Source organism: Anoxybacteroides voinovskiense (assembly GCF_014196205.1).
Taxonomy (GTDB): domain Bacteria; phylum Bacillota; class Bacilli; order Bacillales; family Anoxybacillaceae; genus Anoxybacteroides; species Anoxybacteroides voinovskiense.
The window spans coordinates 1-57,011 of the sequence record NZ_JACIDE010000002.1 but is presented as its reverse complement, the minus strand read 5'-3'; the positions used below and the strand labels follow the sequence as shown (position 1 = coordinate 57,011).

Annotated in this window: 63 protein-coding genes (1 of these 63 running past the window's edge); 9 read left to right on the top strand and 54 right to left on the bottom strand. The window is 43.8% G+C overall.

Translation table 11 applies throughout. The annotated features are described in order from the left end of the window. The 28 genes from GGR02_RS01520 to GGR02_RS01385 form a co-directional block, all read right to left on the bottom strand. A protein-coding gene (locus GGR02_RS01520; protein ID WP_183182997.1) for a YggS family pyridoxal phosphate-dependent enzyme crosses the window boundary here: on the bottom strand, window positions 1-60 show its start. It extends 615 nt beyond the left edge of the window; only the first 60 of its 675 coding nucleotides appear in the window; it begins with the start codon at window positions 58-60; its stop codon lies off the left edge, out of view. Continuing rightward, complete coding sequence (gene pgeF / locus GGR02_RS01515) at window positions 47-862, bottom strand: peptidoglycan editing factor PgeF (protein ID WP_183182996.1); 816 nt, start codon at window positions 860-862, stop codon at window positions 47-49. The genes GGR02_RS01520 and pgeF overlap by 14 nt, the downstream gene beginning before the upstream one ends. Before the next feature lie 78 nt (window positions 863-940). Next, the gene (locus GGR02_RS01510) at window positions 941-1,183 is read right to left on the bottom strand and encodes a YlmC/YmxH family sporulation protein (RefSeq protein ID WP_066323606.1); all 243 of its coding nucleotides are present in this window, start codon (window positions 1,181-1,183) and stop codon (window positions 941-943) included. A gap of 93 nt (window positions 1,184-1,276) precedes the next feature. After that, window positions 1,277-2,056, bottom strand: a complete 780-nt coding sequence (gene sigG, locus GGR02_RS01505; RefSeq protein WP_066327223.1) for an RNA polymerase sporulation sigma factor SigG — start codon at window positions 2,054-2,056, stop codon at window positions 1,277-1,279. A 65-nt stretch (window positions 2,057-2,121) separates the two neighbouring features. After that, entirely contained in the window at window positions 2,122-2,841 is a 720-nt protein-coding gene (gene sigE / locus GGR02_RS01500) for an RNA polymerase sporulation sigma factor SigE (protein WP_183182995.1), read from the bottom strand. Between the two features lie 50 nt (window positions 2,842-2,891). Next, on the bottom strand, window positions 2,892-3,815 hold the full coding sequence (spoIIGA, locus tag GGR02_RS01495) for a sigma-E processing peptidase SpoIIGA (RefSeq protein ID WP_183182994.1): 924 nt from the start codon (window positions 3,813-3,815) through the stop codon (window positions 2,892-2,894). A gap of 441 nt (window positions 3,816-4,256) precedes the next feature. Further along, window positions 4,257-5,384: a cell division protein FtsZ gene (ftsZ, locus tag GGR02_RS01490; protein ID WP_183182993.1), complete on the bottom strand. Its 1,128-nt coding sequence runs from the start codon at window positions 5,382-5,384 to the stop codon at window positions 4,257-4,259. Window positions 5,385-5,410: 26 nt separating this feature from the next. Beyond that, window positions 5,411-6,688 (bottom strand): cell division protein FtsA, encoded by a 1,278-nt coding sequence (gene ftsA, locus GGR02_RS01485; RefSeq protein WP_183182992.1) that lies wholly within the window; start codon window positions 6,686-6,688, stop codon window positions 5,411-5,413. A 106-nt stretch (window positions 6,689-6,794) separates the two neighbouring features. After that, complete coding sequence (locus tag GGR02_RS01480; protein ID WP_183182991.1) at window positions 6,795-7,148, bottom strand: small basic family protein; 354 nt, start codon at window positions 7,146-7,148, stop codon at window positions 6,795-6,797. A gap of 2 nt (window positions 7,149-7,150) precedes the next feature. Continuing rightward, complete coding sequence (locus GGR02_RS01475) at window positions 7,151-7,870, bottom strand: DUF881 domain-containing protein (RefSeq protein ID WP_183182990.1); 720 nt, start codon at window positions 7,868-7,870, stop codon at window positions 7,151-7,153. 36 nt (window positions 7,871-7,906) lie between these two features. Continuing rightward, the gene (locus tag GGR02_RS01470) at window positions 7,907-8,602 is read right to left on the bottom strand and encodes a DUF881 domain-containing protein (protein ID WP_183182989.1); all 696 of its coding nucleotides are present in this window, start codon (window positions 8,600-8,602) and stop codon (window positions 7,907-7,909) included. Beyond that, window positions 8,580-9,401 carry a cell division protein FtsQ/DivIB gene (locus GGR02_RS01465; protein WP_183182988.1) on the bottom strand — a complete coding sequence of 274 codons (822 nt, stop codon included), beginning with the start codon at window positions 9,399-9,401 and terminating at the stop codon, window positions 8,580-8,582. The genes GGR02_RS01470 and GGR02_RS01465 overlap by 23 nt, the downstream gene beginning before the upstream one ends. A gap of 72 nt (window positions 9,402-9,473) precedes the next feature. Then, window positions 9,474-10,361, bottom strand: coding sequence for a UDP-N-acetylmuramate dehydrogenase (gene murB / locus GGR02_RS01460; RefSeq protein WP_260174936.1), 888 nt, complete (start codon window positions 10,359-10,361; stop codon window positions 9,474-9,476). A 133-nt stretch (window positions 10,362-10,494) separates the two neighbouring features. Beyond that, window positions 10,495-11,595 carry a stage V sporulation protein E gene (gene spoVE, locus GGR02_RS01455; RefSeq protein ID WP_183182986.1) on the bottom strand — a complete coding sequence of 367 codons (1,101 nt, stop codon included), beginning with the start codon at window positions 11,593-11,595 and terminating at the stop codon, window positions 10,495-10,497. Window positions 11,596-11,627: 32 nt separating this feature from the next. After that, a complete protein-coding gene (gene murD, locus GGR02_RS01450; RefSeq protein WP_183182985.1) occupies window positions 11,628-12,983 on the bottom strand; it encodes a UDP-N-acetylmuramoyl-L-alanine--D-glutamate ligase in 1,356 nt (451 codons plus the stop codon). After that, window positions 12,984-13,958 carry a phospho-N-acetylmuramoyl-pentapeptide-transferase gene (gene mraY, locus GGR02_RS01445; RefSeq protein WP_183182984.1) on the bottom strand — a complete coding sequence of 325 codons (975 nt, stop codon included), beginning with the start codon at window positions 13,956-13,958 and terminating at the stop codon, window positions 12,984-12,986. A gap of 110 nt (window positions 13,959-14,068) precedes the next feature. Beyond that, window positions 14,069-15,541, bottom strand: coding sequence for a UDP-N-acetylmuramoyl-L-alanyl-D-glutamate--2,6-diaminopimelate ligase (locus tag GGR02_RS01440; RefSeq protein ID WP_183183149.1), 1,473 nt, complete (start codon window positions 15,539-15,541; stop codon window positions 14,069-14,071). An 81-nt stretch (window positions 15,542-15,622) separates the two neighbouring features. After that, entirely contained in the window at window positions 15,623-17,566 is a 1,944-nt protein-coding gene (locus tag GGR02_RS01435; RefSeq protein ID WP_183182983.1) for a stage V sporulation protein D, read from the bottom strand. Between the two features lie 82 nt (window positions 17,567-17,648). Beyond that, window positions 17,649-19,871 carry a penicillin-binding protein gene (locus tag GGR02_RS01430; RefSeq protein ID WP_183182982.1) on the bottom strand — a complete coding sequence of 741 codons (2,223 nt, stop codon included), beginning with the start codon at window positions 19,869-19,871 and terminating at the stop codon, window positions 17,649-17,651. A 6-nt stretch (window positions 19,872-19,877) separates the two neighbouring features. Next, window positions 19,878-20,231 carry a cell division protein FtsL gene (ftsL, locus tag GGR02_RS01425; RefSeq protein ID WP_183182981.1) on the bottom strand — a complete coding sequence of 118 codons (354 nt, stop codon included), beginning with the start codon at window positions 20,229-20,231 and terminating at the stop codon, window positions 19,878-19,880. Window positions 20,232-20,248: 17 nt separating this feature from the next. Then, a complete protein-coding gene (gene rsmH / locus GGR02_RS01420; protein ID WP_183183148.1) occupies window positions 20,249-21,178 on the bottom strand; it encodes a 16S rRNA (cytosine(1402)-N(4))-methyltransferase RsmH in 930 nt (309 codons plus the stop codon). A gap of 264 nt (window positions 21,179-21,442) precedes the next feature. Beyond that, on the bottom strand, window positions 21,443-23,065 hold the full coding sequence (bshC, locus tag GGR02_RS01415) for a bacillithiol biosynthesis cysteine-adding enzyme BshC (protein WP_183182980.1): 1,623 nt from the start codon (window positions 23,063-23,065) through the stop codon (window positions 21,443-21,445). An 80-nt stretch (window positions 23,066-23,145) separates the two neighbouring features. Next, entirely contained in the window at window positions 23,146-23,529 is a 384-nt protein-coding gene (locus GGR02_RS01410) for a DUF3397 domain-containing protein (protein ID WP_183182979.1), read from the bottom strand. Next, complete coding sequence (locus GGR02_RS01405) at window positions 23,522-24,409, bottom strand: 2-dehydropantoate 2-reductase (RefSeq protein ID WP_183182978.1); 888 nt, start codon at window positions 24,407-24,409, stop codon at window positions 23,522-23,524. The genes GGR02_RS01410 and GGR02_RS01405 overlap by 8 nt, the downstream gene beginning before the upstream one ends. 105 nt (window positions 24,410-24,514) lie before the next feature. Continuing rightward, a complete protein-coding gene (locus GGR02_RS01400) occupies window positions 24,515-25,102 on the bottom strand; it encodes an RsfA family transcriptional regulator (protein ID WP_183182977.1) in 588 nt (195 codons plus the stop codon). Window positions 25,103-25,169: 67 nt separating this feature from the next. Further along, window positions 25,170-25,934, bottom strand: coding sequence for an enoyl-CoA hydratase/isomerase family protein (locus GGR02_RS01395; RefSeq protein WP_183182976.1), 765 nt, complete (start codon window positions 25,932-25,934; stop codon window positions 25,170-25,172). Between the two features lie 97 nt (window positions 25,935-26,031). Continuing rightward, the gene (gene rpmF, locus GGR02_RS01390) at window positions 26,032-26,205 is read right to left on the bottom strand and encodes a 50S ribosomal protein L32 (RefSeq protein ID WP_066323554.1); all 174 of its coding nucleotides are present in this window, start codon (window positions 26,203-26,205) and stop codon (window positions 26,032-26,034) included. A gap of 54 nt (window positions 26,206-26,259) precedes the next feature. After that, complete coding sequence (locus tag GGR02_RS01385) at window positions 26,260-26,772, bottom strand: YceD family protein (protein WP_183182975.1); 513 nt, start codon at window positions 26,770-26,772, stop codon at window positions 26,260-26,262. A gap of 139 nt (window positions 26,773-26,911) precedes the next feature. Here GGR02_RS01385 and GGR02_RS01380 point away from each other — a divergent pair, with 139 nt between their 5' ends. Then, complete coding sequence (locus GGR02_RS01380; protein ID WP_183182974.1) at window positions 26,912-28,126, top strand: nucleotidyltransferase; 1,215 nt, start codon at window positions 26,912-26,914, stop codon at window positions 28,124-28,126. Window positions 28,127-28,137: 11 nt separating this feature from the next. Here the strand turns inward: GGR02_RS01380 and GGR02_RS01375 are convergent, their stop codons facing one another. Both GGR02_RS01375 and GGR02_RS01370 read right to left on the bottom strand, forming a co-directional pair. Then, window positions 28,138-29,151: a SepM family pheromone-processing serine protease gene (locus GGR02_RS01375; RefSeq protein WP_229706027.1), complete on the bottom strand. Its 1,014-nt coding sequence runs from the start codon at window positions 29,149-29,151 to the stop codon at window positions 28,138-28,140. Next, a complete protein-coding gene (locus GGR02_RS01370; protein ID WP_183182972.1) occupies window positions 29,148-29,933 on the bottom strand; it encodes a patatin-like phospholipase family protein in 786 nt (261 codons plus the stop codon). The genes GGR02_RS01375 and GGR02_RS01370 overlap by 4 nt, the downstream gene beginning before the upstream one ends. 131 nt (window positions 29,934-30,064) lie before the next feature. On the opposite strand from GGR02_RS01370, the gene ylbJ reads away from it, so the two are divergent. Continuing rightward, on the top strand, window positions 30,065-31,285 hold the full coding sequence (gene ylbJ / locus GGR02_RS01365; RefSeq protein WP_183183147.1) for a sporulation integral membrane protein YlbJ: 1,221 nt from the start codon (window positions 30,065-30,067) through the stop codon (window positions 31,283-31,285). A gap of 33 nt (window positions 31,286-31,318) precedes the next feature. Here the strand turns inward: ylbJ and coaD are convergent, their stop codons facing one another. The 3 genes from coaD to GGR02_RS01350 form a co-directional block, all read right to left on the bottom strand. Further along, window positions 31,319-31,816, bottom strand: a complete 498-nt coding sequence (coaD, locus tag GGR02_RS01360) for a pantetheine-phosphate adenylyltransferase (RefSeq protein ID WP_183182971.1) — start codon at window positions 31,814-31,816, stop codon at window positions 31,319-31,321. Beyond that, window positions 31,816-32,382: a 16S rRNA (guanine(966)-N(2))-methyltransferase RsmD gene (rsmD, locus tag GGR02_RS01355; protein WP_183182970.1), complete on the bottom strand. Its 567-nt coding sequence runs from the start codon at window positions 32,380-32,382 to the stop codon at window positions 31,816-31,818. Before rsmD ends, coaD begins: the two co-directional genes overlap by 1 nt. Window positions 32,383-32,877: 495 nt before the next feature. Beyond that, complete coding sequence (locus tag GGR02_RS01350) at window positions 32,878-34,263, bottom strand: hypothetical protein (protein ID WP_183182969.1); 1,386 nt, start codon at window positions 34,261-34,263, stop codon at window positions 32,878-32,880. 147 nt (window positions 34,264-34,410) lie between these two features. On the opposite strand from GGR02_RS01350, the gene GGR02_RS01345 reads away from it, so the two are divergent. Continuing rightward, window positions 34,411-34,800: a DUF7147 family protein gene (locus GGR02_RS01345; protein WP_183182968.1), complete on the top strand. Its 390-nt coding sequence runs from the start codon at window positions 34,411-34,413 to the stop codon at window positions 34,798-34,800. A gap of 23 nt (window positions 34,801-34,823) precedes the next feature. Here the strand turns inward: GGR02_RS01345 and GGR02_RS01340 are convergent, their stop codons facing one another. The 5 genes from GGR02_RS01340 to ylbD form a co-directional block, all read right to left on the bottom strand. Next, window positions 34,824-35,096 (bottom strand): YlbG family protein, encoded by a 273-nt coding sequence (locus tag GGR02_RS01340; RefSeq protein ID WP_183182967.1) that lies wholly within the window; start codon window positions 35,094-35,096, stop codon window positions 34,824-34,826. Window positions 35,097-35,119: 23 nt separating this feature from the next. Further along, window positions 35,120-35,566, bottom strand: a complete 447-nt coding sequence (locus GGR02_RS01335) for a YlbF family regulator (RefSeq protein WP_290911486.1) — start codon at window positions 35,564-35,566, stop codon at window positions 35,120-35,122. A gap of 75 nt (window positions 35,567-35,641) precedes the next feature. Beyond that, complete coding sequence (locus GGR02_RS01330) at window positions 35,642-35,968, bottom strand: hypothetical protein (RefSeq protein ID WP_183182966.1); 327 nt, start codon at window positions 35,966-35,968, stop codon at window positions 35,642-35,644. Between the two features lie 99 nt (window positions 35,969-36,067). Then, on the bottom strand, window positions 36,068-36,301 hold the full coding sequence (locus tag GGR02_RS01325; protein ID WP_183182965.1) for a YlbE-like family protein: 234 nt from the start codon (window positions 36,299-36,301) through the stop codon (window positions 36,068-36,070). Window positions 36,302-36,312: 11 nt separating this feature from the next. After that, the gene (ylbD, locus tag GGR02_RS01320; RefSeq protein ID WP_183182964.1) at window positions 36,313-36,690 is read right to left on the bottom strand and encodes a YlbD family protein; all 378 of its coding nucleotides are present in this window, start codon (window positions 36,688-36,690) and stop codon (window positions 36,313-36,315) included. Window positions 36,691-36,793: 103 nt separating this feature from the next. Here ylbD and GGR02_RS01315 point away from each other — a divergent pair, with 103 nt between their 5' ends. Next, window positions 36,794-37,207, top strand: a complete 414-nt coding sequence (locus tag GGR02_RS01315) for a hypothetical protein (RefSeq protein ID WP_183182963.1) — start codon at window positions 36,794-36,796, stop codon at window positions 37,205-37,207. Here GGR02_RS01315 and GGR02_RS01310 read toward each other — a convergent pair. The 3 genes from GGR02_RS01310 to safA form a co-directional block, all read right to left on the bottom strand. Next, complete coding sequence (locus tag GGR02_RS01310) at window positions 37,128-38,048, bottom strand: CAP domain-containing protein (protein WP_229706026.1); 921 nt, start codon at window positions 38,046-38,048, stop codon at window positions 37,128-37,130. The two genes, GGR02_RS01315 and GGR02_RS01310, sit on opposite strands and share 80 nt — an antisense overlap. A 193-nt stretch (window positions 38,049-38,241) precedes the next feature. After that, window positions 38,242-38,667, bottom strand: a complete 426-nt coding sequence (locus GGR02_RS01305) for a CBS domain-containing protein (protein ID WP_183182961.1) — start codon at window positions 38,665-38,667, stop codon at window positions 38,242-38,244. A 17-nt stretch (window positions 38,668-38,684) separates the two neighbouring features. Beyond that, complete coding sequence (gene safA, locus GGR02_RS01300) at window positions 38,685-39,269, bottom strand: SafA/ExsA family spore coat assembly protein (RefSeq protein ID WP_229706035.1); 585 nt, start codon at window positions 39,267-39,269, stop codon at window positions 38,685-38,687. 206 nt (window positions 39,270-39,475) lie between these two features. Here safA and GGR02_RS01295 point away from each other — a divergent pair, with 206 nt between their 5' ends. Further along, complete coding sequence (locus GGR02_RS01295; RefSeq protein WP_183182959.1) at window positions 39,476-39,835, top strand: YugN family protein; 360 nt, start codon at window positions 39,476-39,478, stop codon at window positions 39,833-39,835. A 7-nt stretch (window positions 39,836-39,842) separates the two neighbouring features. On the opposite strand, the gene GGR02_RS01290 is transcribed toward GGR02_RS01295, so the two are convergent. The 8 genes from GGR02_RS01290 to cyoE all read right to left on the bottom strand — a co-directional run bounded on the left by GGR02_RS01290 (window position 39,843) and on the right by cyoE (window position 46,612). Then, window positions 39,843-40,133: a hypothetical protein gene (locus tag GGR02_RS01290; protein WP_183182958.1), complete on the bottom strand. Its 291-nt coding sequence runs from the start codon at window positions 40,131-40,133 to the stop codon at window positions 39,843-39,845. Between the two features lie 85 nt (window positions 40,134-40,218). Continuing rightward, window positions 40,219-40,686: a DUF420 domain-containing protein gene (locus tag GGR02_RS01285; RefSeq protein WP_183182957.1), complete on the bottom strand. Its 468-nt coding sequence runs from the start codon at window positions 40,684-40,686 to the stop codon at window positions 40,219-40,221. Window positions 40,687-40,706: 20 nt separating this feature from the next. Continuing rightward, the gene (ctaG, locus tag GGR02_RS01280; RefSeq protein WP_183182956.1) at window positions 40,707-41,615 is read right to left on the bottom strand and encodes a cytochrome c oxidase assembly factor CtaG; all 909 of its coding nucleotides are present in this window, start codon (window positions 41,613-41,615) and stop codon (window positions 40,707-40,709) included. An 81-nt stretch (window positions 41,616-41,696) separates the two neighbouring features. Next, on the bottom strand, window positions 41,697-42,029 hold the full coding sequence (gene ctaF, locus GGR02_RS01275) for a cytochrome c oxidase subunit IVB (RefSeq protein WP_183182955.1): 333 nt from the start codon (window positions 42,027-42,029) through the stop codon (window positions 41,697-41,699). A 4-nt stretch (window positions 42,030-42,033) separates the two neighbouring features. Then, window positions 42,034-42,654 carry a cytochrome c oxidase subunit III gene (gene ctaE, locus GGR02_RS01270; protein WP_066323498.1) on the bottom strand — a complete coding sequence of 207 codons (621 nt, stop codon included), beginning with the start codon at window positions 42,652-42,654 and terminating at the stop codon, window positions 42,034-42,036. Beyond that, window positions 42,654-44,510 carry a cytochrome c oxidase subunit I gene (gene ctaD, locus GGR02_RS01265; RefSeq protein WP_183182954.1) on the bottom strand — a complete coding sequence of 619 codons (1,857 nt, stop codon included), beginning with the start codon at window positions 44,508-44,510 and terminating at the stop codon, window positions 42,654-42,656. The genes ctaE and ctaD overlap by 1 nt, the downstream gene beginning before the upstream one ends. A 32-nt stretch (window positions 44,511-44,542) precedes the next feature. Beyond that, entirely contained in the window at window positions 44,543-45,610 is a 1,068-nt protein-coding gene (gene coxB / locus GGR02_RS01260) for a cytochrome c oxidase subunit II (RefSeq protein ID WP_183182953.1), read from the bottom strand. A gap of 78 nt (window positions 45,611-45,688) precedes the next feature. Beyond that, a complete protein-coding gene (gene cyoE / locus GGR02_RS01255) occupies window positions 45,689-46,612 on the bottom strand; it encodes a heme o synthase (protein ID WP_183182952.1) in 924 nt (307 codons plus the stop codon). Window positions 46,613-47,040: 428 nt separating this feature from the next. Here cyoE and GGR02_RS01250 point away from each other — a divergent pair, with 428 nt between their 5' ends. After that, window positions 47,041-47,985 carry a COX15/CtaA family protein gene (locus GGR02_RS01250; protein WP_183182951.1) on the top strand — a complete coding sequence of 315 codons (945 nt, stop codon included), beginning with the start codon at window positions 47,041-47,043 and terminating at the stop codon, window positions 47,983-47,985. 185 nt (window positions 47,986-48,170) lie between these two features. On the opposite strand, the gene pyc is transcribed toward GGR02_RS01250, so the two are convergent. From pyc to GGR02_RS01235, 3 genes are all read right to left on the bottom strand, one after another. Then, complete coding sequence (pyc, locus tag GGR02_RS01245; RefSeq protein ID WP_183182950.1) at window positions 48,171-51,614, bottom strand: pyruvate carboxylase; 3,444 nt, start codon at window positions 51,612-51,614, stop codon at window positions 48,171-48,173. Between the two features lie 64 nt (window positions 51,615-51,678). Beyond that, entirely contained in the window at window positions 51,679-52,896 is a 1,218-nt protein-coding gene (locus GGR02_RS01240) for an FtsW/RodA/SpoVE family cell cycle protein (RefSeq protein WP_183182949.1), read from the bottom strand. 119 nt (window positions 52,897-53,015) lie between these two features. After that, window positions 53,016-53,303, bottom strand: coding sequence for a YlaN family protein (locus GGR02_RS01235; protein ID WP_183182948.1), 288 nt, complete (start codon window positions 53,301-53,303; stop codon window positions 53,016-53,018). A gap of 183 nt (window positions 53,304-53,486) precedes the next feature. Here GGR02_RS01235 and GGR02_RS01230 point away from each other — a divergent pair, with 183 nt between their 5' ends. Then, complete coding sequence (locus GGR02_RS01230; RefSeq protein WP_183182947.1) at window positions 53,487-53,984, top strand: peptidyl-prolyl cis-trans isomerase; 498 nt, start codon at window positions 53,487-53,489, stop codon at window positions 53,982-53,984. Between the two features lie 29 nt (window positions 53,985-54,013). On the opposite strand, the gene GGR02_RS01225 is transcribed toward GGR02_RS01230, so the two are convergent. Continuing rightward, the gene (locus GGR02_RS01225; protein WP_183182946.1) at window positions 54,014-55,366 is read right to left on the bottom strand and encodes a PhoH family protein; all 1,353 of its coding nucleotides are present in this window, start codon (window positions 55,364-55,366) and stop codon (window positions 54,014-54,016) included. A 107-nt stretch (window positions 55,367-55,473) separates the two neighbouring features. On the opposite strand from GGR02_RS01225, the gene GGR02_RS01220 reads away from it, so the two are divergent. Beyond that, entirely contained in the window at window positions 55,474-56,058 is a 585-nt protein-coding gene (locus GGR02_RS01220; RefSeq protein WP_183182945.1) for a YhcN/YlaJ family sporulation lipoprotein, read from the top strand. A 53-nt stretch (window positions 56,059-56,111) separates the two neighbouring features. Here GGR02_RS01220 and GGR02_RS01215 read toward each other — a convergent pair whose 3' ends face one another. Beyond that, window positions 56,112-56,567 carry a pyridoxamine 5'-phosphate oxidase family protein gene (locus tag GGR02_RS01215; RefSeq protein WP_183182944.1) on the bottom strand — a complete coding sequence of 152 codons (456 nt, stop codon included), beginning with the start codon at window positions 56,565-56,567 and terminating at the stop codon, window positions 56,112-56,114. Between the two features lie 102 nt (window positions 56,568-56,669). On the opposite strand from GGR02_RS01215, the gene GGR02_RS01210 reads away from it, so the two are divergent. Continuing rightward, on the top strand, window positions 56,670-56,870 hold the full coding sequence (locus tag GGR02_RS01210; protein WP_183182943.1) for a YlaI family protein: 201 nt from the start codon (window positions 56,670-56,672) through the stop codon (window positions 56,868-56,870). Window positions 56,871-57,011: the final 141 nt, after the last annotated feature.

Here is a 57,011-nt window from a genome sequence, read left to right as displayed (position 1 = left end):
GCGATGACAAGCTTCGGCAATGTTGCCACGAATAATGGCTAAACGTTCATGAACGGACATTTGTTTCCACCTTCCTCCCGATAAATGCCATCATTCTTCCCGTTCGACCGTTGTCGCGACGATGCGAGAAAAATACATCGGTTTCGCAACTCGTGCAATAGTTCGACACTTCAATACGTTGTACCCCTTCTTTTATAAGTAATAGCCGATTTAGCTCTTTTAAATCAAGAGCATATTGTCCTGCACTTCGTTCATCAAATGGTAATGCCTCGCTCGTGCCGAGCACGTTTCGGACAGCATCGATCACTCGGTCATCGACCACATAGCAACAAGGACCAATTGCCGGGCCAATGGCAACCATTATTTCTTCCGGCATAATCCCTTCGTCGCGAAAGCGCTGAACCATGTTGCCGGCAATATTTTTCACCGTTCCCTTCCAACCGGCATGCGCTAGACCAATCATGCCATATGTTGGTGCGAAAAAATAAAGCGGCACACAATCAGCGAAACATAACGTTAGCAATATCCCTGTTTCATCGGTATATAAACCGTCTGTATCCGCAATCGCTGTTTCAAACTGCACCGTACCTTTCCCAGCGCCGCGTGCAGTTACTTTTTCGATGCGAGAGCCGTGCGTTTGCTCACAACATACCCATTGTTCTAGCGGAATCGCTAAAAGCTCAGCCAACTTTCGACGGTTTTGCTCGACAACTACCGCCTCATCCCCAACATGCAGCCCAAGGTTCAATGAGGCAAATGACGTTTGGCTAAAGCCGCCTTGTTTCGTTGTAAAACCAGCGATGACGTTTGGCCAAGAAAGCATAAGCAGCGATTCATTCACTGGGTAAAAAATTTCCGACATGTTCGTCATCCTCTTTGTAGATTTTTATCACTTTTTTTCCTATTTTATCACAGTTTGCTGATAGATGATAACCATTATTTATTCTTCCTCGTTTAAACGGACTAAAATAACGTCTGCACCAATTTTTACAATGTTGCGCCATGGAATAATCGTTTCTTCTTCTCTTCCGAACAACCCAAGCACTTTTCCTGCTCCTAAAATAATGAGCGACTCAATTTGCCCCGTTTGTAAATTGATATCAATATCCCCAATATTCCCTAATTTTTTTCCGTTCGCAACATTCACAACATCTTTCGTTTGAAATTCAGAAATTTTCACCATCGGTATCCTCCCGCTTTCATCGTTTATTTTACTATATGATTTATTCGCTATGACCTTTCCGAAAAAAAGAGCTGTCCGCGACGGAACAGCTCGTTACACTTGAATATTTTTATTCATTTGGCGGATGGCCGCTTTTTCTAGGCGCGACACTTGCGCTTGCGAAATGCCAATTTCCTCGGCCACTTCCATTTGCGTTTTTCCTTGGAAAAATCGTTTGCGAATAATCATTTTTTCCCGTTCGTTCAACCGACGAAGTCCTTCTTTTAGCGCAATTTCTTCAATCCACTGGCTATCGCGATTTTTTTCGTCGCTTAGCTGGTCCATCACATAAATCGGGTCGCCGCCATCGTTATAAATTGGCTCAAATAAGGAAACCGGGTCTTGAATCGCGTCAAGCGCAAACACGACTTCCTCATGCGGCACGCCAAGGACATTCGCGATTTCTTCCGCAGTTGGCTCTTTTGCCGTTTCCCCCATCAACTTTTCCCGTACTTGTAGCGCTTTATAGGCGATATCACGTAACGAACGTGACACGCGAATTGGATTGTTGTCGCGTAAATACCGCCGAATTTCACCGATAATCATCGGTACGGCATACGTAGAAAATCGAACGTTTTGGCTTAAATCAAAATTATCAATTGATTTCATAAGTCCGATACAACCGACTTGAAACAAGTCATCGACAAATTCCCCGCGGTTATTGAAACGCTGAATGACACTTAACACGAGGCGTAAATTTCCGTTAACAAGCTTTTCCCTTGCCTCTAAATCCCCTTCATGCATTCGTTTAAACAGCTCACGCATTTCTTCGTTTTTCAATACCGGAAGCTTTGATGTGTCTACACCACAAATTTCTACTTTGTTTCTTGTCAAGTCTTTCCCTCCCATCAGGAGATGCTGTCAAAGTTCAGTATCTCCTGCGGAAGGAAAAATATGCACTACATCATTTTATTAAACTCTTTGCGCAGCCGCTTAATGATTCGCTTCTCTAGCCGCGATATATACGACTGCGAGATGCCAAGCAAGTCAGCAACGTCTTTTTGCGTTTTTTCTTCTCCGCCGGAAAGGCCGAAACGGAGTTCCATAATTTGTTTTTCGCGATCGCTTAACTGGCGGAGCGCATTTAATAAAAGATGGCGGTCAACATCTGCTTCTAAATCTTTTGTAATAACGTCATCTTCCGTACCTAGTACGTCGGACAAAAGCAGTTCGTTTCCATCCCAATCGATATTGAGCGGCTCGTCAAATGACACTTCCGAACGTACTTTATTGTTGCGACGTAAATACATTAATATTTCATTTTCAATGCAGCGGGAGGCGTAAGTCGCTAATTTAATTTTTTTCTCTGGATTAAAAGTGTTTACTGCTTTAATAAGCCCAATCGTACCGATGCTAATTAAGTCTTCGATGTTAATACCGGTATTCTCGAATTTTCGTGCAATGTAGACGACAAGGCGTAAATTTCGCTCAATGAGCATTGCCCGTGCGGTTTCGTCGCCAGATGGAAGCTTTTGGAGCAATAACTCTTCTTCTTCTTTTGTCAGCGGCGGCGGTAACGCTTCACTCCCGCCGATGTAATAAATTTCATCTGTTTTTATGCCGAGCTTTCGTAATAATTTGTACCATAAATAAATGATGCGGAGTTTCCATTTCCCCATAAAAATCCCCCTTCTAAATTATCGGAAAATGCGTATGATATAGTAAAAACTTATGAGGCAGTAAGGCGCTTTCCGGTTTGAATCATTTTTGGATGCACGATGCATTGATACTCTCCGTCGGTAGATAAGTCCGCTTCGTTCAATCCAACGAGTCCTTTCGTGACCTCAATCCACTGCGATTCGTAATAAATCGTCACTCGGTCGGGTTGAATCGCCCATAAAAATCGCTGCGTTTGCCCGATTCCTCGATAAGGAATGAGGCGCAACCGAGTTGCCCATTCTTTCCATCGTTCGTCGTCAAGCCACGTAAAATCATTTAATTCATTCATGCGCGCTAGCAATTCAGTCGGTAACATCCCTTTTACCGCGCTTGCGCTAACAATCATCACAGGCGTTTTTGTCAGCGGGTCGTATAGTTGATTGCCGCTGTCAATCAACCCTTTCAAGGAAAATGACATTTCTCGGAATGTTAATACAACATTCACGATATGTTCGAAACGAAGTTTTTTTTCCCGAACGGCATTCATCCTTTTTTTAGAAAATATCCATAACATCGGAAAACCAATGAGTACAAACAACCAGCTGACCGGGTCGCCTGTTCCGAGCGAATACGTCGTAAGCATTCCACTTATGACGATGTCGGTTTGTAGCAAATAATGAACCGCAATCAGTCCTCCTCCGACCATAAAAGTAGCGAGATAAAAAGTGAATAAGTTCTCGAAAAAATAGCGAAATCGTTTAAATCCGAACGAAGCGAGTACGATAAGAATAGAAAAAAGCAGTTTCATCAGTGGCTGTTGGACGTATGGCGAAAATGGCGTAAACAGTAATAGTACGATAAGCGAGCCAATGAAAGCACCGGCTGTCAATCTCCACCACCTTACTTCCCGCTTTAAAATAATGGCGGTCAACCAAAGCAATAGCCCATCAAAACATACGTTCAACAACCAAATGACATCTAAATAAATCGTCAAACGAATAGCCTCCCTCGGCCAAGCAATTTCTGAAAATAGTATATAGTACATCTTACTGGAAAGTCTGTCAATTCATGATGGAGAAAAAGCGAATTTTTTGTCTAAAAAAAACGAAAAAAAAAAGAGGGATCAATCCCTCTTTTTAGTATAGTGGCTTTCGCCAAGAACCGTTCTCCGCTTTTCGATGTTGTCTAGCTGCGAACTAACATCCTCCTCCGCGTCCGCTTTCTCCGTCCGACGTGCACGCACGTCTCCGTCGAAAGCTTGCGCTTCCGTCGGATGTTTCCTTGGCTTTCGCCAAGGACCGTTCTCCGCTTTTCGATGTTGTCTAGCTGCGGCTCCTAGCCCCTCGAATCGCTTCAGTCCTGCTGCGGCGGCAACAGCCTCCTCGCAGGTCTTTCGCTCTCTTCGTGGCTGAACAGTCGCCTCCGCTTTTCGATGTTACCGGCGGCGGTTGCGATTTCGGAGAAATGCTGGAATGTCTAGCGGGTCTTCGACTTGTGTCGAACGAACGGTATAATCTTGAGCTGGCTCCTCGCGTTTTTCCCGCTTCACGCCGACCGCTGGTTTCGGTGTTGCCACTCCGGTGCGAAGCGGTCGGGTTGATTGCCCTTCATTTTCACTAAATCCAGTAGCAATCACTGTAACGATAATTTCATCTTTCAAATTCTCGTTAATCACCGAGCCGAAAATCATATTCACGTCTTGGTCAGACGCTGAAGCAACGATATCGGCTGCTTCTTGCACTTCGTATAAGCTTAAATTCATGCCGCCTGTAATGTTCATTAACACGCCTTGAGCGCCATCAATGGACGTTTCTAATAATGGGCTTGAGATCGCTTTTTTCGCAGCTTCAGCCGCGCGGTTTTCTCCGCTAGCAATTCCGATTCCCATCAACGCTGAGCCTTTATTCGACATAATCGTTTTTACGTCAGCAAAGTCTAAGTTGATAAGTCCTGGAACAGCGATTAAGTCAGAAATGCCTTGCACCCCTTGGCGAAGCACGTTGTCCGCTTCACGAAACGCTTCAAGCATTGGGGTGTTTTTATCGACAATTTCTAAAAGGCGATCGTTCGGAATGACGATTAACGTATCAACTGCCTCTTTCATCGCTGCAATTCCATTTGCTGCTTGCATCGCCCGTTTCCGCCCTTCAAACGTGAATGGACGTGTCACAACACCAACCGTTAGTGCCCCTAAGTCACGTGCGATTTGAGCGATGACTGGTGCTGCACCTGTCCCTGTTCCACCGCCCATCCCGGCCGTGACAAAGACCATGTCTGCTCCCTTTAACGCTTCCTCAATTTGCTCTTTGCTTTCTTCCGCAGCTTTTTTTCCCACTTCTGGATTTGCCCCTGCTCCTAATCCGCGCGTCAATTTTGCGCCAATTTGCAATTTGATTGGAGCTTTGGACAAATTCAAGGCTTGCGCATCGGTGTTGACCGCAATAAACTCTACACCTTGTACGCCATGTTCTATCATTCGATTTACAGCGTTGTTTCCGCCGCCGCCAACACCGATGACTTTAATCGTTGCTAACTGATCAACTGTAGTGTCAAACTCCAACATGACAAATCCTCCCAATAATTCGATCTCTATTCAAAGAAATAGCCGAAAAATTTTTTTACTTTTTGTCCTAAATTCTCTTCTTTTTCTTTTGGCTTTGCTTTTGCCGGCTGTTGTTTTACCGGTCGCTTTTCCGGCGCTTCGACCGTTGCTGCTACGGGAGTGCGACGCCCTTGTAACTTTGCTTGACGATAGGCAAACTTAATTAAGCCGACTCCTGTCGTATATTGTGGGTCGCGGACGCCGATATAATCAGGAATTGCGACGCGGACACTGCTTCCTAACACAACTTGGGCTAATTCTAAAATTCCTGGCATGTTCGCAACGCCACCTGTCAGCACATATCCGCCTGGCAAGTCCCGAAATCCGAGTTTACGAATTTCTTGATAGACAAACTGAAAAATTTCTTCTAGCCTTGCTTCAATAATATCAGCAAGCTCTAATTGCGTAAACTGTTGATGCTGGTCTGTACCGATGACTGGAACGCTGAACACTTCTTCTTCAGATGCAAAATCGTAAAACGCATGTCCGTGTTTTAGCTTAATTTTTTCCGCATCTTCCGTCGATGTCCGTAACCCAATCGAAATATCTTTTGTAATGTGGTCGCCACCGACTGGAAGCACAGATGTCGCTTGCAAAAATCCTTGCTCAAATACGGCAACGGTCGTCGAACCACCGCCAATATCAACTAAAGCAACCCCTAAATTTTTTTCATCTTTCGATAACGCAAGGGAACCAGCGGCAAGCGGTTGCAGACAGATATCACTAATCTCTAGCCCCGCTCGTTCTACGCAGCGAAGTAAATTATGTAAAACCGTTTTTGCACCTGTAATCATTGTTCCTTCCATTTCTAACCGTACGCCGAGCATGCCACGTGGGTCGTTAATGCCGTCTAGTCCGTCGACGATAAATTGTCGCGGGATGACCCCGATAATTTCCCGATCTGGCGGAATTGACACGACTTGAGCCGAATCCATCACGCGGGCAACATCTTCATCGGTAATTTCACGATTTTCACTAGAAACGGCGACAATGCCATGGCAGTCATGGAGTTGAATATGATTCCCATTCACTCCAACAACGACACGCTGAATCGTAAGCCCAATCATTCGCTCTGCTTGGTCGATTGCGCGTTTAATTGATTGCACCGTTTCATCTATGTCAACAATGGCTCCTTTTTTGAGCCCTGCGGATTTCACATTACCGATGCCAATAATATTTAGTGATTCATTCAACATTTCTCCGATAATAACCTTAACACTGGATGTACCGATGTCAAGACTAACGATGATTTCATTGCTGTTCATTCTTTGGCACCCCCTTATAACAAACTCCATCGACTCGGTCGAACAGCGACGAACAAGGTTTGTTTCATATATTCAACATGCTGACAAGCATTCCCTTTTATTTCACTTAACTTTTTTGCCGCCTCTTGAGCCAATTGGCTAGCAAAATTCGGCGAATGACGGCGATATTTTGAAAGAGCCGTACACCGAAAGCAAATACGGCTGCTAAATACAAGTCTACACCAAGATGCACACCGAGAAAAGCTAAACTTGCAGCTAAAATAATATTAAAAAAGAAACCGGTCAAAAAAACGCTTTCGTCGTACACGTTTTGCAAATGTGCACGAATGCCGCCAATTAACGTATCTAACGCTGCCAGCACCGCGATTGACAAGTAGCTTGAATATTCGTCAGGAATGCGCCAATCCGTTAACCACCCTAGCACAATGCCAACGATAAGACCGATAAATGGGAGCCACATCTCTATTCTCCCCCCTTTTCGGTACTAATCGTTTCCATATAGCGAACATGCCATTTTTCCTCGGATTGTGGAATGACAACGGTCGATATCGGTTCTGAAACGGTAAGTTGTAAATTTTCAATCACAAAATCATCAAAAAGCGGTGACACTTTTAAATGATGATGCAACGCTGCGACGTCATCGGCAATGATTTTGACTTCGAGTGGAAACGAAGCAATTTTCACATTTCCCACTTTCGTCAAACCGTTCACATCACGAATGGCAGTTGTATTCGTCAACCGCGTATTCGCAATAGCAATTTCTTTTGCCCCGTACTCATTTAGTTCGTTGATCAGCCGATGTAATAATTCCGGGGATACGGTACGTACAACCGGCCCTACATAACTTTCTGGATAAAATGGTTCAATTGTTAAAATAAGTCCCGAACCTTGAGCAGCTGTCTGTCCTGCTTCTTCTTTTAATTCAGCAAGCGCTTTTCTTAACGCTGCTTCTTGGTCGGTCGAACGTGCTTGTTCGTAAGCCGCCAACTGATCATCACTGCGGCGAATCTCTGATAAAAGCTGTTGCTGTAACTGCAATTCACGCTTTAAATCTTGGCGCAACTCCCATATATCACGTGTATCACGCACGGCTGGGTCTTTTGTCGACCGAATCTGAACGGCGAGCATCCCCCCGATAATGATGGCAATAAGCGTAAACTGAAACATTTTTCTTTTTTGCAATGCGCCTCACCAATCTTTCTTCGATGTCACCTTCTCCTATTCACTATGAAACACCGGATCGAAAACAAGCGACTCTTTGCTGGCGATTTTTACAACAATATGGTCGTTCACTAACTCGTCTTTCACCCCTCCGGCAATGTTGAGCGCCGACGCGAGCACATGTGGGTCGCCGATTGCTGCGATGACAAATGGGGCAGCATGTTGCACTCCGTCTACTTCAATGACTGGACCGTTACAAACAATATATGAGCGATGCGAGATGCGCTGCCCATTAATCGCTATCGCTTCCGCTCCGGAAACGAGCAACTCGTGAACGACTTTCCACACATGCTGCTCATGGACGATGTAATTCGCCGCGTTTTGTTCGTTTGGAACATACGATGCATCTGCTAGCGTCACTTCGACTCCTTTTCCTTGCACTTTCACTTTTCCCGTATACATGCGCAGCTGCTCCACTTCCTGCACAAGCCAAGCATACGCCGTTTTTTCGTCTGCTAATTCTTTTTCACTATGCTGAAGCTGCTCTTGCTTTTGCAACAATCGGTTTTTCAGTTTACTTGTTTCTTTTTGTGCTTGGATGAGCAATTGCCGATATTCGTATTCTTTTTGCCATTGCCGGTCGGTCACGTCCGGATGCATTTTTTTTGTATGTTGATAAGAAAAGGAAAGCATAAATCCGAGCACAAGGAAAACAAAGGAAAGGATGACATCATTGCCCCTTATTTTTTTCATTGTCATCCCCCTTATAAGCTTTAAAATAGTTGCTTACTTCTAAATGAATAACACCTTTCACATTCGGATTTAGTTGCTTCACAATTTCAGGATACAATCGCATTTTTTCCGCAAAATTCGGTACAGTTGCACTCACTTCAAATCCATCATTCATATAGACCGTGATATGATATGGGTCGTATTTCGTCGGCGTATGATGAATTTCGGAAATGGCGTTTAGTATATAAGAAGGCAAATGCGCCAATTGCCCAGCGATTTCTTGAATCTTTTCTCTATCTTTCCAGTTGACTAAAATCGGTGCATCGCTTAGCGCCATTTTCGGCTTGTTTTTCGTTAAAATTTTTCCGTTATCCAAAATCGGAAAAAACAATTGTTTTTCTTCAATGTAAGCGACCCGTGTCCGCTCTTTTATGTATAGGACAATCGTGTTCGGAAACTGTTTCTTGACTGTTACCTCCTTAATTTCTGGAAGCGACTCGATCGCCTGCTTTACTTGATCGGTGTTTATCCTCCAGAAGCTTGTCCGATTTGTTACACCGCTCGCTCGAACAATTTGTTGAACAGAAACGTGTTGGTTTCCTTTCACCTCGATATGTCGGACATTGCTTAACGGTGATTGAAAGTAAATGATGCATAAAATAAGCATAAAAAAGAAGATGATATAGGCAGTTAGGCGGCGATTTACTTTTTGCCTGCGCCGCTGTTTCAGCTTCGGAACACGTTCTTCAAGAACGACCACTTTCCCTTTTTTCAACTCGCTCACCGCTTTCTCACTTACAAACAATAAAACAAACGGCATTCGCTCATGCCGTTCTTAGAACAAGCTTATTTTTATTATAACATACTATTGAAAAAGAAGGTGACCTAATTTTTAGGACTTTCGACCAATGATTTCTACTTCCGTTTCTAAATGAATGCCATATTTTTGCTGAATCGTCTGCTTGACATAGGAAATTAAGTCTAATACATCTTTTGCTTTGGCGTTACCTGTATTCACGATGAAGTTCGCATGTTGTTCAGAAATTTTTGCTCCGCCAATCGCATATCCTTTTAATCCAGCGGCTTCAATCAGTTGACCAGCGTAGTTTGGCAACGGGTTACGGAAAATGCTTCCTGCGCACGGGTAATTCCAAGGCTGTGTATCGCGCCGGTAATCTTTATTTTTTTGCATCATCGCAACAATCGCATCCCGCTCTCCTTTTTTCATTTGCAATACAGCGGCGATACAAATACCTGGACGTTTCGTCTGCAACACCGATGTACGATACGAAAATTCCAATTGTTCGTTTGTTAGCCATTCCATTGTTCCGTCGGGGAACAAAATTTGCGCTTTTTTAACAATCCGTGACATATCCGAACCGTGCGCACCAGCGTTCATATACACCGCCCCGCCGACCGACCCAGGGATACCACCAGCAAACTCTAGTCCAGACAGTCCTTGTTTGCTAATGACTGTTGCCAGTTTAATTAAAGGATAGCCTCCACCAACGGTCACTTCTTCCCCGTCAATCACTAGCTCATCTAATCCTTCCCCGATTTTAATGACTACTCCTTCGATGCCTCCGTCCGATACAAGTAAGTTCGAACCACGTCCAATCGCGCGCCACGTGACTTGGTGTTTGCGCACAATGTCCATCACTTTCCGTAAGCTTTCTATGCTGTTTGGTTCGACAAATATATCGGCAGGCCCGCCTATTTTCATCGTTGTATGTTGGGAAAGCGGCTCGTTTTCTTTCACTTTTCCTACGTTAGCTTCCATCAATTCTTTGAGCAATGTCTGCACGAACATTCTCCTTTCTTACGGTTTTCTATCATCGTATGTGCTTTTTTTCTTCATGTCACTGCAAACAAAATGAGAGGGGCAGGCCTTTGGAAGAACCGTCCCCTTTTCTTTAGTAGCGCGCATGCTTACTAATGTTTAACAACACACCGATTGCCATCAACATGAGCGTCAATGACGACCCTCCGTAGCTTAAAAACGGCAGCGTAATCCCTGTTACTGGCATAAGCCCTGTCACGACACCAATATTAATCATTACTTGAATGGCGACCATCGCGATAATGCCGACCGCTAAAAAACTGCCGTATAAATCTGGCGCACCGAAGGCGATACGCACCCCGCGCCAAAGAAGTAGACTGAACAATAAGATGACGAGCGAACCACCAATAAATCCAAGCTCTTCCGCCAAAATCGCAAAAATAAAATCGGTTTGTGGTTCTGGCAAATAAAAAAATTTTTGTCTGCTTTGCCCCAATCCTAGCCCAAGCAATCCACCTGGGCCAATAGCATAGAGTGATTGAATAATTTGAAAGCCGCTGCCAAGCGGGTCTTCCCACGGGTTTAAAAAGGACGTAATTCGTTTAATACGATACGGAGCGGATAACACGAGCGCCGCAAACCCAGCTAAGCCAACCATTCCAAGCCCAACGAAATGGCTAATGCGGGCGCCGGCGACAAAAATCATTGCAATACACGTACCGACCATCACGGTCCCCGTTCCTAAATCAGGCTGCAACATAATCATGCCAAAGGCGGAAAACACGAGCGCCAACGAAGGAAGCAATCCTTGTTTAAACGATGTTATCGTTTTTTGACGTTCCGATAAATATTTAGCCAAAAACGCAATCATCGCCAGTTTCATAAATTCTGATGGCTGAATCGAAAACGCTCCAACACCAATCCAGCTGCGCGACCCGTTGCGCACCATTCCGACACCTGGAATAAGCACGAGAGCAAGAAGGATGAAACAAATGATGAGCAACACTTTCGCCCAATCGCGCCATACCCAGTAATCGACATTCATAATGAAAAACATCGCAACAACGCCAACACCAGCAAACAATAATTGCCGTTTCGCAAAGAAAAACGGGTCGTGAAATTTGTATTCCGCCCACACCGCACTGGCGCTATATACCATAATAAGCCCGATTGCAAGCAACGAGAACGTAAGAAAAAGGAGCAACACATCAGGCGCAGATTTTTTTTGCGGCAATGCCCAACACCTCAGCTTTATGAACGGTTTGTCTATTTCAGCATATGCACCGCTTGGACAAAAATGTCCCCTCGCTGCTCAAAAGTTTTGTATTGATCCCAACTTGCACAAGCTGGCGACAACAAAATGACATCACCAGGCGCAGATAGTTCGTAAGCAACGGGCACAGCTTTTTCCACATTATCGACATGACAAATCGTTTCTATTCCTGCTTCTTTCGCAACCCTTTCTAATTTCGGTGCCGTTTGACCAAATAAAACGATCGCTTTTACATGACGCAAATATGGAATAAGGGCATCGAATTCATTGCCGCGATCTAATCCACCAGCCAAAAGGATGACCGGCTGACTAGTAAACGCCGCTAGCGCTTTTTGTGTTGCTAATATATTCGTTGCTTTTGAGTCGTTAAAAAACTTTCTTCCAGCCACCGTTCCCACATATTGCAGGCGATGTTTGACGCCAGTAAACGACGTCAACACACGAACAATTGCCTCATTATCTACACCAACTAGCTTCGCCACAGACAACGCAGCTAAAATATTTTCCACATTATGCTTCCCAGGTAAAGCAATATCGGATAGATTTATTATTTTTTCCTCGTCCCAATAAAGGGCGTTCTCGCAAACATAAGCACCGGACGACAACGGCGTTGTCGCGGAAAACCATATTTTTTTCGCCTGCGATAAATCCGCTAGCTTCCTTACCCATTCATCGTCCGCATTCACTACTGCATAGTCGCTTTCCGTTTGATTTTTAAATAAATTTCCTTTCGCCTGTGCGTATGCTTCTTTCGTTCCGTGATAATCTAAATGTGCATCGAATAGGTTTAATAACACCGCGATGTGCGGACGAAATGTTTGGATGCCCATTAGTTGGAACGAAGAAAGCTCCGTGACGATCCAATTGTCTTCAGCAGCTGTTTGGGCTACTTCACAAGCAACCGCCCCGATGTTCCCAGCAATGAGCGGTTGCTTCTTTCCTTCTTTTAGCATTTCATAAATTAACGTCGTCGTTGTCGTTTTGCCATTCGAACCAGTAATACCGATAAACGGTGCTTCGCTAATTTCGTAGGCAAGTTCTACTTCGGTGATAATCGGCAGCCCTTTTTCCATCGCTTTGACGATGAGCGGGTTTGTGTATGGAATTCCTGGATTTTTGACAAGCAAATCGAACGGTTCATCGAGCAACTCAAGCGGGTGCCCTCCACAGACGACACGAATGCCTTTCTGTTCTAACGTTTGTGCCGCTTCGTTTTCTTCTTTCGGCTTTTGGTCATTGACAGCTACAATTGCCCCAAGCTGGTGAAGCAGTTGCGCTGCGGCTAATCCACTTTTTGCTAACCCAACAACAAGTACACGTTTTCCTTGATACGTTGTTACATGTTTCAATTACATCCACACCTCGATATAGATTCCGAGTATCGCAAACAGCAAGCCAACCGCCCAAAAAGTGACGACGACCCGCCATTCCGACCAACCAATTAGTTCATAATGATGGTGAAGCGGACTCATGCGAAATACTCGTTTTCCTGTTGTTTTAAATGAAATGACTTGAATAATCACTGATAACGTTTCGATGACAAACACCCCGCCAATAATGACGAGCAACAATTCTAACTTTGTCAGCATTGCCACTGTTGCAATTGCTCCCCCTAACGCTAGCGACCCCGTATCCCCCATAAACACTTTCGCAGGATGAGCGTTAAAAACGAGAAAGCCAAGCACTGCGCCAACAACGGCAACGCTGAAAATCGCCACATCGTACTGTTGTTGATTCCATGCCAATACAGCGTAAGCACCAAACGCAATCGCCGCTGTTCCCGATAACAACCCGTCAAGCCCGTCGGTTAAATTGACCGCATTAGAGCCGCCGACAAGCATCACAAGCATTAACAGAAGGTAGCCAATACCTAAATCGAACGACACGTTCGTCCCTGGAATATGTAGCACCGTTGAAAATTGCTCTTGACGATACACAAAATAAAAAATAACAGCGATGATTAATTGTCCTACTAGTTTTTGTTTGCTCGTTAAGCCAAGGTTCCGCTTCATCACCACTTTAATAAAATCGTCAAGAAAACCGAGCAGTCCGTATCCAATCGTCACAAATAAAAGCAAATACGTTTCTACTGTGAGATGCGAATACTTTTTCGTCATCAACCATGTCGTGACGACAATCGACAACAAAATCATGATTCCGCCCATCGTTGGCGTCCCAGATTTTTTTTGATGGGATTTCGGTCCTTCTTCTCGAATACTTTGCCCAAATTTTAACCTCCGCAAAAACGGAATGAAAAGTGGGGATAGTACGACCGTAATAAAAAATGCTGTTACAATTGAAATGAGTATTACTTGTTCTGTCATGATGATTCACTTCCTTCTTTCCTTTGAGCACGGAACCATATATGCCATGGTCGTTCTTATTAACGATATATCATATGTGCCATTTTTCGCAATATGATGGCAACTCCCCGCTAACATGACCCCTCGCGCTCCTTTATCGCTTCGCGGGCAACAAGTCGGTCATCAAAGTGCAACACTTGTTCTCCGATAATTTGGTACGTTTCATGCCCTTTTCCTGCGATTAAAATAACGTCACCTGCTTGCGCCTGCTGAATGGCATAGCGAATCGCTTCTTTTCGGTCGACGATCGACACGTACGACTCACCTCTTACCCCGTCTTCCATGTCTTGCAAAATCGCTTCTGGTTGCTCAGAGCGAGGATTATCCGAAGTAAAGATCGCCACATCCGCATGTTGGACGGCAATTTTCGCCATTAACGGACGTTTCGTGCGGTCGCGGTCGCCACCGCAGCCAACGACGACATATATATTGCGCTTAGCAAACTGGCGAATCGTTTTTAATACATTTTCTAAGCTATCTGGCGTATGGGCATAGTCAACGATTACTGTAAAGTTTTGCCCTTCATCGACTGTTTCAAACCGACCAGGTACCCCTTGGATCTCCCCTATCGCTTCCACAATCGTTGACAGCGAAACGCCTGAGGCAAGGCAAGCAGCAGTTGCCGCTAATATATTATATACGTTGAACCGCCCGATGAGCTTTGTTTGTATTTGCGTTTCTTCTGTCGGTGTCACGATCGTAAACACCATCCCGCTAGGTGTGATGTCAATCGCTTTCGCCATAATGTCGCTTTTCGTTTCTATTCCGTACGTAATAATCGTAGCGGCAGTCATTCGTTTATATTGTTCAGAAGCCGAATCATCGTTGTTCAATATAGCGAATTTCGGACGCGTATGATCAAAGCGGTTGCCAAGCTGCGCAAACAAAAGCCCTTTTGCCAACCGATACTCTTCCATCGTGTGATGATAGTCTAAATGGTCTTGCGTTAAATTCGTAAATACCGCCACATCATAATCACAGCCATGGACGCGCCCCATATGAAGCGCATGGGACGACACTTCCATCATCGCCACATCGACACCGGCATCAACCATTTGCTTAAACGTTTGTTGGAGTACGAGCGATTCTGGAGTTGTGTTTTGCACGTCGTACGTTTCATCGCCGATTTTTGTGTAGAGCGTACCGATTAATCCTGTTTTCTTCTCGGCTTTGCGAAAAATTTGTTCGATGAGATGCGTTGTCGTCGTTTTTCCGTTTGTTCCTGTAACCCCGATTAAGTGCAGCTTATGCGTCGGTTGCCCGTAAAACGCATCCGCTAATACCGCCATTGCTCGCTTGCTGTCGCGAACGAGAACGACAGGAACGGGAACATCGACAGGGCGTTCAGCAATCACCGCTACTGCTCCGTTTGCAACGGCTTGCGAAGCAAACGCATGCCCGTCCACCGTAAATCCTTTAATACAAATAAATAACGCGCCTTTTGTTACCTTTCGCGAATCCATTTCAATTGACGTAATCGTCGGATTTTCTCCACTATATATCGTAAAATCATGCAAATAAGAAAGCAATGTTTGTAACTTCATCATGTTCATCCCTCTCATGAAAGTTCTCTTTTCCGGAGAAGCAATCCCTACAAAAACGGAAAAGAAGGGGTTGGAAGCCCCTTATTGATTGCGACTAGTTTCGCCGCTCGCTTTCGGTCCTAACAAAATGCGAATCGTTGACCCTTCCTCTACTTTGACGCCTGCTTTCGGTGCTTGGTCAATGACGACTTCGCCATCGCCACTAACATCTAATTTTAAGTTAAAAAGCTGCTCTTGCAAGTCTTTTTTTGTTAAACCTTCTAAATCCGGAACTTCGACCATTTTCGGTTCGTTCCATGCCCGCTCTTTTTCCAATTGTCCTTGGCGTGGTTTGACCCCAAGTGTACGCAAGCTGTCTTCCATAATTTTTCCGACAATTGGTGCTGCTACGACCCCGCCAAATTGCACTGTTCCTTTCGGATGGTCGACCGCTACATAAACAACTAATTTCGGATCGTCCGCTGGAGCAAAACCAATAAACGACACAATATAGTTATCTTTTAAATAGCGGCCCCCTTGTGCTTTTTGTGCCGTTCCCGTTTTTCCGCCGACGCGGTATCCTTCCACAAATGCCCCTTTCCCTGTTCCTTGTGCCACAACGCTTTCTAATGCAAACCGAACTTGCTTTGACGTTTCCTCGGAAATAACACGTCGCTTCGCTTTCGGGGTATTACGGCTAATGACTTCCCCTGTTTCTGGGTCGACCCATTCTTTCGCGATATATGGGGTGTACAATATTCCACCGTTAATTGTTGCTGCCACGGCTGCTACTTGCTGAATTGGTGTCACGGAAACCCCTTGGCCGAACGCAGTCGTTGCTAATTCCACAGGTCCAACCCGCTTTGTATCGAATAAAATCCCTGTTCCTTCCCCTTGCAAGTCAATGCCCGTTTTTGCACCGAACCCGAACGATTTAATATAATGAAACAGCTTTTCTTTCCCTAGCCGCTCTCCTAACTCAACAAACCCAGGGTTGCATGAGTTTTGCACGACTTCTAAAAATGTTTCGCTTCCGTGTCCACCTTTTTTCCAGCACCGTAACGTTGCTCCAGCCACTTTCACATATCCCGGATCGTAAAAATGATCTTTTAATAAATTGACTTTTTTCTCTTCAAGCGCGGCTGCTAGCGTAATAATTTTAAACGTCGACCCTGGCTCATATGTGCTCCATACTGGCAAATTACGATTGTAAATTTCGGCTGGGACGTTGCGATAGTTTGCTGGGTCGAACGTTGGACGGCTTGACATCGCTAATATTTCTCCTGTATTTGGATCCATGGCAATGGCAATCATCCCGTCCGGATGATATGTTGCTTCAGCAATATCTAGTTCCCGTTCGACAATCGTCTGAATACGCGAATCAATCGTTAATTTTAAATTTAACCCATCCGTTGGTGGGGTGTAATGATCGGCTAAGTTGGGCATTCGCTTCCCTTTTGCATCCGAGTAAAACTCGACCGAGCCTTTTTGCCCCTTCAACTCTTTGTCATAATATAACTCTAACCCTGTTAATCCTTGATTATCAATCCCAGTAAATCCAAGCACATGCGACAAGTAACTCCCAAATGGATAATATCGTTTCGTATCTTCCGCAATATATACCCCTTTTAAATCAAGGGAACGAATTTCTTTTGCTTTCTCGTTCGAAATTTTTCTTCCTTGTGGAATACGTACGATGAGCGTTTGTTTCGTAATGTACTGATATACTTCTTCCACCGACATGTTGAGTGCCTCTGCTAGCTTTTTTGCTGTATCGGCCGGATTTTCCACTTGTCTCGGCATGACGTACACGGTTGGAGCGCTCATGTTCGTCGCCAACGGGACACCATTTCGATCTAAAATCTCTCCCCGTTTCGGCTCAAACGGAATGTTACGACTCCACGAGTCTTTCGCTTTTTGGGCAAGCACATCCCCAAGAATTAACTGCACATACCCTAACCGAATATCGATAATCGCAAAAATAAGCACCCCAATAAACAGTACGATGGCAAGCCGTTTGCGCACCATTACGTTAGACACGCGCATATAAATGGAACCTCCCTTATAAATAGGCTCGTTCCACTATATGCTTGTACTTGTTTTTATAGAACGTCCCCCGCTTTTCCCTTTAATCGACAGGGCCTTTATCCTCTTTGTTCGTTTGTGATGTTTGTTCTTGAGTAACTTTCTCTTGCCATTTCGATGGTTCCGCTAGCTCTAAAATGACATAATCCCCTTCTCTCACACTGCTTCGCGGTTGAATGCTTTGTGCTACAACGTACCCGCTTCCTTTGACGCTCGGTTTCAAACCAAGCAATTCAGCCACTTTTAGCGCATCACGCAACGACCAGCCCCGCAAATCTGGCATGTTCACTGTTCCATTTGTTTTCAAAAGAATTCGTTCGCCGCTCATTATTTTTTCTCCTGCCATTGGAAGCTGTACTTCTACCTCTGTCCCGCCGCCAATTACAACAGGCAATAGCCCTCTTGCTTTCGCATCTTTCACTGTCGCATCGACCGTTTGCCCAACATAGGATGGCAATTCAATTCCTTTGTTATCAACCGATTTCTCTTGTTTTTCAGCGGAAGGACGAATGTTTAAATATTGTAAACTGTTTTTCATTACCGTATTAAAAATGAGCGAAACAGGGGCTGACCCCGTTTCCGTCGGGGACAATTTCGGTTGTTGAACAGCAACGTACATTAATAGTTGCGGATTTTCTTTCGGCGCCATTCCTAAAAACGAAAAAATGTAGTTTTCATAACCAGTTAAATAGCCGCCTTTCGGGGAAGGAATTTGCGCAGTCCCTGTCTTCCCAGCCACTCGGTATCCTTCAATTTGGTACGGACGCCCCGTCCCTTTCTCCGACGTTACAACCGTTTCTAATATATCTAGTACTTTTTGCGCCGTTTCTTTTGTAATCGGTTCACCGACCACTTCTGGGTGGTGTTGCACAACTACTTTATTCGTATCCGGGTCGACAATGCGGTCGACCACATACGGCTTCATCATTTTCCCACCGTTCGCAATCGCTGTTGCCGCTTGAATTTGCTGAATTGGGGTTATGGACGTTCCTTGTCCAAATGCCGTCGTTAACTTTTCAATCGGATAGCGATACAAAATATTGCCAAGCGCTTCCCCAGGCAAATCAATGCCTGTTTTCACATTAAAGTGAAACCGGTATAAATATTGCAAAAAGCGGTCTTCGCCCAATTTTTCTTTCACTAATTTCGCAAAAGCTACGTTAGAGGAACGCTGGACCCCTTCGTTAAACGTAATCGTTCCCCATCCTACTTTGTTATGGTCGCGAATGACATTTGCTCCGACTCGATAAGAACCGGAACGATACAGTTCATTGCCGTTATACACTCCTTCGTTAATGGCTGCGGCGAGCGTAAACATTTTCATCGTCGAGCCTGGTTCGTAAGGGTATGAAATGGCGTCATTTAAATAGTTCGTAATGTTGCGTTTGTTTGGGTCGAAGCTTGGTCGTGTCCCCATCGCTAAAATTTCGCCTGTTTTCGGATTAGCAACAATCGCAATAATTTTTTTCGGCTCGTACTGTTTTTCCACTTGATTCATCGCATCTTCTAAAAACGTTTGAATTTTTTGGTCGATTGTTAAATACACTTCATCTCCATTATCCGGTGGAACGATTTTTTCTTTCGTATCTGGTAGCCGAAAACCATCTTTATCACGTTCAAAGACGACGTATCCATTTTTTTCTTGCAAATAACGGTCTAAACTTTTCTCAATCCCCATCATACCAACGGTTTCCGTTTTTTCACTACTTACTTCTTGTTTTTGTGCATACCCAACGACATACGAAGCAAACGTCCCGTTCGGATAAAATCGCTTCGTATCCCGAATAAATCCGATGCCTGGAAGTTTTAATGCTTCAATTTTTTGTTTCAATTCATAGCTAATATCACGGCCATGCAACCCAAACTCTACTTGCTTTGCCTTTTTTGTTAAAATACGTTCCACGTCATGAACATCCATATGTAAAAGGGGGGCAAGTTTTTCTGCTGTTCGCTCCGGATCGACGACGTGCTTCGGATCATTTGGGTCGATCGTCATTTTCGGGTCAAGCACCGCCATTAGCGTATAAGACGGTGTATCTTCTGCTAATACTTCTCCATTCCGATCGAGAATCGCTCCTCGCTTCGCGGCAAGCGTTTGTTGTTTTTCGTATTGTCTTTCCGCTTCAATCGCCAGCACTTTCCCATCTGCCTTGCCAGTTGCTTGAATTTGCACAAACCGAAACATTAACACAAAAAAGAGCAGACCAAATATCACAAACAGAATGACTGCTCCTTTATGCGTATTTTTATGCTTTTTCTCACTCATCGCCCATCATTCCTGTACAACTTTTACGTTATTTTCGTTTAACGATAACCCTAGTTCCTTCGCCTTTTCTAAAATGCGCTCATACGTGCTTAATTGCTGGACTTCGACGTATAAATCGTTGTTATGTTTTTTTTGCTCGTCAATCGCCCCTTCTAGTTGTTGAATATGTTTATTTACTTGATAAATAGAAACTTGGTTAGAAACGATTTGAATCGATGCATACACAGCGAATAAAAAGAACGAAACGAAAAGAAGCTTCTCTGCTAACGTCAAACGGAATTTCCGTTTCCGTTTAACTTTCGGACGAACAGATGGCTGTTGACGCTGTTTCTCTTGAATTTTAACTGCTGTATTGCTCACATCTTTCCCTCCTTCTCCTACAATTTTTCCGCGATGCGCAACTTGGCAGAGCGAGCGCGGTTGTTTGTCGCGAGTTCCGTTTCCGATGGAACGATCGGTTTTTTCGTAATAAGTTTTAATTTTGGTTTGTATTGTTCAGGAATCATCGGCAACCCCGGAGGCAACTTTGGTCCTTCACTTGCTTCTTTAAAAGCTACTTTGCAAATGCGGTCTTCTAAAGAATGGAACGTAATAACGCTAATTCTCCCTCCCGGTGCTAATAAATCAATGGCTTGCTGAATCGCCTCTTGAAACGCCTGCAGTTCATCGTTCACCGCAATTCGAATCGCCTGAAAAATCCGCTTTGCTGGATGTCCACCGCTTCTTCGGGCTGGCGCTGGAATCGCTTCTTTAATCAATTCGACGAGTTCTCCCGTCGTGTCGATCGGTTTTTGTTTTCGTGCAGCTTCAATTTTTCGAGCTACTTGTTTTGAAAACTTTTCTTCTCCGTAATGAAAGAAAATATGTACGAGCTTCTCATATGGCCACGTATTGACAATATCGTATGCCGTTAACGGCTCGTCGCGATTCATTCGCATATCGAGCGGCGCATCGTGATGATAGCTGAAACCGCGTTCTGGTGTATCTAATTGCGGCGAAGAAACACCGAGGTCAAACAAAATGCCGTCCACTTCATAAACGCCATATTCCGCTAGTTTTGCGGCTAAAAAGCGAAAATTGCTTTTAATGAACGTCACTTGCTGCTCGTAGCGTGCTAGTTTTTGTTTTGCATGAGCAATTGCTATCTCATCTTGGTCAAAGGCAAACAATCGCCCGTTAGAAAGCTTTGAAAGCAAATATTCGCTATGCCCTCCGCCACCAAGTGTACAATCAACGTAAACGCCGTTAGGCTTTATTTGCAATCCATCTACCGTTTCTTTTAATAAGACTGTCGTGTGTTGAAACACCGTCTCACCACCTTTTGTCATGTTGTCTCTCCTTCTATGTGTGCTGTTCATTTATTATACAACAAAATCAAACAAATTTTTAGGTGTTTTCTGTAAAAAATCGTCTTGTTCTGTTTTATTTTGTCGCTTTTCGTCTAATGATTCCATCGGTCAAACCGAACATTTATTTTACTTTTATTTCCACGATTATATTCTTTCTGTACTATTCTCTTTTCCAAAAAAAAATCCTGTAAAACACAGGATTTTTTCGTTCGACGTTTTCTGTTATATATATACAATTTTATGCAAATTGTTCCATTCATAACGACGTTGCATGAGGCGAGGCAGAAAATCAAACCCGTATTTATTGATATAATAGAAAACGTTCCAAACCCGCTCCTGAGGCGCTTTATTCGGCCATAACGACGTCTCGAGACGGGCAAACTTTCTCCACTCTACGTCATATTTTTTCTCAATCGCTCGTTGCAACGTTTGGTGAAGGAAATCGATTTGTGCCTGAAGGAAAGCGGCATTTTTCGTCAAAACATTCGCTAGCCCGCGATCGATTTCCATGCCGATTTCTCGCAACGGTCGATGAACCTCTTCGATTTTCGCTTTTGCCGTTATAATCATTTCATCGAGCGGATAGTTGATTTGCCGATTTCTCCATTCTGCTTTCGCTACATCCATTTTTCCTTGCAATACTTGTTCTACCGTCAGTCCTAATTCTTGCAAATCCGTTTGAATCGAGCGCTCGACTAATGTGACAGTAAAGCGTGGAATGACTGGTGGCATCGTGTAGCCAAACAGCGGAAACGTTTCTTTCAGCTCCGCCCAATATGCAATTTCTCCCGGACCAGCAATAAAGGCAAGCGTCGGAAATAAAAACTCTTGCATCAGCGGACGGGTTACGACGTTGTTGCTTAATTTGTATGGTTCTGTTTGTGCCAGCAATAATAGTTCATCTTGCGAAAACTGAATGCCGCCTTTTTTGTTGCAGAACTTTCCTTCCTCATACTCTAGCAACCATCGTTCTTTTCCGTCGTAATAAAAAAGATTGGCACACGATGAGTGGATCATAAGCGCCTTTTGATACCCTAGTTCGGCTAGTCGCTCTTGCTGTAAAAGCACCGCGTTCGTCACGTCTTGATGACGTTTAATGAGCGAGGCAAAAAATTCACTTTCCATCGTTCGTAATTCTCGATGAGCAGCATCCACCACTACTAATCCTTCTTTGGCAAACAACCGCAACACAATCGCGGCAAAAAAATCGACAAACGTCGCTGCTTGCTCTAAGCAATCATCGAAAAAGCGAAGCAGATCATTCGTCGTCTCCGTTTCTCCGTATGTTTCTACAACTTCTCTTACCCATTTTTTACACAATGCTCGGTCGATGACACATTCTGAAGCCATGCGTTTCTCCCGAATGCCATGCGGATACGTTCGTTTTTGAATCGTTCCGTTTTCCGCAATGTATACGTGGTCAATTTCGGCAATATCGTGATCTTCCCCAGCAATCCAAAAGACCGGGATCACCGGTACACCGAGCTTTTCTTCTTGTTCTTTCGCAAGCTGAATAATTGATATTATTTTATAAATCGTGTAGAGAGGACCAGTCAACAGCCCGGCTTGCTGTCCACCGATGACAACGACACTTTCCGGATTCGCTAGTTTTTGAATGTTTGCAAACGTTTCTTCGCTTGCTTGCAACGTTTTATGATACGTAAGCAAGTGGTCGACAAGTAATTGCCGCGGATATAGTCGTTCGCGAATGTCACGCACTCTTTGTCGAAACAAATCGCTCGTTTTTAAGTTGTATGAAAACCCTTTTTCGATTGGAAACGTTCCCGCCATGTAGTCAGTGGCTAGCGGGTTCGTTGCCCCTAAAGCGATTTCCCCTATCTCCATCGAAAAAAACTTCCTTTCTCAGTCATAATATTCTTGCCTGATTATACCACGCTTCCACCTAAAAATGAAAAAATATGCGCTTACAGATTCGTCACGCGCACGAAAATACCGTAACTAAGCAATCCTACATAAAGAAAGAAAAATAAAAGAAAACTAAATCGCCAAAATAGGCGGAAAATCGTTGGAATATGTATGTCCCCTTTTTTCTTCCAATAGCCAATAACAAATACTAAGTGAAGTAAAAGCAAACTAATCAGCATGACCGGAAAATACGATTTTCCCCAAATCGCCACGATGAAAAAATGGACAGCTACAATAAAAAAGAACGTCGACACATTAATCGCCACATAAAACGATTTTTTCTTTTTCCGTGTCCATTTTCTTGCGATGAAATAGACAACAAAAAACGCCAATAATGGAATTGTCACAAACGCTGCAGTTATATGTGCAACAACGTTACCCATGCTTCTCCATTCCTTTCACCGCATAAAATAAAAACTGACAAAGCGAGGTTGCTACTCCTCTTTTTTTTCCTTCCTCAAGCACATAGCCTAAAATCGCTTCTACTTCCGTCTTTCGCCTATGCTCGATGTCTGATAGCATCGACGACCGATTCGCTGCTGTTTTTTCGCAAATGGCTACAATGCGATGCCATGCGCTTTCTCTATTCGATAACGCCAACGAGTCGCACACTTCGGCAAACAATTGTTTCATCATTTCTGTATATTCTTGGATGCGGATCAGTTCGCCATTTTGAATGCGCAAAATGGTCGTCAACGGATTAATGACTGCATTGACGACTAATTTGTCCGTTAACATCGTCTGCCAATCGTCTGTATATTCAATCGGAAAATAAGGAATTTTTCCATCTAATAGCTTTTCTGCTTGTCCGAGCGTTCCTTGAAACAGAGAAAGCGTCATTTTTCCTATCCCTGTATGTTCAACTGTACAATCATCATGTTTAAGCGCTCCGTGTTCAACGACTCCTAATACAATGTTCCGCTCTTTCCATTGGGACAATAGCCGAAGATGGTTCATTCCGTTTTGCAAAAATAATAACGTTGTCGTAGAAGGCACGTTTGTTAACTGCGAGAGCACGTCGGACAGATGATATTGTTTCACCGTAATAAATAATACGTCTGCTTGTACCTTTTCCGCCCCAAACAACGCGGCACGAACACGGATACGTTGTTCCCTCCCTTGTTTGCATAAGCGCAATTGTTGCTCGTTTAAGCGATCAGCTTGCTCTTGCCGCCGCGTATAAACGGTCACTTCAAAATATGGCGACAAATAAGCAGCGAGTAAAAGCCCAATCGCTCCACCGCCAATGATACCTATTCTCATCATCAATTTCCCCACTTTCTCCAAAACAGCCCTTGCGCCTATTTTACCAAATTTCTCATTCATCCGTTAATAGAAAAAGCTGATCGAAATCGACCAGCTGGCTCGTTATTTTTCTAGTTTTTCAAGATTTCCGTTCCGATCCATTTGGAATTTCATTTTTTTTGCTTGTTCTTCTTCCTCGAGAACGACCATTTTGCGCGCCCGTTCCATAATGCCCATAAGCGTTTGGTAATCTTCTTTCATCGTGTTTAACTCTTTTTGGAGCTGCTCTTTTTCCATTTGCAGCTTTGTCACCATTTGCTGCAGCTGCTCCATGTCCCGTTTTAACGCCCGGTTTTCATCGGCGATATGCTGGTAGTGAGCAAAAGACTGCTGGGATGATTGCAAAAAGGCAATGACATCTTGCCACGTCACTTTTACTCGTTCGCCTTCCCGCTCTTCTTTCAGCGGCGATTTTTCATGTTTCCGTTTTTCTTTCCGCTGCTTTTTCGCCAATTCAATCGCTTCTTGGTACTGTTTCCGTACATACGAATTCCAGCGAAAGCCGCAAGCAGCAGCGGTGCGCGACAAGCGTCTTCCCACTTCTTCAAACGCTTGCAGCTGCGTCCCACCTTCACGAATATGACGTAACACTACCTCTGCTAACAACAAATCTTCGTCTTGTGTCCATGCATCTTGGCGCACGTTCGTCATTTCCCTTCCCCCTAGTCGCTTTTTTCACTATATGTATGCAACTAGTAGAAAAGATAGAAGGGGGAAGTCATTTTCGATTTAAAAAAGTTCGCACTGCTTCTTCATGTTCTTCCGACTCCCAAAGAACGGCGCATTGCTCGATTTCTGCAAAAAATTTGGCGCGAAACTCATCTGTCTTCCATTTTTTCACGGCATATTGTTTATACGCACGGAGTACAGGCACCGATTGGGCTAAATACGGAGAGAGCAACTTACGACACTGTTCTTTTCCATTTCCTTCCGTAAGCACCGCATGAACCCATCCGTACTCGACCATTTTTTCGATTGGCACTCGCTCGGCCCGAAGCAAAAGATCTAGGGCATACGCATATGGCAATTTTTCAAACAGCATGCTTGCTCCGCCCCAGCCGGTTGTAATGCCTAGCGTCCCTTGAATAAACCCTGCTTTAATGCCTTGTTTAGCGTAACGAAAATCACAAGCAGTCGCCAGCTCACAACCACCGCCGACCGCCATGCCATTTAATAAAGCAACTGTCGGTTTAGAAAGCGTTAATAGCGAGTATAAAATAGTGCCCATTTTCGACAACATACGGTACGCTTCTTCTTTCGTATGCAAATGGTGAAATTCGCTTAAATCGCCGCCTGAGCAAAACGCCTGATCGCCGGCTCCGGTAATGACAAGCACTTTCACTTTATCATTTTCTTCTACGAGCCGAATCGTATCTTGCAGCGCATCCATCACCTCATCATTAATCGCGTTTCGCTTCTCTGGTCGATTAATCGTAAACCAAACAATGCCATCGTAATCTCGCTCCAATAACACTGAACTCATCTTTTTTCCCTCCTCCCTATATATGTTGGCTGTTCTTGTTCATTTTCCTTCTAGCAAAAAGCGAGCGTAAGGAAGTTTCCCCACGCTCGCTTTTTCATTATTTGTTCACAACGTCTTTTCCTTTGTAAGTTCCGCAAGCTTTGCATACGCGGTGAGCTAATTTCATTTCACCGCAGTTTGGGCATTCTACCATGCCAGGAACTTGCAATTTGAAATGTGTGCGACGCATTCTTTTTTTCGTTTTTGATGTTCTTCTAAAAGGTACAGCCATTATTTCCACCTCCTTAACAGGATTTCGCATCTTAGGAAGGCCGGAGCATCCGGTTTATTCCTCTTTTTGTTCAAAAAACTTCGCTAATCCAGCCAGACGAGGATCGATTTTTTCTTTCGGCTGCTCCTCCGTAATGACTTCCCAACCGACCCCTGCTTGTGGTGCACCGCCTTCAGCCGGTTGTTCCGCAAATATTTGCAGCGGAATTTCTAGCAGCACAAGTTCTTTTACAATCGGCAATAAGTCAATGGAGTCTCCTTGCACAAGATGCGTATCTTCGTCTGGATTCACATCATAGTCGTTTAAAAAAAACGTCTCCGTCGTTTGAATGGTAAACGGATAGGAAACGTCCACTAACGTTCGGGAACAAGGCAAAACCATCGTTCCTTCAATCGTTAAATGGAAAGTAAATTTCGTCGCGCCAATATCAGCTCTTCCTTCGACACGGATAGGCGAAATGTCGCGAATTAATTTGTCGATTTGTTTTAAGTCAGACACATCGACAGTTTCTTCAATCGCAAGCCCTTTTGCCTGCAACTGATGAAGCTGATGAATCGACCATTTCATAAAAATCACCTCAAGGCAACAAAGAAAATTATACGGTGCGTTTTTCCGTTTGTCAATATTTTTTCTTTACAGTATAATGATGCTCAGCTTACATTCAATTTACCACGTTTCCAATAAAAATACAAAGAGGGGAGAAAACATGAAAGCGGTCGGCATTATCGTAGAATACAATCCGTTTCATAATGGGCATTTATATCATCTAGAGCAAACGAAGCAAAAAACAGGCGCTGATTGCGTTATTGCCGTCATGAGCGGGAATTTTTTGCAGCGAGGAGAACCGGCCATTGTGTCGAAATGGGCACGTACGGCGATGGCGCTATCCGCAGGGGTAGATATCGTCATCGAGCTCCCTTACGTGTTTGCTGTGCAGTCCGCTGAACGATTTGCGAGCGGGGCGGTTGCACTCCTTGACGCAATAAAGTGCAGCGAACTTTGCTTCGGAAGCGAGCACGGGGAAATCGCTCCATTTCTCGACACCGTTTGTGCGTTACAAAACCGAAAAAATGAATACGACGCTTTCATTCGCCAAGCGGTAAAAAAAGGACTAAGCTATCCACAAGCGTTAAACGAAGCCTGGAAGCAGCTTCATCTCGCTAGTATTGACTTAACAAAACCAAACAATATTCTTGGTTTTTCCTATGTGAAGGCGATCGTCGAACAACAGCGTGCAATCGTTCCACAAACGATTCCGCGCATCGCTTCTGGCTACCACGAAGAAACGTTTACCCATCCGTCCATTGCTAGTGCCACAAGCGTTCGAAAAGCGCTCGGCGGGTCATTAGAAAAACTCGAAACGGTTGCGCCATACGTTCCTTCCTATACAAAGGAAGCGTTAGCTAATTACTATTCGACTTACGGCACGTTTCACGAATGGGAGCACTATTTTTCGCTGCTGAAATACCGCCTGCTGACCGCTGAGCGAAGCGAATTGCAGCAAATCGCTTCCATCGAGGAAGGGCTTGAATATCGCCTCATGGAAGCAATTACAGAAACGAACACGTTTTCTGAATTTCTTCATGTCGTCAAAACGAAGCGGTACACTTGGACAAGGCTGCAGCGAGCATGCGCGCATTTATTAACGAATTTTCCAAAACAAGCAAGCGATGTCAAAACGCCGACATACATTCGCCTGCTTGGCATGAATGAAAACGGTAGACGCTATTTGCAAAAAGTGAAAAAAGTGCTCTCCTTACCGCTTGTCACAACCGTTTCTCAGCTTCGCGATGATTATATATATGCGCAAGAAAAAAAAGCGGTCGCCGCCTATGCCGCCATTTTTCCGGAACCGCTTCGCACAAAAGTAATCAAAGAAGAATATGCTACCCCACCGCTTTATTGGCCAACCTTGGCATAAAATTATGCGTACTATTCATGCAATGTGTCTAAATAGTGAAGCGCTTCGTCGAACGTGTCGACCGGAACAATTTTCATCGTTGTTCCGATTTTTTTTGCCGTTTTTACCGCTTCGCGATAATTAGAGTCTTTCGCACCTTTTTCGTTCGGGGCAAAGAAAACGTCTGCCCCAGCTTCAGCAGCAGCAACCACTTTTTGTGAGATTCCACCAATCGGACCAACTTCCCCGTTCATGTTAATCGTCCCAGTTCCAGCAATTTTATGGCCTTTTGTAATATCTTCTTCCACTAATTGGTTATAAATTTCTAGGGAAAACATAAGCCCCGCCGACGGACCGCCAATTTTTTCCGAATCGATTTGCACTGGTGGGTCTGTTTCGACGTCATAATCGGTCATTGGGGAAAGTCCTAAGCCAACTTGTTTTGGAGCTTGTGGAAACGGTGCAACGGTAAGCGTTGCCGTCTCTTCTTTTCCGTCCCGTTTCCACGTAATCGTGACCTGATCCCCTTTTTTCTTTTGGCGAACGTACCCAATCAGCTGTTCCGCCGTCGATACTTGCTTTCCATCGATTTGCACAATACGGTCGCCTACTTGTAATACGCGATCAGCTGGCATCCCTTTAACAACGCCCATCACATATACGCCACGCGGCTGATACGTAACCGGTTTATGCGCATGCTGATACGCGACAACAATCGCCGCTTCTTTCGATTCCTCCATCAACTGCAACTGACGAAGTGTATATTCTTCATCTGTTTCCCCTGCTTGCTTAATCGCCTGCATTGGATAAAGCTCGTAATATGGACGAACATGGGCAAGCACGTATGCAGCGATATTCGCTCTTCCCATTCTTACCGTCGTTAGCATTAACTTCCCTTGATCTTTATCTCCATGTTCAACATGGACGAGTGGCTCTAGCACTTGCGCTGTTCCAGGCATCGTTACATAATAGGGAAGCTGAACGAACAGAGCAAGTAAGCTAACGACTGCTCCGAGCAAAAGCGCAACGATGTATGTTCTTTTCATGAGTGGAGCTCCTTCCATTTTTGAATGGCACGATGAATAGCATCAATTTGTTTTCGTGCTTCTTCTTCCCCTATCTTAATAATTTCTTCCGTATGTGTAAATGCTCGTGAACTGTATTGTTCGACATGCGGACGAATCATGACATCGGAATCGTATTCGCGATGGCGAACGAGCTCGTCTTGTAAAATATCAATGCTTTGTAAAATAATATCAAAAATAGAGGCTATATTCCCGTCCGCTTTTACGTGCGACACATCGACCGCAATGACAACATCCGCTCCCATTTCCCGCACGACCGAAATAGGGATGCGATCAATGACACCACCATCTACAAGCATTCGCCCGTTCACTACTTCCGGAACGAAAATCCCAGGGATAGAAATGCTCGCACGCACAGCTGTCGCCAAATCGCCATGGCGAAAAACCACTTTTTCCCCTTTTTGAATATCGGTCGCTACAATCGCAATCGGGATGGACAGTTCCTCCATTCGCTTTCCTTTTGTTACAAGACGAATAAACTCTTTAATTTTGTTACCGGACACAAGCCCCATTTTCGGAATCGTCCAATCAATAAAATCATTTCGCCGAAACGCTTTTGCCAATTTGTACAGCCGGTCTATGCCTAATCCACTTGCGTAGAACGCCGCAACGAGCGCCCCCATGCTGCTCCCAGCAATATAATCAATCGGTATTCCTTCTTCTTCCAATATTTTAATCACTCCTAAATGAGCAAAACCTCTTGCTCCTCCAGAGCCTAGTGCCAAGCCGATTTTTGGTCTCACCGCTTTCCCTCCTTTTCAAACTGATGGTCTAAAACGGCTGACTGTCCTCGTATATTAAATTATATGAGGTTGTACATCGATGCAGAAAAGAAAGGAGAGAAAAAATGCTGCAGCTAAAAAAGAAAACGGGCATGATGGACAAATGGAACACCGTTGTTTTAGCGACTGTCGTCACCGTCTTTGCATTCTCACTCATCCGCTATCCACAACAGTCGCTAGAAGCATCCGTTCGCGGCTTAAATATGTGGTGGGAAGTCGTATTTCCGTCGCTATTGCCGTTTTTTATCGTTTCTGAGCTATTAATTGGCGTCGGCGTTGTTCGCTTGCTCGGCGTATTATTAGAACCGCTCATGCGGCCGCTATTTAACGTGCCGGGTGTCGGAGGATTCGTCTGGGCGATGGGAATGGCTTCTGGATACCCGTCAGGAGCGAAGCTAACCGCTCGCCTTTATCAAGAAAAACAACTTTCGCTCATTGAAGCCGAGCGACTGTCTACATTCACGAACTCATCAAACCCGTTATTTATTTTCGGGGCGGTATCGATTGGCTTTTTCCATAACCCGCATCTTGGAATCATTTTCGCCCTTTCCCACTACATCGGCAATGTAATGGTCGGAATCATGATGCGCTTTCATCGAACAGGAGAAGAAAAAAAACGTCCACAAACTAAGCCGTATACGTTTTCTGTTCGTTCTGCATTTCACGCCTTGCACGAAACGAGACTAAAAAATAAACAGCCGCTCGGAAAACTGCTTGGAGATGCTGTTCGTTCTTCTGTGCAAACATTGTTAATGATCGGAGGGTTTATTATTCTCTTCTCTGTTATTAATAAACTACTATATCTCATTCACGCAACACAACATATCGCGCAACTACTTCAATACGCTTTTTCTTTGTTCCAATTGCCAAAAGAACTAGGTATTCCATTCATTTCGGGAATTTTCGAGATTACGCTCGGCAGCCAAATGATTAGCCAAGTAAACGAAGCAAGTTTGTTGGAAAAAGCAATTGTCACAAGTTTCATTCTTTCGTTCGGCGGCTTTTCTGTGCAAGCACAAGTTGCTAGCATTCTTTCAGAGGCAAACATCCGGTTTCATCCGTTTTTTGTCGCCCGCATTTTCCACGGCATGTTTTCCGCTTTCTTTACATACGTGTTATGGGCGCCGCTTTACGTTCGCACACATTCGGTGAGTGAATCGAAAGGAGCTGTTCCGGTATTTTTAGCCGAACAAGCCCCTCTTTGGCTTCATGGATGCTTTCAGCTACTTAGCAAATACGGCCCGTTAGTCACATTGCTGTCGCTTTGTGTATATATACTGCTGTTAAACAAAAAGGCGTTCTGGAAAAAATAACAACTTTTCCAGACGCCTAGTTTCTGTTTGCTTTTACTCTTTTTCGATGAGAAGCGAAAACTTTTTGCGGAGCGCCTCTTCGACAATCGGTGGAACAAGGTCGGAAATGTTTCCGTTATACTTTGCCACTTCTTTAACAATACTCGAGCTTAAAAACGCGTACTGGCTATTTGTCATCATAAAAAACGTTTCAATATTTTCATCTAATACACGATTCATCGATGTAATTTGCATCTCGTATTCAAAATCAGATACGGCACGCAAGCCGCGTAAAATAGTCGTAGCGTTTTTGCTACGGGCATAATCGACTAAAAGCCCGTTAAACGATTCCACGACGACGTTTGGAAACGGCTTCACGACTTCTTTTAACAGTTCCATTCGCTCTTCGACGGAAAACAACGGTTTTTTCGATGAATTTTTCAACACCGCCACATATACTTGATCAAACACTTTTGCGCCGCGACGAATAATATCTAAATGTCCGTATGTGACCGGGTCAAAGCTTCCCGGACAAACCGCAATGCTCGCCATTAAAACTCTCCTTTCTCCATACAGGCGTAAATAGAAACCGCTGTAATTCCATAAACTTCATGTTTTATTTTCGTTAACCCACCAATTTTCTCAGGAAGTTCGACGTCGTGCGAATGCTCGGCAACGATATACCCCGATTGGGCAAGCAGCTGATGTTCGTCAATAAACGAAAGAAGCGCTTCCAACTTCTGTTTTTTATACGGCGGGTCGAGAAAAATAAGATGAAACTTTAGCTCCCGCTTTACGATTGCTTTTAAGGCGCGTTCTGCATCGTTTCGGTAAATTTCCGCTCGTTCCGTTAATCCACACGATTCAATGTTTTTCCGAATCGTTTGGATTGCTTTCGTATCGTAATCGACAAAAATCACTCGCTCTATCCCGCGGCTTAACGCTTCAATCCCTAATCCACCGCTTCCAGCAAATAAATCGAGGGCAAGCCCTTCCGAAAAATACGGACCAACCATATTAAACATCGCTTCTTTTACTTTATCTGTCGTTGGTCGTGTGGACATTCCCGGAACAGCCTGCAACGGTCTTCCTTTGCAAATTCCTGAAATGACTCTCATCTTCATTCACCACGTTTTCCTTCCTTATCCTATCACAAACTTTCTGATAATACCACTTTGTCATTTTTTCGCCAAACGATGTATACAAACCGAAGTATTGGTCATAATGAGTAATGACAATGTCCGTATGGATGTTGTTGCCAACCGCGGAGAAGACTTACGTTCCCCATAAGTTCTTCCTCCGGTTTCTCCTCTCCCTTTTCCTTTGGCTTAGACGTTCCTTTCGATGCGCGGGAACGAATAAGCATCAAAGGTCCCTGCAGATACCTGCAGGGTTTTTTTATAAGGTAAGAAAGTATAAAATTTTACGATTAGGTGGGGCGCTGTCTAGCTCCAAGCGCCATCGGCTCGAGTCGCTCCGCCCCTTCTTTCGGCGGCGACACACTGAGTTCGCTTCTTTGAAATATCCCGCGCAAGCCCAAGCTTTGCTTGGGCTGAGCCTCCTCGGTGGGGCTTGTGCGATCTTCGCCGATAGGCGGGCGCTTTGCGCTTTTCTTATGGACTAAAAACGATTACATCCCGCTCCGTCAGCGATATTTGCACAGGAAACCAATATTGCATCATATCTGGCGTCATGTAAAGTGCGCCGTTTACGTCATAAATAATAATCGCTGGTGCGCCAAATCGGTCATTGCCTTTCATATAGATGGAAGAGTTGACGAAAAATCGCCAACGATTATCTCCTTTTTCAATAAACACAGCTTCTCCTGTGCGTCTTACATGATAGCCTAACGCGTTCATTACATCAACAAACGGCAATAGCACTTTTTCGTTTTGCAACACTGCTTTTGCATGTTTCAACGGAACACCATTTACATATATTTTTCCTTCATTTGTAAAAACGAGCGACATTGAGCGTCTAGTTGTAAATGAATCGGTAAAATACGTTGTTTTCCCTGTATGGGAAGCAGATAATGCCTCGTCTAACATAGCTGGCGTCAACGATTTTCCACGCTGTTTTAACACCGCAGTAAAAAAGGCTTTTTGTTCGTCTTTTGTTAGCTTTTGCGTAAGTTGCTGCCAAATCGCTTTTCCTTTCGGGGTAACCGGCTGTTTTTGTAATGTAAATGCTGTTAATAAATCCGCAACGACTGCGTTAATTTCACCGTTCGGCAAAAAATAAGCAGCGTAGTACGTGCGCATATACATTTCTTTAAGCGATGACAGCGAAATAGTTTCCGGTACGACCGCTAATGTCGGCGATAAATGCTGAGTGCCTCCGTTTGTCCAAACGAGCGTAAACGAAGGGACGTTTGCCCATTTTGTCACGTTTTCCTTTCGTCCCCCGTATACTTCTATTTTCCCATATACGTTCCGCGGCAATTCTACCGGATGGAAGTAAAGCGGGAAGGAAGTGATTCCTTTTTGTGACCACGAGTAAAAAGTCGACATTTCCTTCTTTAGGCTAGCATCCAGTGGGGCACCAGCAACCCATATGCCGCTTTTTGTATAGTCGGTAAGCTGCACATATAGGTGCTGTGGCTGGCTAGAAAGAAACGACGCCATCCAGCGCTCTAACCAAATAGGTTTGGTTGCCGGAAGTGGCATTACGTAGTGAAACACTATTTTATCGTGCCCATTTCTTTTTACCGCTGCCTTCCCATTTCGGTCGTACGTCAGCGTTCTTTTATCGTCCCCAATCGTATACGTCAGCTGTTTTGCATTAATTGGCACTTGAATGGTATATACCGGCGTCGTAAGCCCTGTCACCGTCTGTTGAATCTCTAACGTTTTCCCATCATGTTTAATATCAATGAAATGAACAAGCGGCACATCCTTTGCTTCGTTGTGCACTTGTTCGTAATCGCGCCATTGCATATAAAGTGCTCCGCCACTAACGCCTAAAAAGAGGACAATCATTAAAATAGCTGTCCGCATCATGAAGCAATCCCTCATTTAATTTGGTTCTTACCAATAAAGATACCAAAAAATATACTTCGTTTGTATAAAAACGTCGAATTTTGTTCAACTTTTCCCGAAACAATGATAAAGTAAGGAAGGGAGAAATAGAGGAAAGGAGAGAAGCGCATGATCCAACGATTTATCGAGCTAGGAGAAGGATATTCGGATATTTATGAGCTGTTAGAATTGGCAAGAGCGAACCGGCATCGCCTATCGGGACTATTTGCTCTCCATACCGTCAAAAATGGACAAGCCGTCACTTCTTGTGTCGTTGTTCTTCACCCGACAGATCCCGGAGATTTTCAACCGTTATATATTTGCCGTGAAGGTATTCCAAATCCTTACGTGAAACCGAACAAGCGGTTTGAACTATTCACTCAACTAGCAAACGAACTAGGCATGGAAATTATCCATATGGAAGTAAAACCATCGTCTTTTTTTGCCGAAATTGACTTATACTATCAACATTTAATCGGCATTATGCGCATGAACCGATTTATCCCGCCATTACAATAAGGCTGACCTTCAAAAAGTCAGCCTTATTCAAACAAAAAATATTTCGCTTCTTTTTCTTTCTCGCCTTTCGATTCAAAATCCATTTTTAAAAATGGGCGATAAGAAGGCTCTACTTTTTTCACAAACGGCAAGGAGGCAATTTTTCGCATCAAATAGTCCATATCGTCCATATTGCAATAAAGGACGACATATTTTAACCGTTTGGATACATAATGAATATTGCCAAATTTGCGTAAATGTTTACTATGCTTTAACGAATACAACCAAACAATCATCCCTTGACGTTTCGGAAACATACTTTTCTTTCCCCTTTTTCAAATTACGTTCGACACCCGCAGCTTCCTCCTGTCCCGCACCCGCCAGAACAACTGAGCGACGAAAAATACGGGTTTCCTGTCGGTACTTTTACTTGTTCAGATACTGCTTTGCCAATAAGCACACTAATTTCATCCAATAGTTGCTGCATTTCCTTTTCTGCTTTTTTAAACGCTGCGACCGTTTCGTGAAAATCGAGCTGCCGCTTCAATTCACGCGTTTCTTTTACGACTGTATGATAATCTGGATGATATTTGCCAAAACGTTGTACTTCCTCGTAACGTTCTTTTGCTTTTATAAACTGTGCGATTAGTTTTTGCGCGCGCTCGTCTTCTTTTAATCGCTTGAAGCAATGTCGATAATGTTCCGCCACTTCGGATTCCACAATCATTCTCCCTAACCACTCGGCTTTATTTAGCACCTCGAGCCGTTCGAGTGTGGCAACAATCACAGCATGCACCTCCAATTCCATCATATCATGACAACTGGCTAGAAGAAAAGAAGTCTGGCGAAAAGCGCCAGACTGTTAAGAAATGTTGACTTCAAACTCATAAAATATACCGTATTTCGTGGCATCGTTATGAACGAGTTCAAGCCGCACGATATGTTTCCCTGGCGGCAATCCTCTCACAACAAAGGCAGCTGTAAACACTTCCGTCACTTTTTGTCCGTTGACGTAAACGTCTATATGACCTTCCCCTTCCTTTTTACGTTGCACACCTTTTATAAAAGAAAAGTGGTCGATGACACATTCGACAAATACGTCTTTCCCACGCACCTCATGCTTGACGTGTAACGTCGGAGCAGTCGATGCAGTGGCAAGCGATGAAGTCGGAGTTATTTCCCCGAACATTCCTCCCACGAATCCCAATAGCAGAAAAAAGCAAATAATTATTTTTTTTCCCAAAAGACATCACTCCTTTACGGAGTAGTCTTTACCGTTTCAAAAAAATTAATCGCGCATCGCTTGGAACATATGCCACATCAGTGATGCCATTTCCAAAGAATTAGCAATTTTTTCTACTTTTTGCGGAATCGTTTGTTCATAATAATGGCGAGCCGCCCGCTCAAAATCGGCTAATTTCTGCGGTTCGCGCGCAAGCGTTCGATACCATCGCGGTTGTTCACGAATAAATGATTGCAACATTTTTTTTGTTCGAATGTAGTCCAACACTTCTGTTCGCATAACACTTCCCTCTAATCTTTTCGAAAGGAAAACGGATGTTGTTCGCGCGAAACATTCTCCGATTGCCTCATCCCTTGTAGTTGGCCGATGACGTTTTGAATGGCTGCAATCGCTTCTTGGACAGTTGCGATATGTTTTTGCATTTCGTTCGGGTCGATGTTTTTTACCACCGATAACACTTTATAAATCAGCGCCGATCCGTCTGTTTCTTGCTTTTTCTCCCCTTCTCTATACTCATTCCATAGTTCATCTTCCTCGCCAAATAAATACCAGTCTTCATAAAATTGTTTCCACGTTTTTTTTCCTTTCCGTACTTCTTGAATGATTTTCGGATGCTTTTTTACAAATTGTTTAAACTGCTCAACAGAAGGATGTAGATGTTTTTCCATACTCCTCCTCTACCTCCCCTTTATTCATCTACCATATACTATCAAAGAAGAGGATATGGCGTGCGCCCATTTTTTGTTACAATAGATGAAGGGAGGGATTATCGTGGTTACAGCTATTGCTATTCCGTTATTATTTCTTTATTTTTATTACGTCACGCGAAAAGAACGAAAACGAATGTATCACCAATGGCGACAAGCTGGGAATATTCCTGCTGAATCGGTCGTTAAAGGAACGATTATCGCCATTCAAGAAAAGACAGAGCGATATTACGGTCACTATCTCCTTGCCGTTATCGATTTGCAACTGGAGCATCGCAAGGAAAAAATAATGGCTCGTATGCAGTTCCCACTGACGGAATCGTTACAAAAACCAACATTTTCTATCGGTGATACGATTGTTTGTTACGGCCAGTGGCGCAATCAATTGTTCCTGTTCGCTACTTACCAGGCAACTCCCACGGCTTCAAAAAATCTTGTGTATAATACAACGAAGACACCCCTACTCCAAGATGAGTAAATTCGTTATTTAACAACGTATCGCGATGGCTTTTGCTATTTAGCCACCCTGCTACCGCAGCAATGCCATCCACATATTGCGCCGCAATGTTTTCCCCCGCTATTTGGAACGGAATGTGCGCGGATAGTAGCCGCGCTTTTAAATCTCCGTGCTTTGGGGAAACGTGAGAAAAATAATGGAGATCGCTCATCTCTTTGCTATGAGCATAAGCTACTTCCGCCGCCTTTTTATGCCAATATAATAATGGAACGTGATAGCGAGCGCGGATAACGTTTGTCATATCAAAAATTTGCCGTGCATTCGCCTCTTCTACTTTTTTTTGCTGCTCAAGGGATAACGACTGTGAAGATAGGAGCGCGCCGCGATACATTAATTCATATGGGCGTAGCTTCACAAACGTCTCTGCATCCATTATTCGAATTCCTGTAATCGTTCCTGTAAAGTGATCGACATAAAGTTGCACGTATACCCCATCCATTTTAACGACCGGCTGCATCGAAACATCTTGTTCAGACAATTCAAATCGATACGTCCCCGCAGGTAGCACGACTTCAATCGTCGAAGGGAAGGAAATAAGCCGATACACTTCTTGAAGCGGCTGACCAATGCGAAACGGGGAAACGTTAATTTGCTCTCCACCGATAAATGCCGTCACCGATCGCCCGTTAAGCATCCCAATTTGCAAATATGTATTTGGATTTTTATTGTACACCCACCATTTATAATCATAGCTAGAATCGTCAATACGCGTTGGTTGTCCGAATCGCTTCGTTACTTCCTCTTCTGTTTTTCCAATAAATGACTGAACCCCCGCTACGTCCACCGCCTTCGTTTTAACCATCTTTTGTTCCTTTACTAGTTGCGGAGAAGTAGATGTGGGAATTTGATTAGGCAAAAAATAAAACAAACCAATAAGTAAAAGAAAAAACAGAAAAAACCATTTCACTAGGCAACCCTACTTTCCCGAAATCTCTTTATTGCTATTATATATTGTTTTGTCCTAAAAAAAAATGAACCCCCTAAAGGGGATTCGTTTAGTGAAGAAACGTTTGCTCAGAAATGGAACTCAATGCACGTCCAGCGCTTTCATCGGAGTAGCGGTACGTCGCTAAATCACCAAGCGATACAATGCCGACAAGGCGGCCATTTTCGACAACTGGCAGACGGCGAATTTGGTGTTCCGCCATTTGCTCCGCTGCTTCTTGCACCGACGTATCAGGCGATACCGTAATCACCTCGTCTGTCATTACTTCTGTCACTTGGCTCGAATTAGGGCGCTTTTCCGCAATTCCGCGCACGACTAAATCGCGGTCGGTAAGCATCCCAATTAGTCGTCCATCCTCGACTACCGGAATGGCCCCGACATTTAAATCACGCATTTTTACTGCCGCTTTAAACACATTGTCAAGCGGTGTGCAATAATCCACATTCGTTGTCATCACTTCACGTACTGTTTTCATCTAACCTCTCCCTTCCGTTATTTCCCAATAAACATTTGCGTCCAATAATGCCCATACGAACCGCCTTTTGCATATCCGACACCGATATGAGTGAACGACTTATTTAAAATATTCGCCCGATGTCCAGGGCTATTCATCCATGCAGTAACCACTTCTTGCGGCGTTTGTTGACCCGCAGCAATATTTTCTCCAGCCGTACGATAGCTTATCCCAAAATTTTTCATCATCGAAAACGGCGACCCGTACGTCGGTGACTGATGGGAAAAATAGTTTTTGTCGCGCATATCCATCGATTTATACCGGGCCACTCGCGCCAATTGCCAATCAGCCTGCAATGGTGGCAGCCCATATTTCGCACGCTGTACATTCGTTAAGCGCACCACTTCATTTTCCACTTGTTTGACCGCATCGAACACCGGGATGTTCACTTTTTGCCCTGGATAAATAAGATGTGGATTAGAAAATTGTGGGTTGGCCGCGATAATTTCCGATAAGCCTACTTGATAGCGAACCGCAATTTTCCACAAACTATCTCCCGGTTGAACAACGTACGTCGTCGTTCCTTGTCCGTGCGCATGAAACGGAATGCTAATTGACAGCATCCCTACACATAGCCACACCAACAGCCATTTTTTCATCGCTCTCTCTCCTCCTTTCGCCTTTTAGTTTCACCAAAAACAGAAAAAAATGACGAACACGGGAAAATTTTTTCTACACCTTTATTTCACCGACAACAATTGATTGAAAGTTGAACACTTTAATAATATTATTAATAAAGGAGCGTTTTTTATTTAGGAGGGAATTGGACATGAAATTTGAAAACACGGGCATTGAAAATCAAACGGCAGAATTGTCCCGCTTAGATGAATTGATGAAAAGCTTAGGATTTGTTCGCGCTGGGCAATGGGACTACGAACGAGTTACATACGACCGAAAATTTGAAGTGAAAGGCGACGTATACTACCTTCGCGTGCAAGGGTATGCAATTGAAGGAGAAGTCGATACGCGCTATGCGGTCATTAAACTACTTACGCCGCTTCTTGGAAAACATTATTATCCGCATGGAGTCGAATATGGCGAAGGAGAAAACTTCCCATCTTCGCTAGTCAGCCAATGCCAAAGCCTTTTAGCACAAGTAAAAGAAGGACTAGCAAAAATTAACGCATGAGATTTTCTCATGCGTTCGTTTTTTCCACTACAAGTTTTTTGACAATGAGGTGAACATGCTCGACGACAAACGGGGTTAGCATTCGTATTTCCTCTACGATTTCTTTTTGCACTTCTTTGCATACGGAAACGACTGGAGCACCGCTTTTCATCACGAGCGCTACCGTCACCGTGCAACGGTCAAGTCCACGAAATTGCACATCTATGGTCGATTCTTCGCTCACAATTTCTAGTCGTTCCTTTAAACACATCATCACAACCGTCGCTACTGTCGCATACGCCGCATCATACCGCCACACGAAACCACCCCTGCCCCCATTATATTTTCTCCGCACCCATTCCGTTCTTTTCACTCTATGAAAAAACCCGACAGCATTGTCGGGTTTAAAAACCTAAAATCGCTTTAATCATTGACGTCGTTTCGCCGCCATGATAAAACACATACAACAATAAATAAACGACAACACCAGTCGTAGCTGTGAAAAACCAAATGACGCTTGTAATCGGTCCGAGTTTTTTATGCTTCATAAAATTTTGTTTAAAAGCAGTAAGTAGCGTCACAACCCCGAACACTGCTCCGACCGTCGCCAAGACGATATGAAACACTAAAAAGATCGTATAATATACTTTGACATCGTCTGGACCGCCAAAGCTCGTATTTCCAACAAATACGGTTCGCGACAAATAAATAAGAAAGAACAATAAAGCAAACGCGGCCGCCCACAACATGACCTTTTTATGCGCCTCTATGTTTCGTTTTCGAATGAGCGACCAACCGTACGCGACAAGCACGGCACTAATGACAATACAACTTGTACTAATTGTTGGAAGTATTGGCAACGAATATTCCATCTCTTCGTCCTCACTTTTATTTATGATGATTCAGAAGGATGCGGTGATACAACTGTTTCCTGCGGCTCCTTCTCTCTCTCTTTTTGATACCAATCAATAAAAATAAAAAACAACATCGTTCCGTACACAATTTCTTGAATAATTTTCATTAATACGCCACCGAGCTGTTGGTCGTTCAGCAGCGACATCGATAAAAACATTTGTGGTCCGGTTAAATGCAACGAAGCTAACGTTCCACTCGGCACGCATAATTGAAGGGCGTTCAACCACGCACTCGGGTCAGAAAACGTTCGATAAAGCGGTGTATCTGCAAAAATAATAAGCGCACACGCTGGTGTTAACAACACACCGTTGGCAAAAATGTAACCGACTTTTTTAATTCCAGACAACGTTTGCCATTCTGGCAACTTATTGATAACCGGCCACCACATACACCATGCAGCGATAAAAAGAATGGTCGTAACGGTCGCATGGTAAATCATATTTGTTTTAATCACATCAAAAATAAATGGAACGTGATAAAACGAAAATAGCCCGTTGAATAACAAAAGGGCAATAAGCGGTTTGGTCAAAAAAGCATACACTCGCTTGATTGCATCCACACGAAATAGTTTCTCGTACATCCCATTTGGAATTCCTAAAATAAAACATTGCGGAACAATTAAATACAAAATCGCCATTTGCGTCATATGCACACTAAACATTAAGTGACCAAGCAAATCAATTGGTGAGCCTTTAATGACGTAAAGCAAAACAAGTCCCGTATAAAAATACGTTTTTTGCTTGCGGGATGGCGGATGTTCCGTCGCCCATTTTCGTCGCCACGGGCCAACTAAAAGGGCATAGAACGCACCGATAAGCAATAAAAGAAGGAAGAAAAACGGGCTCCATAGCGCCATAAATCCGAACATTTGCAATGATGCTAACATCCTTTTCACCTCCCTTTTCATTATACTACAGACAAAACGATGCGAAAAAGGAAATCAGCACCCGCTGATTTCCTTTTTTTATTACCACCAAACAACCGTCATAAACGCCCAAACTGTAACAAACGCAACGAGCACACCGCCATAAATGAAAAGCGATGGAAGTTCATGACCTTTATGGCTCATATGCATGAAATAATACAGTTGAAACGCCACTTGCACAATGGCAAGAAGCAAAATGAATGGAACAGAAAACCAATGTGAAAACTCGTTATACCCGACGGCAAAAAACGCAATGAGCGTCAATGCAATCATTAATACAAATGAAATCACTTGGTGTTTCATTTCTTCCGCATTTTTTTTGCGACGGTACGCTAAATCAACATGCGGGTTTCCTGTATTCGTTTGATTCGCCATACAATCACCCCACCATTCCCATTAAATATACAACCGTAAAGATGAACACCCATACGACGTCAATAAAGTGCCAATATAAGCTGGCGACGTAAAACTTCGGTGCGTTGTATAAGTTTAAGCCGCGCTTCGCATTGCGAATCATAAGCGTTAAAATCCAAAGCAAGCCGAAAGCGACGTGACCTCCGTGCGTGCCAACTAGCGTGTAAAACGAAGAGGCAAATGCACTTTTCGTAAATACGTGGCCTTCGTGGACGTACTCATTGAACTCGAAAATCTCCAACCCTAAAAATCCAGCCCCTAACAGCACCGTAATGCCAAACCAAAGCTGCATTTTCTTAAAATCAAAGTTTTTCATGTGGTAAATCGCGTACACACTCGTTAAGCTACTCGTCAAAAGAAGCATCGTTGCAACAAAAACGAGCGGCATACGGAACAACTCGTGCGCTGGCGGACCACCAGCTGTTTTATCACGCAACGCTAAATACGTAGCGAAGAGGGAGGCGAAGAGAACCGTCTCTCCCCCTAAGAATAACCAAAAACCTAAAAATTTATTTTTCCCTTCGAGGGTGGCTTTTTCAGGTGACGCAGGGAACGTTTCTGCGGTCAATTTTTCTTCAACGTGCATTATGCCTTAACCCCCTTTTCTGCTTCAAGCACTTCTTCTTTATGGATATGGAAGCCGTGATCATCGATGACAGAACGCAAGAACATCGAACCGAGCGTAATCAATAAGCCGATAATGCCAACCGCTAAGCCCCAAGACGCTTCCGTGCGATACATGAAACCGAAGGCAGCAATAAACAATCCAAGCGAAATAACAAACGGCAAAATCGACGAGTTTGGCATATGGATATCCCCTAGCGGCTCTGCTGGCGTCAATCCTTTTTTGCCTTCCATTTTTTCAATCCAATATGCGTCTAAGCCGCGAACAAGCGGTGTTTGCGCAAAGTTATATTCTGGCGGCGGAGAAGCGACTGCCCACTCAAGCGTACGTCCGTCTCCCCACGCGTCTGCCTCTGCTTTTTGTCCTTTCACCGATGTTACAATAACGTTGATTAACAGCACAATCGTTGCTGCTGCCATGAAAAAGGCACCAACGGTACTAATCATGTTGCCTGTTTCAAATCCTTGACCCGGCAAGTACGTAAAGACGCGGCGTGGCATCCCCATTAAGCCAAGGAAATGTTGGATAAAGAACGTTAAATGGAAGCCGATAAAGAACAACCAGAACGTAATTTTTCCAAGCGTTTCGTTTAACATTTTGCCAAACATTTTTGGCCACCAGTAATGGGCACCTGCTAACAGTGCGAACACAACCCCACCGACGATGACGTAGTGGAAGTGTGCGACAACGAAATAGCTGTCATGATATTGATAGTCTGCTGCTGCTGCTGCGTTCATTACCCCCGTTACTCCACCCATGACGAACGATGGGATAAACGCAACCGCATACATCATTGGTGTCGTGAAACGAATATTTCCGCCCCACATCGTAAAGAGCCAGTTGAAAATTTTAATCCCTGTTGGAACGGCAATTGCCATTGTTGCCACTGCGAAAATTGCGTTCGCAATCGGTCCCATTCCGACTGTAAACATATGGTGCGCCCACACCATGAATCCTAAAAAGCCGATTAATACTGTCGCAAACACCATGGACGAATAACCGAATAACCGCTTACGCGAGAACGTTGCGAAAATTTCCGAGAAAATCCCGAACGCTGGCAACACTAAAATATATACTTCTGGATGACCGAAAATCCAGAAAAGGTGTTCCCAAATGATCGTATTACCGCCTGCTGCTGGATGATAGAAGTTTCCGCCAAACAAGCGATCCATCATCATGAAAATTAAGCCGACTGTAAGTGGCGGGAATGCGAACAAAATAAGCGCAGATGTCACGAACGTTGCCCACGTAAACATCGGCATGCGCATATATGTCATTCCTGGGGCACGCATATTAATGATTGTGACAAGGAAGTTAATCCCACCAATTAACGTACCGAAACCAGAAATTTGCAATCCTAAAACGTAAAAGTCAATCCCGTGCCCTGGCGATTCAAGCGACAGTGATGCATACGATGTCCAACCTGCATCAGGCGCTCCGCCTAAAAACCATGAACAGTTAAGAAATACCCCCCCGAAGAAGAAGAGCCAAAAGCCTAACGCGTTTAAAAACGGGAACGCAACGTCGCGCGCGCCAATTTGAATCGGCACAACGGCGTTCATCATTGCAAACACAAGCGGCATCGCCGCAAAGAAAATCATTGTTGTACCGTGCATTGTTAACACTTGGTTGTACAAGCCGCCAACTAAGAAATCGTTATTCGGCTTCGCAAGCTGAATCCGGATAAATAGAGCTTCTAGACCACCAACGAGGAAGAAAAAGCCGCCGGCAATTAAATACAAAATGGCGATTTTTTTATGGTCCACCGTTGTTAAGTAGTCCCATATTAGGCTCTTTTTACGAGCTACTGTACTCACAATGTTACCTCCCTTTCTGATATAAATCCCCTTTACTCAACTTTCAAGCTCATTAAATATTTCGTTAGTGCATTAATTTGGTCATCCGTTAAGTTGCCGTATGTACCCGCCATTTTATTGCCAGGTTTCACACTATTCGGATCTTTCAACCATTTTTTCAAGTTTTCTTCATTATGGTCTAAAATACCAGCGATGCGTGTGCGATCGCCAAAGTTTGCTAAGTTTGGCGCTGTCCGTGCTTGTTCTGGACGTTTGTCCACTGGGCTGACTGCATGGCAGCCAATACAGCTTTTGTTAAAAATTGCTTCCCCTTCTTTTGCGACTGAATCTGTCACTACTGGTTTCGCATTTTTCATTTTTTCTACCCACTGATCAAAGTCAGCGCGCGGAAGTGGTTTTACTTTGAAATCCATCAACGCGTGTGACGGACCGCAAAGCTCCGCACATTTTCCGTAGAAAATGCCGCCTGCTTTATCTGTCGCTTTTTGATCGAATTCTAACCAAAATTGGTTTTTGTTATCTGTGTTTGTATCCATTTTTCCGCCAACAGCTGGAATCCAGAACGAGTGTTTTACGTCAGAAGCTTTTAAATTAAAATACACCCGTTCGTTCGTTGGAACGACTAGCTCTTGGCTCGTAATAATCCCGTAATCTGGGTATTCAAATTCCCACCAATAAAGATTTGCGCGAACGTTGACAACAACCGTATGTTTATCGCGCTTCTCTTTATTCATTGGCTTCACGTCAGAAAGTTTAAACGTTGCCGATACGGTTGGAACAGCTAAAATGATGAGCAAGATAATCGGAATAACCGTCCATACAATTTCTAACGTATGGCTTCCTTCCACTTGCTTTGGAATTTTCTTTTCTTCGCCTTTGCGTTGTCGGAAGCGAACAACGACGTATACGAAGATAATCGTTACAACAATAATAACGAGAACCATAATGGCTGTGCTAAGCAGCATGAGCGAATACTGCATATCTGCTACTTCGCCGGCCGGCTGAAGCGTCGACAAAAACGGCTTGCCGCAACCAGCTAACAGAAGCGCCATTACACTAAAAAGAGAAAATAAGCGCCAATTCAGTAGCCATTTCTTCATAGCCTAATCAAACCCCTCTTTCAATTTAAATAAATATATGAATTCTTTCTCTAAAGAAGTGAAAGAATTGTAAACGGATTAATCAATGGCCGCGATGACCATCGTAACAAATAAAATCGTCAAATAGTTTAAGGAGTAGACGAACATCCATTTCGCCCACTTTAAATCATCTTTCATCTTAAAGCCGTATAATCCTAACGCAAGCCAACCGACGTTTAGCAGCGTGGCAATGACGAGAAATGCTTTCCCAAGCGGAAATAAATAAAACGGGAGCGGCAACAAACAGGCCACCCATACGACAATTTGCCGTTTCGTAATCGCAAACCCATGCACGACCGGCAACATCGGGATTCCCGCTTTGCGATATTCCTCGCATCGCTTCATCGCAAGCGCCAAAAAGTGCGGCGGTTGCCATAAAAACATTAATAAAAACAATACGAGCGGCACGACGTGAAAATGTGGATCGACCGCCGTCCAACCAATAACCGGTGGAACTGCACCAGAAACGCTACCAATGACCGTATTTAACGTATTATTCCGTTTCGACCACATGGTATATAAAAATACATAAGTGATTACCCCGACAAGCCCAACAACGGCAGCTGTCACCGTCGTCATTAGCAAGCTAAGCGTACCAATAACCGTCAATAAAATCCCAAACCATAGTACATGTTTTGGTTCCATCGTTCCTTTAACGGTTGGTCGCTTTTTCGTTCGCTCCATCAAATGGTCGATATCGCGGTCAATGAAGTTATTCAGCGCACAAGCTCCTGCAATGATAAGTGCAGAGCCAAACAACGTAAAAAAGACGGTCTGAAGGTTTTCTAAAAAACCTTCTCCCATATAGTAAAAAGCTAACCATAATCCCGTGAATGTCGTAATTAAATTAGAATTAACAATACCGATTTTGACAACGGAAAGAACATCTTTCCAAACAGCTGCTACCGACAATTTCCCCGTCTTTTCGTCAACTTCGATTGGAGAAGCTGTTTCATTCGCCATTTTTCTTCCTCCTTCCTCCGTTCCTTTGCGAAACGGAAGGTAACATGAATACGTTTACAACGATGAAATAAATCCTAATGTATTTTAACACATTTTTTATGGTTAATATAAGTCATAAAGTTCCTTTCTCTATATATTAAATCACATTTCTTTGTCTAAATGTGAACTTTTTTTGAACAATTTGTGTCAAAAAAATGGCGATTGCATCTCCTTTGTACTTCCCCATTAATATTTCTAGCAAACTCCCGAATAAGATTCAATATTTTTCACGATATTAAACGTTTATTTGTTTTTTATTTTTGTTATGTTGTAAAATGATGTTGTTTGTTGTCGAAATTGCTCTATGCGCTCGTTTCGTGTAAGATAAACGTATACTTTACAAGATTATTGCCAAAATAATTATTTTCCAACCAAGTAGGTGAAGAATTTTGCAACGCACGTTAAAATGGTTTGCAGTAGTGACAACGATTGCGATGTTATTTGTGTTAATCGGTGGTGCGCTCGTCACAAAAACTGGTTCAGGAATGGGATGCGGACGTTCTTGGCCGCTTTGCCATGGGGAGCTCATCCCTTCTAATATTACGCCCGAGTTAGTGATTGAGCTTAGCCATCGGCTAGTATCCGGACTTGCTGGCTTTTTAGTGCTCGTTTTATCTGTTTGGTCATGGCGAGCAATCGGCCACATTCGGGAAACAAAATTTTTAGCGACGGTTTCTTTTGTTTTTCTCGTTCTCCAAGGGTTGATCGGGGCAGCAGCAGTCGTCTGGGGACAATCTGATTTTGTCCTTGCTTTGCATTTTGGGATCTCGCTCATCTCGTTCGCGTCTGTCTTTTTATTGACGCTATTAATTTTTGAAATTGACAAAAAGTTTGATGCAGAATCATTAGTGCTCGATGGAAAAATGAAACAACACATCTACGGAATCATTGCATATTGTTATGTCGTCGTCTATACAGGAGCGCTTGTCCGCCATAAACAAGCAAGTTTGGCGTGCCCGAGCTGGCCGCTCTGCTCACGTTCGCGCCCTTTTCCTGTTCAATTTCATGAATGGGTACAAATGGGGCATCGACTAGCTGCTGGATTGATTATTGTCTGGATTCTCATCGCCACCATTCGCGCGGTGAAATACCATAAACATCAGCGCGTCATTTATTGGGGCTGGATTGTTTCGCTTATCCTCGTCTTATTACAAATGACAACCGGTGCATTCATCGTTTTTACGCAGTTGAACTTATGGATTGCGTTAGCACACGCCTTTTTCATTTCATGTTTATTTGGCGTACTAAGCTACTTGCTTCTTCTTGCCATCCGTAGTAAACGAAACGAACAAGGTGGATCGACGCCCGCGAACCACACGTTCAAAAACGCGTAAGAAAAGCGCAAAGCGCCCGCCTATCGGCGAAGATCGCACAAGCCCCACCGAGGAGGCTACGCCGCCGCAGCGTGGGGCGGAGCGACTCGAGCCGATGGCGCTTGGAGCTAGACAACGCTCCACCTAATCGTAAAATTTTATACTTTCTTACCTTATAAAAAAAGCGCTAGGAAATCCTAGCGCTTTTATTTCGTTAATTCAATTAGTAAGTCGCCTGTTTGAATGGCATCGCCGTTTTTCACATAAATATCTTTGACGATTCCTGAAAACGGTGCTTGTACCGTTGTTTCCATTTTCATCGCTTCGGTAATCATTAAATGATCGCCTTTATTGACTTTCTCGTTTGGTTCGACAAGCACTTTGACTACCGTTCCCGGCATCGTCGCTGCAATATGGTTCGGGTTGTTTTTATCGGCTTTAATTCGTTCGGCAACCGCCGTTTTAATGCTTTCATCGCGAATAATGATTTCGCGCGGCTGGCCGTTTAATTCAAAGTAGACGATGCATGTTCCATCCGCTTGCGGTTGACCGATGGCCACCAATTTGACAATGAGCGTTTTTCCTTTTTCAATTTCGACTTCAATTTCTTCTCCAAGCCTCATCCCATAGAGGAATGTTGGCGTATCAAGAACGGAAATGTCGCCGAATTTTTCAACAGTTTCCGTATATTCAAGAAATACTTTCGGATAAAGAGCGTAAGCAAGCGCATCAAAATCCGTCACTTGTCGCTCCAATTTATGGAACAACTCTTCTTTCAATTTTTCAAAATCAACCGGCTCTAACAACTCTCCTGGACGGACAGTAATCGGTTCGCGCCCTTTTAAAATAATGCGCTGCAACTCTTTCGGGAAACCGCCAGGCATTTGCCCTAAGTATCCTTCAAACAATTCGACGACCGAATCAGGGAAATCAAGCGTTTCGCCGCGCTCGAAAATATCGTTTTCCGTTAAGTTATTTTGCACCATATAAAGCGCCATATCGCCGACTACTTTTGATGATGGCGTCACTTTCACAATATCGCCGAACATGTCGTTGACGCGGCGATACATTTCTTTTACTTCGTCCCAACGGTCACCAAGCCCGACTGCTTTCGCTTGTTGTTGCAAGTTGCTATATTGTCCACCAGGCATTTCATGGCGATACACTTCCGTATGCGGAGCATTCATGCCGCTTTCAAATTCATGATAATATTTACGCACGTCTTCCCAATAACGAGCGAGTTGCTCAAGCCCATCAATATTGACTTCTGGTGCACGCTCCGTTCCTTCGAGCGCATAATAAAGCGTATTAGCGCTCGGCTGTGACGTGAGCCCCGCCATTGAGCTAACAGCAACGTCGACAATATCGACCCCTGCTTCAATTGCTTTTGCGTACATGTAAATGCCGTTTCCGCTCGTATCATGGGTATGGAGATGAATCGGAATATCGACCGTTTCTTTCAACGCAGAAATAAGCACATACGCTGCTTGCGGCTTTAATAAACCAGCCATATCTTTAATCGCTAAAATATGCGCCCCCGCTGCTTCTAACTCTTTTGCTAGCGATTTGTAGTAGTCTAAGTTATATTTCGGACGGGATGGGTCTAAAATATCGCCCGTATAGCAAATCGCCGCTTCGGCAATTTTCCCTGTTTGCCGAACCGCATCAATCGCAACGCCCATTCCTTTTACCCAGTTTAAGCTGTCAAAAATGCGGAAAACGTCAATCCCTGCTTGCGCCGATTTTTCGACAAACTCTCGAATGACGTTATCCGGATAGTTTTTGTACCCAACGGCGTTTGCCGACCGAAGCAACATTTGGAAAAGAACGTTCGGGATGCGCTCACGTAATTTTAATAAACGATCCCATGGATCTTCCTTCAAAAAGCGATACGCCACATCGAACGTAGCTCCTCCCCACATTTCTAGCGAGAACAAGTTCGGCAATAGCCGTGCCGTCGGTTCAGCAATATGCAATAAATCGGTCGTCCGTACGCGCGTTGCCAAAAGCGACTGGTGGGCATCCCGGAATGTCGTGTCAGTCAATAGCACTCGATTTTGCTCTTTAATCCAGCGCACAAGTCCTTCTGGTCCGCGCTCGTCTAAAAGTTGTTTCGTCCCGCTTTCGATTGGCGACAATTGATCGACTTTTGGAACGCGTGGCTTTTCAAACACTGGTTTTTTCTTCTTGCCGATGCCCGGAAAACCATTTACCGTCACATTGCCGATATAGGTCAACATTTTCGTCCCGCGGTCTTTCCGTCTTGGGAACACAAACAATTCTGGCGTTGTGTCAATAAACGATGTATCGTACTCTCCCGATAAAAACTTCGGGTGTTGAACGACGTTTTCTAAAAACGGGATGTTCGTTTTGATGCCACGAATCCGAAATTCGCGCAAGTTGCGCAACATTTTGCGCGCCGCTTGTTCAAATGTCAACGCCCATGTCGACAATTTCACAAGCAACGAATCATAATATGGCGTAATAACCGCTCCTTGGAAGCTATTTCCCGCATCTAACCGCACTCCGAAGCCGCCCCCAGAACGATACGCCATAATTTTTCCGGTATCTGGCATAAAATTATTCAGTGGATCTTCCGTTGTGACCCGTGCTTGGATGGCATAGCCGTTAATACGAATCTCTTCTTGTTTCGGAATGCCGACTTGTTCGCTATGAAGCGCGTATCCTTCAGCAATTAAAATTTGCGATTGGACGATATCAATGCCGGTAATCATTTCCGTAATCGTATGCTCGACTTGGATGCGCGGGTTCACTTCGATGAAATAAAATTCCTCGCCCGAAACGAGAAATTCGACCGTCCCTGCATTAACATAGCCGACGTTTTTCATCAGTTTTACAGCTGCGTCACAAATTTCATGCCGAAGCTTATCCGACAACGACACGCTCGGAGCAATCTCGACGACTTTTTGATGACGGCGTTGCACCGAACAATCCCGGTCATACAGATGAACGATATTACCTTCGTAGTCGCCTAAAATTTGCACTTCGATATGCTTTGGACGCTCAATTAACTTTTCGACGTACACATCATCGCTTCCAAATGCGGCTTTTGCTTCTGATTTTGCACGCTCGTACGCTTCTTTTACTTCCGCTTTCGAACGAACGATGCGCATGCCGCGACCGCCGCCCCCTAATGCTGCTTTAATAATGATAGGGTAGCCGTATTTTTCGCCAAACCGAACGACTTCTTCTAAGCTATGTACCGGTCCGTCGCTTCCCGGAATAACAGGAATTCCTGCTAATTCTGCTTGATGGCGTGCTTTTACTTTATCGCCGAACATCTCTAAATGTTCTTCGTTTGGCCCGATAAAAATAATCCCTTCTTCGCGACACCGTTTCGCAAACTGAATATTTTCCGAAAGAAATCCATATCCAGGATGAATCGCATCGACATCGTGTGCTTTCGCGATGGCAATGATTCCTTCAATGTCTAAGTACGCTTCAATCGGCTTTTTTCCTTCCCCGACTAAATACGCTTCATCAGCTTTGTACCGGTGATAAGAACCTGCATCTTCTTTCGAGTAAATCGCAACCGTACGAATTCCTAATTCGTTGCAGGCACGAAAAACGCGAATGGCAATTTCGCCGCGGTTTGCTACTAATACTTTCTGAATGTTTTGCGTGTTCATTTTTCCTTCCTCTCCTCCTTTCTAATAAAACTATAACGGTTTGGCACATTTGTAAATACATTTTCTAAAAAGTCAGACCTTTTTCTGATTGTTTTTTTATCATTTTCCCTTTTTGTGCATGCTTATATTTCGCTTCATACTTCGTAAACATCGATATATTCACCAGTACGCCTAGCGATGTCATAAACAACACAAGCGCTGACCCTCCATAGCTTACGAGCGGAAGCGGCACCCCTGTAATTGGTATTAATCCTGTCACCCCTCCGATGTTAATAAACGTCTGAATGCCAATCATCGAAGAAATGCCAATCGCAAGCAAACTGCCGAACGCATCGTCACATTTTCGAGCAATGTAAAGCCCGCGTAACACAATAAAGGCTAACAGTAGTAGCACAAACGCGACACCAAATAATCCTAGCTCTTCTGCAATAATCGCCATAATAAAATCCGTATGGGATTCTGGCAAATATCCGTATTTTTGAATACTTTTCCCTAAACCAACCCCCTTTAATCCACCAAGCCCGATCGCTAAATACGAATTCACTAGCTGAAACCCCGCGTCATCACTATATTTAAACGGATCTAAAAATCCATAAATACGCGAAATTCTTTCTTTCGAAAAAATTTTGTCCCAAATAAACGGAAGGGTAAACGGCGCACAGGCTAAAGCGATCATCCCAAAAAATAATACTTGTTTAAAAAGAAGACGAAACTTTAGTCCTGACGATAAAATAACACACGATGCAATCAACAACACAATCATCGCTGTCCCGAAATCAGGCTGAATCGCGATCAAAAAACAAATGCCTAGCGTATAGTAAATAGGGAATAGCTGTCCTTTAATCGATTTTTCCATTCTCTTCTGCTTATTGGCAAATGCGGCTGCTAAATAAACAATCAAACCGAGCTTCGCAAGCTCTGCTGGCTGTACACTAAAAAAACCAAATTTAAACCAGCTAGTCGCATTATTCGCTGTATGGCCAATGAAAGCAACAGCAATGAGCATCACCGGGGAAATAAAAAAAATTGCTTTCACAACTTTTTCCTTTGCCAATATTTTGTAAGGAATGATTACGGAGAGGAAAAAGCATCCCGCAGAAGCGATAAGCCATAGCTTTTGTTTTTCGTAAAAATAATCGCTCGGTACGCCAAATCGCGTCACAGCTGACACCATACTAGAGCTATACACCATAATTAACCCAAAAAGCGCTAACAGCCAAGCAGAAATAATGAGCGGATAGTCGTATGATTTCACGATGTTTCGAATGAGTTGTTTCTCCATCTTCCCTCTTCCTTGTCGGTGTTGTATTATACTATTTCGCAACCTGTTTTTGTTTTCCTTCTAAAAACACAAAAACTCAAACGATTGGAACTGCTTTCAACCGTTTGAGTTAGTTATCGTTATCGTACGCGTTTTTTTGTTGAAGCTTCATGGAGCACGGACAACTCCCGTTCTAACGAGTCAAGAAGTGCTTTTCCGTCCTTCTCATCGACAAGCCCTAAGCGAACTGCAAAGTCGATTTCCCGCGATAATCCGAACATTTGCGTGTCGAGCACTTCTTCATAGAGAGGACACTGGGGCATCGTTAAATTGTCCATTTGCACTTGAATGAGTTTCACAATTTTATCCGCATCCGCTTTTAGAAGCGCGTACGCTTTTTCACGATAATTAATCGTTTCGTCCGTCACGTTGATCCCTCCGTTCTCCCCTAATCCTTCTTTAAATCTTATCGTGAATCGCAAAATTTTGCAAGACGAAACCATTGCCACCGCTTTCGCATGACAAATCCTTCACTTATCATTATACTAAAAATAGTGTCATTTTTCGCCGCTGAAAATAAAGAAAATGATGGAGGAAAGGAGGGAGGCAGAATGGATCGCATTATTCCAATTACAGGAAAAGTGAACTTTTCGATTACGCTCGACCCTAGCGTTTGGATTTTTGATGATCGGAAAGTAGAGCTAGAGGCGTATTTTTCTGGAACTCCCGTTAATCAACCGAAAGAAGAGGATGATATTCAAAAAATATCGGCGTATTGGGATCGCGAAATTCAAGAAGGCGCTGTCTTTCCGCCAACGTTAAAAACAGAGAAAACGTTTGCTAAAGAAAAACTACTGACCGGAACGTTTGTCATGCCGCTTGCGCCGTTTTTACAAAACGCGGAAGTGCTTCCAGACGCAACAACGTTCGTTATCGTCACAGAAAACAACGATGTCGAAATCCCGCTTGAAAAAGCGTACGACGTCATCCTCTGTTTTTCAAAAGAAGGAAAACCGCTAAAAGAAGACGGCCCCGTTCATCTTTATTTCGGTGACGGTTCGAACCGAGAGCACCCGATTACACACGTCCGGCAATTCATCGTTCGCTAGCGGCAACAAGGCTGTCCACTTAGGACAGCCTACAATAAATCAGCGGCCAACTGCGCCAACCCTGAGCGCTCCCCTTTAATCAGCCGGACGTGCCCAGCAATTTTTTGATCCTTAAATGTTTCAACGACGTACGTTAACCCGTTGTTGTATTCGTCTAAATACGGGTGATCGATTTGTTCTGGGTCGCCCATTAAAATAATTTTGCTCTTTTCCCCAACGCGCGTTAAAATCGTTTTTACTTCATGCTTTGTTAAATTTTGCGCCTCGTCAATAATAATAAACTGCTCCGGCAAACTACGACCGCGTATATACGTAAGTGCCTCTACTTCAATCGAACTCATCCCTGCTAAAATCGCATCAAGTTCCCCTGGTTTTTTCGTGTTGAATAAATACTCCAAATTATCGAAAATCGGCTGCATCCATGGACGTAGTTTTTCTTGTTTTTCCCCCGGCAAAAAGCCGATATCTTTGCCGACAGGAACAATCGGGCGCGCAACAAGTAACTTTTTATATTTGCCGAGGTCTTCTGTCTGCATGAGCCCAGCAGCTAACGCCAGCAGCGTTTTTCCTGTACCTGCCTTTCCGATTAACGTAACGAGCGGCAAGTCTTCGCGCATTAACAGTTCAAACGCCATCGTTTGTTGGACATTACGCGGGCGAATTCCCCAAACATGCTCATGAGGAAACGTGAGCTTCTTCACTTTTTTCCCGCTATGATCAACCATACCGACAGCAGACGCCGAACTGCCAAGCGCATCTTTCATAATGATAAATTGGTTCGGATAAAACGGGTGATTGGCAATTTCTGAAAGCACGAGCTCCCCTTTTTCATAAAAACGGCTTAAATGTTCCGTATGAATATATAGCTCTAAAAATCCTGTGTAAATATGCTCAATATCAACCACTCGATCATTTAAAAAATCTTCTGCTTGCAAACCAATTGCGTCTGCTTTGACGCGAACGAGCGCATCTTTGCTTACTAAAATGACCGAGCGACCATCTTCTTTTTCTTGTTCTTCAAGCGCTAAATTTTTCGCGACTGCTAAAATACGGTTATCGTTCGTTTTTTCGACAAAAATATCTTGCAGCTGCTGAAACGAGCGATGATTTAATTCAATGCGGAGCACGCCTCCGTTATCGAGTAAAATTTTTTCATGCAATTTCCCGTTTTCGCGCAAACGATCAATTAACTTCGATACTTGCCGCGCATTTCTACCAACTTCATCCATGTATCGTTTTTTTGAATCCACTTCTTCTAATACAACTGCAGGGATAACGACTTCGTTATCTTCAAAAGAAAAAATGGAATAAGGATCTTGTAAGAGCACGTTTGTATCGAGCACATATATTTTATCCCCCAAATTCCCACGCCCCCATTTCATTTAATATGTTCGCTTTGGACGGGATTGTTGTTATATAGTATGAAGGAACGTATAAAGATAGAAGGTTGGCCACAAAATAAAATTAAAAACAGACCGAGGTGTAAAGGATGAAACGTTTTTACGTTCTTATGGTGGCTTTCTTTCTTTTAACAAGCTGCAGCATCGGAGAGCAACGGTCGCCTAACGAGTCGCTCGTCCGTGTCAAAAATACCGTCAACGAAAAGGTGCAAACGAAATCCGGACAGCAAATTGCTCACCATTTGGCTGATTTAGCGAACCGCGTCCCAAACGTGGAGGATGCGACGGTGCTTGTCGTCGGCAAATATGCGGTCGTCGGTATTGATGTAAAGGATAACATTGACCGTTCGCGTGTCGGAACGGTGAAATATTCTGTCGCTGAGAGTTTACAAAAAGACCCGTATGGCGCCAATGCGATCATTATCGCTGATCCTGACCTATATACGCGACTCCGAAACATTGTCCGCCAAGTAGATAACGGGCGGCCTGTGCAATCAGTGATGAACGAATTGGCAGCTATCGTCAGCCGTGTCATGCCAGAAATCCCAAGCGATTTTCTGCAAACAAAAAATCCAGCACCGACAAAAGAAAATAACGCCGAGCTAAACAAAAAAGAAGAAAAACAGTTAAACAACCGGCAAAATAAACAGTCGAATGACTATTTAAATAAATGAGAGCCTAGCCGTCGGCTAAGCTCTTTTTTATTGGTTAATCATCCCATCTGTTTTTAGGCGTTTCTTAAAGCAGTCATCACTTGATTGTCCAATTTCGCTGCCGCTTGCGCATCGTACGTTTTTTCGTACTTCGGCTCGACGGAAATTTTTGCGCCATAAAACATGACATCGCGCACTTCCGTAATCGCGATTTCGACAAGCGCTAATTTGAGCGGAACTCCCTCCATCTTCTCGATTTTGACGTGCGCCTTTCCACTAATCGAATACGTCGATTCGTTCGCAATTAACGTAATAACAACCAATGGGTTTTTTTGAATGTTTTGCACGATACGTGAACGGTTATCGACGGCAAAATATAGGCGCTTTTCGCTCGGGGCATATATCCACGAAATCGCGCTCACATTCGGCCCGCCCGTTTCATGGTCAATCGTGGCAATCGTGACAAACCGTTCTTTTTGTAGCGCTTGAAAAAGCGGCTCAATTAACGTTTGTTCTACTTCATTAGCCAAAAAAAACACCTCCTACATAGTAATAATTTTATCATACCTATTTTCTCCAAAGTTGCAAAGAAAAATGGTATAATGAAAACAAATGGAGCAATGAGGTGTCAGATGAGGGTAAAATGTGTTCTTTGCGATCAACTAAATGTCATTGACGATGAGTCGTTATTAGCTAAGCGGTTACGCAACCGCCCGATTCATACGTATATGTGCGATACGTGCTACGAACGAATTGCCGAAAAAACGAAGGCGCGGCTTGCGACCGGGAAATTTCGCATCTATCGTTCCGCAACGACGCACGATGATTGGTGAAAGCACCGCGCACAATGCACGGTGCTTTTGTTACGTCAGATAGTTACTAGGTTATCAATTTTATTAAAATCATAAAATAACGACAAAGATTTTAATAAAATTGTTTATCAGTCCATGTAGATTAAGCGACATGTACTCTGA

What these genes read in the sequence shown, in the direction of transcription:
- pgeF (WP_183182996.1), bottom strand. Translation starts at nt 862, where the DNA reads ATGTCGGAAATTTTTTACCCAGTGAATGAATCGCTGCTTATGCTTTCT.
- GGR02_RS01510 (WP_066323606.1), bottom strand. Translation starts at nt 1,183, where the DNA reads ATGGTGAAAATTTCTGAATTTCAAACGAAAGATGTTGTGAATGTTGCG.
- sigE (WP_183182995.1), bottom strand. Translation starts at nt 2,841, where the DNA reads ATGGGGAAATGGAAACTCCGCATCATTTATTTATGGTACAAATTATTA.
- ftsZ (WP_183182993.1), bottom strand. Translation starts at nt 5,384, where the DNA reads ATGTTGGAGTTTGACACTACAGTTGATCAGTTAGCAACGATTAAAGTC.
- ftsA (WP_183182992.1), bottom strand. Translation starts at nt 6,688, where the DNA reads ATGAACAGCAATGAAATCATCGTTAGTCTTGACATCGGTACATCCAGT.
- GGR02_RS01480 (WP_183182991.1), bottom strand. Translation starts at nt 7,148, where the DNA reads ATGTGGCTCCCATTTATCGGTCTTATCGTTGGCATTGTGCTAGGGTGG.
- GGR02_RS01470 (WP_183182989.1), bottom strand. Translation starts at nt 8,602, where the DNA reads ATGAAAAAAATAAGGGGCAATGATGTCATCCTTTCCTTTGTTTTCCTT.
- GGR02_RS01465 (WP_183182988.1), bottom strand. Translation starts at nt 9,401, where the DNA reads ATGCCGTTTGTTTTATTGTTTGTAAGTGAGAAAGCGGTGAGCGAGTTG.
- murB (WP_260174936.1), bottom strand. Translation starts at nt 10,361, where the DNA reads ATGGAAGCTAACGTAGGAAAAGTGAAAGAAAACGAGCCGCTTTCCCAA.
- mraY (WP_183182984.1), bottom strand. Translation starts at nt 13,958, where the DNA reads ATGACAGAACAAGTAATACTCATTTCAATTGTAACAGCATTTTTTATT.
- GGR02_RS01440 (WP_183183149.1), bottom strand. Translation starts at nt 15,541, where the DNA reads ATGAAGTTACAAACATTGCTTTCTTATTTGCATGATTTTACGATATAT.
- GGR02_RS01435 (WP_183182983.1), bottom strand. Translation starts at nt 17,566, where the DNA reads ATGCGCGTGTCTAACGTAATGGTGCGCAAACGGCTTGCCATCGTACTG.
- GGR02_RS01430 (WP_183182982.1), bottom strand. Translation starts at nt 19,871, where the DNA reads ATGAGTGAGAAAAAGCATAAAAATACGCATAAAGGAGCAGTCATTCTG.
- bshC (WP_183182980.1), bottom strand. Translation starts at nt 23,065, where the DNA reads ATGGAGATAGGGGAAATCGCTTTAGGGGCAACGAACCCGCTAGCCACT.
- GGR02_RS01410 (WP_183182979.1), bottom strand. Translation starts at nt 23,529, where the DNA reads ATGGGTAACGTTGTTGCACATATAACTGCAGCGTTTGTGACAATTCCA.
- GGR02_RS01405 (WP_183182978.1), bottom strand. Translation starts at nt 24,409, where the DNA reads ATGAGAATAGGTATCATTGGCGGTGGAGCGATTGGGCTTTTACTCGCT.
- GGR02_RS01400 (WP_183182977.1), bottom strand. Translation starts at nt 25,102, where the DNA reads ATGACGAACGTGCGCCAAGATGCATGGACACAAGACGAAGATTTGTTG.
- GGR02_RS01395 (WP_183182976.1), bottom strand. Translation starts at nt 25,934, where the DNA reads ATGAGTTCAGTGTTATTGGAGCGAGATTACGATGGCATTGTTTGGTTT.
- rpmF (WP_066323554.1), bottom strand. Translation starts at nt 26,205, where the DNA reads ATGGCTGTACCTTTTAGAAGAACATCAAAAACGAAAAAAAGAATGCGT.
- GGR02_RS01385 (WP_183182975.1), bottom strand. Translation starts at nt 26,772, where the DNA reads ATGAAATGGTCGATTCATCAGCTTCATCAGTTGCAGGCAAAAGGGCTT.
- GGR02_RS01380 (WP_183182974.1), top strand. Translation starts at nt 26,912, where the DNA reads ATGAAAGCGGTCGGCATTATCGTAGAATACAATCCGTTTCATAATGGG.
- GGR02_RS01375 (WP_229706027.1), bottom strand. Translation starts at nt 29,151, where the DNA reads ATGAAAAGAACATACATCGTTGCGCTTTTGCTCGGAGCAGTCGTTAGC.
- ylbJ (WP_183183147.1), top strand. Translation starts at nt 30,065, where the DNA reads ATGATGGACAAATGGAACACCGTTGTTTTAGCGACTGTCGTCACCGTC.
- coaD (WP_183182971.1), bottom strand. Translation starts at nt 31,816, where the DNA reads ATGGCGAGCATTGCGGTTTGTCCGGGAAGCTTTGACCCGGTCACATAC.
- rsmD (WP_183182970.1), bottom strand. Translation starts at nt 32,382, where the DNA reads ATGAGAGTCATTTCAGGAATTTGCAAAGGAAGACCGTTGCAGGCTGTT.
- GGR02_RS01350 (WP_183182969.1), bottom strand. Translation starts at nt 34,263, where the DNA reads ATGATGCGGACAGCTATTTTAATGATTGTCCTCTTTTTAGGCGTTAGT.
- GGR02_RS01345 (WP_183182968.1), top strand. Translation starts at nt 34,411, where the DNA reads ATGATCCAACGATTTATCGAGCTAGGAGAAGGATATTCGGATATTTAT.
- GGR02_RS01340 (WP_183182967.1), bottom strand. Translation starts at nt 35,096, where the DNA reads ATGTTTCCGAAACGTCAAGGGATGATTGTTTGGTTGTATTCGTTAAAG.
- GGR02_RS01330 (WP_183182966.1), bottom strand. Translation starts at nt 35,968, where the DNA reads ATGTTCGGGGAAATAACTCCGACTTCATCGCTTGCCACTGCATCGACT.
- GGR02_RS01325 (WP_183182965.1), bottom strand. Translation starts at nt 36,301, where the DNA reads ATGCGAACAGAAGTGTTGGACTACATTCGAACAAAAAAAATGTTGCAA.
- ylbD (WP_183182964.1), bottom strand. Translation starts at nt 36,690, where the DNA reads ATGGAAAAACATCTACATCCTTCTGTTGAGCAGTTTAAACAATTTGTA.
- GGR02_RS01310 (WP_229706026.1), bottom strand. Translation starts at nt 38,048, where the DNA reads ATGGTTAAAACGAAGGCGGTGGACGTAGCGGGGGTTCAGTCATTTATT.
- GGR02_RS01305 (WP_183182961.1), bottom strand. Translation starts at nt 38,667, where the DNA reads ATGAAAACAGTACGTGAAGTGATGACAACGAATGTGGATTATTGCACA.
- safA (WP_229706035.1), bottom strand. Translation starts at nt 39,269, where the DNA reads ATGCTGTCAATTAGCATTCCGTTTCATGCGCACGGACAAGGAACGACG.
- GGR02_RS01295 (WP_183182959.1), top strand. Translation starts at nt 39,476, where the DNA reads ATGAAATTTGAAAACACGGGCATTGAAAATCAAACGGCAGAATTGTCC.
- GGR02_RS01285 (WP_183182957.1), bottom strand. Translation starts at nt 40,686, where the DNA reads ATGGAATATTCGTTGCCAATACTTCCAACAATTAGTACAAGTTGTATT.
- ctaG (WP_183182956.1), bottom strand. Translation starts at nt 41,615, where the DNA reads ATGTTAGCATCATTGCAAATGTTCGGATTTATGGCGCTATGGAGCCCG.
- ctaF (WP_183182955.1), bottom strand. Translation starts at nt 42,029, where the DNA reads ATGGCGAATCAAACGAATACAGGAAACCCGCATGTTGATTTAGCGTAC.
- ctaE (WP_066323498.1), bottom strand. Translation starts at nt 42,654, where the DNA reads ATGCACGTTGAAGAAAAATTGACCGCAGAAACGTTCCCTGCGTCACCT.
- coxB (WP_183182953.1), bottom strand. Translation starts at nt 45,610, where the DNA reads ATGAAGAAATGGCTACTGAATTGGCGCTTATTTTCTCTTTTTAGTGTA.
- cyoE (WP_183182952.1), bottom strand. Translation starts at nt 46,612, where the DNA reads ATGGCGAATGAAACAGCTTCTCCAATCGAAGTTGACGAAAAGACGGGG.
- pyc (WP_183182950.1), bottom strand. Translation starts at nt 51,614, where the DNA reads ATGAACACGCAAAACATTCAGAAAGTATTAGTAGCAAACCGCGGCGAA.
- GGR02_RS01240 (WP_183182949.1), bottom strand. Translation starts at nt 52,896, where the DNA reads ATGGAGAAACAACTCATTCGAAACATCGTGAAATCATACGACTATCCG.
- GGR02_RS01230 (WP_183182947.1), top strand. Translation starts at nt 53,487, where the DNA reads ATGGATCGCATTATTCCAATTACAGGAAAAGTGAACTTTTCGATTACG.
- GGR02_RS01225 (WP_183182946.1), bottom strand. Translation starts at nt 55,366, where the DNA reads ATGAAATGGGGGCGTGGGAATTTGGGGGATAAAATATATGTGCTCGAT.
- GGR02_RS01220 (WP_183182945.1), top strand. Translation starts at nt 55,474, where the DNA reads ATGAAACGTTTTTACGTTCTTATGGTGGCTTTCTTTCTTTTAACAAGC.
- GGR02_RS01210 (WP_183182943.1), top strand. Translation starts at nt 56,670, where the DNA reads ATGAGGGTAAAATGTGTTCTTTGCGATCAACTAAATGTCATTGACGAT.